The 56,453-nt window shown below is 25.7% G+C and carries 79 protein-coding genes and 2 pseudogenes; 47 read left to right on the top strand and 34 right to left on the bottom strand.

What is annotated here, in order from left to right:
* Nucleotides 1-160: 160 nt before the first annotated feature.
* Together KGF36_RS11795 and KGF36_RS11790 are read right to left on the bottom strand one after the other, a co-directional pair.
* A pseudogene (locus KGF36_RS11795) lies at nt 161-694 on the bottom strand (type III toxin-antitoxin system ToxN/AbiQ family toxin).
* Nucleotides 695-1,210: 516 nt separating this feature from the next.
* The gene (locus KGF36_RS11790; protein ID WP_227850694.1) at nt 1,211-1,951 is read right to left on the bottom strand and encodes a zinc-ribbon domain-containing protein; all 741 of its coding nucleotides are present in this window, start codon (nt 1,949-1,951) and stop codon (nt 1,211-1,213) included.
* 275 nt (nt 1,952-2,226) lie between these two features.
* On the opposite strand from KGF36_RS11790, the gene KGF36_RS11785 reads away from it, so the two are divergent.
* Nucleotides 2,227-2,478, top strand: coding sequence for a hypothetical protein (locus tag KGF36_RS11785; protein ID WP_227850693.1), 252 nt, complete (start codon nt 2,227-2,229; stop codon nt 2,476-2,478).
* Nucleotides 2,479-2,537: 59 nt separating this feature from the next.
* Here the strand turns inward: KGF36_RS11785 and KGF36_RS11780 are convergent, their stop codons facing one another.
* From KGF36_RS11780 to KGF36_RS11640, 29 genes are all read right to left on the bottom strand, one after another.
* Nucleotides 2,538-3,599, bottom strand: coding sequence for a CFI-box-CTERM domain-containing protein (locus KGF36_RS11780; protein WP_227828980.1), 1,062 nt, complete (start codon nt 3,597-3,599; stop codon nt 2,538-2,540).
* Nucleotides 3,600-3,797: 198 nt separating this feature from the next.
* Complete coding sequence (locus KGF36_RS11775) at nt 3,798-4,001, bottom strand: DUF4236 domain-containing protein (protein WP_227828981.1); 204 nt, start codon at nt 3,999-4,001, stop codon at nt 3,798-3,800.
* Nucleotides 4,002-4,087: 86 nt separating this feature from the next.
* Nucleotides 4,088-5,122 (bottom strand): YHYH domain-containing protein, encoded by a 1,035-nt coding sequence (locus KGF36_RS11770; RefSeq protein WP_227850692.1) that lies wholly within the window; start codon nt 5,120-5,122, stop codon nt 4,088-4,090.
* Between the two features lie 89 nt (nt 5,123-5,211).
* A complete protein-coding gene (locus tag KGF36_RS11765; protein WP_227838764.1) occupies nt 5,212-5,670 on the bottom strand; it encodes a hypothetical protein in 459 nt (152 codons plus the stop codon).
* Nucleotides 5,671-6,120: a hypothetical protein gene (locus tag KGF36_RS11760; RefSeq protein ID WP_227838765.1), complete on the bottom strand. Its 450-nt coding sequence runs from the start codon at nt 6,118-6,120 to the stop codon at nt 5,671-5,673.
* A gap of 14 nt (nt 6,121-6,134) precedes the next feature.
* The gene (locus tag KGF36_RS11755) at nt 6,135-6,920 is read right to left on the bottom strand and encodes a phage tail domain-containing protein (protein ID WP_227854738.1); all 786 of its coding nucleotides are present in this window, start codon (nt 6,918-6,920) and stop codon (nt 6,135-6,137) included.
* 98 nt (nt 6,921-7,018) lie between these two features.
* Nucleotides 7,019-7,834 (bottom strand): hypothetical protein, encoded by an 816-nt coding sequence (locus tag KGF36_RS11750; RefSeq protein ID WP_227854737.1) that lies wholly within the window; start codon nt 7,832-7,834, stop codon nt 7,019-7,021.
* A 40-nt stretch (nt 7,835-7,874) separates the two neighbouring features.
* Complete coding sequence (locus KGF36_RS11745; protein ID WP_227828987.1) at nt 7,875-8,675, bottom strand: hypothetical protein; 801 nt, start codon at nt 8,673-8,675, stop codon at nt 7,875-7,877.
* Nucleotides 8,675-9,124 carry a hypothetical protein gene (locus KGF36_RS11740; protein ID WP_227854736.1) on the bottom strand — a complete coding sequence of 150 codons (450 nt, stop codon included), beginning with the start codon at nt 9,122-9,124 and terminating at the stop codon, nt 8,675-8,677. The genes KGF36_RS11745 and KGF36_RS11740 overlap by 1 nt, the downstream gene beginning before the upstream one ends.
* 60 nt (nt 9,125-9,184) lie before the next feature.
* Nucleotides 9,185-10,177 (bottom strand): hypothetical protein, encoded by a 993-nt coding sequence (locus KGF36_RS11735; RefSeq protein ID WP_227854735.1) that lies wholly within the window; start codon nt 10,175-10,177, stop codon nt 9,185-9,187.
* Entirely contained in the window at nt 10,170-10,805 is a 636-nt protein-coding gene (locus KGF36_RS11730) for a hypothetical protein (RefSeq protein WP_227828990.1), read from the bottom strand. The genes KGF36_RS11735 and KGF36_RS11730 overlap by 8 nt, the downstream gene beginning before the upstream one ends.
* A gap of 44 nt (nt 10,806-10,849) precedes the next feature.
* Entirely contained in the window at nt 10,850-11,443 is a 594-nt protein-coding gene (locus tag KGF36_RS11725; RefSeq protein WP_227828991.1) for a hypothetical protein, read from the bottom strand.
* Nucleotides 11,444-11,467: 24 nt separating this feature from the next.
* Nucleotides 11,468-12,439 (bottom strand): hypothetical protein, encoded by a 972-nt coding sequence (locus KGF36_RS11720; protein WP_227854734.1) that lies wholly within the window; start codon nt 12,437-12,439, stop codon nt 11,468-11,470.
* A 69-nt stretch (nt 12,440-12,508) separates the two neighbouring features.
* On the bottom strand, nt 12,509-12,967 hold the full coding sequence (locus tag KGF36_RS11715; protein WP_227828993.1) for a hypothetical protein: 459 nt from the start codon (nt 12,965-12,967) through the stop codon (nt 12,509-12,511).
* Nucleotides 12,968-13,006: 39 nt separating this feature from the next.
* Nucleotides 13,007-14,395 carry a hypothetical protein gene (locus KGF36_RS11710; protein WP_227828994.1) on the bottom strand — a complete coding sequence of 463 codons (1,389 nt, stop codon included), beginning with the start codon at nt 14,393-14,395 and terminating at the stop codon, nt 13,007-13,009.
* A gap of 12 nt (nt 14,396-14,407) precedes the next feature.
* Complete coding sequence (locus KGF36_RS11705; RefSeq protein WP_227828995.1) at nt 14,408-14,635, bottom strand: hypothetical protein; 228 nt, start codon at nt 14,633-14,635, stop codon at nt 14,408-14,410.
* Nucleotides 14,598-16,082 (bottom strand): hypothetical protein, encoded by a 1,485-nt coding sequence (locus KGF36_RS11700; RefSeq protein WP_227828996.1) that lies wholly within the window; start codon nt 16,080-16,082, stop codon nt 14,598-14,600. The genes KGF36_RS11705 and KGF36_RS11700 overlap by 38 nt, the downstream gene beginning before the upstream one ends.
* A complete protein-coding gene (locus KGF36_RS11695) occupies nt 16,051-17,826 on the bottom strand; it encodes a terminase large subunit (protein WP_227854733.1) in 1,776 nt (591 codons plus the stop codon). The genes KGF36_RS11700 and KGF36_RS11695 overlap by 32 nt, the downstream gene beginning before the upstream one ends.
* Nucleotides 17,810-18,643, bottom strand: coding sequence for a hypothetical protein (locus KGF36_RS11690; protein WP_227854732.1), 834 nt, complete (start codon nt 18,641-18,643; stop codon nt 17,810-17,812). The genes KGF36_RS11695 and KGF36_RS11690 overlap by 17 nt, the downstream gene beginning before the upstream one ends.
* A gap of 197 nt (nt 18,644-18,840) precedes the next feature.
* Nucleotides 18,841-19,026, bottom strand: coding sequence for a hypothetical protein (locus KGF36_RS11685; RefSeq protein WP_227828999.1), 186 nt, complete (start codon nt 19,024-19,026; stop codon nt 18,841-18,843).
* A gap of 92 nt (nt 19,027-19,118) precedes the next feature.
* Complete coding sequence (locus KGF36_RS11680) at nt 19,119-19,469, bottom strand: hypothetical protein (RefSeq protein ID WP_227850686.1); 351 nt, start codon at nt 19,467-19,469, stop codon at nt 19,119-19,121.
* Between the two features lie 19 nt (nt 19,470-19,488).
* Nucleotides 19,489-19,902: a hypothetical protein gene (locus KGF36_RS11675; protein ID WP_227829001.1), complete on the bottom strand. Its 414-nt coding sequence runs from the start codon at nt 19,900-19,902 to the stop codon at nt 19,489-19,491.
* A 205-nt stretch (nt 19,903-20,107) separates the two neighbouring features.
* A complete protein-coding gene (locus KGF36_RS11670) occupies nt 20,108-20,386 on the bottom strand; it encodes an HU family DNA-binding protein (protein WP_227829002.1) in 279 nt (92 codons plus the stop codon).
* 117 nt (nt 20,387-20,503) lie between these two features.
* Nucleotides 20,504-21,949 (bottom strand): hypothetical protein, encoded by a 1,446-nt coding sequence (locus KGF36_RS11665; protein ID WP_227829003.1) that lies wholly within the window; start codon nt 21,947-21,949, stop codon nt 20,504-20,506.
* Between the two features lie 2 nt (nt 21,950-21,951).
* Entirely contained in the window at nt 21,952-22,179 is a 228-nt protein-coding gene (locus KGF36_RS11660) for a hypothetical protein (RefSeq protein ID WP_227829004.1), read from the bottom strand.
* 104 nt (nt 22,180-22,283) lie between these two features.
* Complete coding sequence (locus KGF36_RS11655) at nt 22,284-22,514, bottom strand: hypothetical protein (RefSeq protein WP_227829005.1); 231 nt, start codon at nt 22,512-22,514, stop codon at nt 22,284-22,286.
* 192 nt (nt 22,515-22,706) lie between these two features.
* Nucleotides 22,707-23,561 (bottom strand): hypothetical protein, encoded by an 855-nt coding sequence (locus KGF36_RS11650; protein WP_227829006.1) that lies wholly within the window; start codon nt 23,559-23,561, stop codon nt 22,707-22,709.
* A gap of 361 nt (nt 23,562-23,922) precedes the next feature.
* Complete coding sequence (locus tag KGF36_RS11645; RefSeq protein ID WP_227829007.1) at nt 23,923-24,195, bottom strand: hypothetical protein; 273 nt, start codon at nt 24,193-24,195, stop codon at nt 23,923-23,925.
* A 12-nt stretch (nt 24,196-24,207) separates the two neighbouring features.
* Nucleotides 24,208-25,122, bottom strand: a complete 915-nt coding sequence (locus KGF36_RS11640) for a ParM/StbA family protein (RefSeq protein WP_227829008.1) — start codon at nt 25,120-25,122, stop codon at nt 24,208-24,210.
* 1,486 nt (nt 25,123-26,608) lie between these two features.
* Between KGF36_RS11640 and KGF36_RS11635 the strand changes: the two genes are divergently transcribed.
* From KGF36_RS11635 to KGF36_RS11590, 10 genes are all read left to right on the top strand, one after another.
* Nucleotides 26,609-26,818, top strand: a complete 210-nt coding sequence (locus tag KGF36_RS11635) for a helix-turn-helix transcriptional regulator (RefSeq protein ID WP_022620716.1) — start codon at nt 26,609-26,611, stop codon at nt 26,816-26,818.
* Nucleotides 26,819-26,983: 165 nt separating this feature from the next.
* Nucleotides 26,984-27,142 (top strand): hypothetical protein, encoded by a 159-nt coding sequence (locus KGF36_RS11630; RefSeq protein ID WP_227854731.1) that lies wholly within the window; start codon nt 26,984-26,986, stop codon nt 27,140-27,142.
* 206 nt (nt 27,143-27,348) lie between these two features.
* A complete protein-coding gene (locus tag KGF36_RS11625) occupies nt 27,349-27,543 on the top strand; it encodes a helix-turn-helix domain-containing protein (RefSeq protein ID WP_167641004.1) in 195 nt (64 codons plus the stop codon).
* 160 nt (nt 27,544-27,703) lie between these two features.
* Nucleotides 27,704-27,862 carry a hypothetical protein gene (locus KGF36_RS11620; protein ID WP_165483898.1) on the top strand — a complete coding sequence of 53 codons (159 nt, stop codon included), beginning with the start codon at nt 27,704-27,706 and terminating at the stop codon, nt 27,860-27,862.
* A gap of 203 nt (nt 27,863-28,065) precedes the next feature.
* Nucleotides 28,066-28,254 carry a helix-turn-helix domain-containing protein gene (locus tag KGF36_RS11615; protein WP_227825757.1) on the top strand — a complete coding sequence of 63 codons (189 nt, stop codon included), beginning with the start codon at nt 28,066-28,068 and terminating at the stop codon, nt 28,252-28,254.
* 128 nt (nt 28,255-28,382) lie between these two features.
* Nucleotides 28,383-28,697 (top strand): hypothetical protein, encoded by a 315-nt coding sequence (locus tag KGF36_RS11610; RefSeq protein ID WP_227829010.1) that lies wholly within the window; start codon nt 28,383-28,385, stop codon nt 28,695-28,697.
* A 101-nt stretch (nt 28,698-28,798) separates the two neighbouring features.
* Entirely contained in the window at nt 28,799-28,954 is a 156-nt protein-coding gene (locus KGF36_RS11605; protein ID WP_227850684.1) for a hypothetical protein, read from the top strand.
* 83 nt (nt 28,955-29,037) lie between these two features.
* A complete protein-coding gene (locus KGF36_RS11600; RefSeq protein ID WP_227829011.1) occupies nt 29,038-29,238 on the top strand; it encodes a helix-turn-helix domain-containing protein in 201 nt (66 codons plus the stop codon).
* 248 nt (nt 29,239-29,486) lie between these two features.
* Nucleotides 29,487-29,681, top strand: coding sequence for a helix-turn-helix transcriptional regulator (locus KGF36_RS11595; RefSeq protein ID WP_021373110.1), 195 nt, complete (start codon nt 29,487-29,489; stop codon nt 29,679-29,681).
* Between the two features lie 307 nt (nt 29,682-29,988).
* Nucleotides 29,989-30,327, top strand: coding sequence for a hypothetical protein (locus KGF36_RS11590; RefSeq protein WP_227825755.1), 339 nt, complete (start codon nt 29,989-29,991; stop codon nt 30,325-30,327).
* 267 nt (nt 30,328-30,594) lie between these two features.
* Here the strand turns inward: KGF36_RS11590 and KGF36_RS11585 are convergent, their stop codons facing one another.
* Nucleotides 30,595-30,906 (bottom strand): helix-turn-helix domain-containing protein, encoded by a 312-nt coding sequence (locus tag KGF36_RS11585; RefSeq protein WP_227829012.1) that lies wholly within the window; start codon nt 30,904-30,906, stop codon nt 30,595-30,597.
* A 578-nt stretch (nt 30,907-31,484) separates the two neighbouring features.
* On the opposite strand from KGF36_RS11585, the gene KGF36_RS11580 reads away from it, so the two are divergent.
* The 32 genes and pseudogenes from KGF36_RS11580 (at nt 31,485) to KGF36_RS11430 (ending at nt 52,391) form a co-directional block, all read left to right on the top strand.
* On the top strand, nt 31,485-31,787 hold the full coding sequence (locus KGF36_RS11580) for a hypothetical protein (RefSeq protein ID WP_021373126.1): 303 nt from the start codon (nt 31,485-31,487) through the stop codon (nt 31,785-31,787).
* A gap of 96 nt (nt 31,788-31,883) precedes the next feature.
* Nucleotides 31,884-32,078: a helix-turn-helix domain-containing protein gene (locus tag KGF36_RS11575; protein ID WP_227829015.1), complete on the top strand. Its 195-nt coding sequence runs from the start codon at nt 31,884-31,886 to the stop codon at nt 32,076-32,078.
* Nucleotides 32,079-32,232: 154 nt separating this feature from the next.
* Nucleotides 32,233-32,769 carry an antirestriction protein ArdA gene (locus tag KGF36_RS11570; RefSeq protein WP_227854730.1) on the top strand — a complete coding sequence of 179 codons (537 nt, stop codon included), beginning with the start codon at nt 32,233-32,235 and terminating at the stop codon, nt 32,767-32,769.
* 21 nt (nt 32,770-32,790) lie between these two features.
* Entirely contained in the window at nt 32,791-33,129 is a 339-nt protein-coding gene (locus KGF36_RS11565) for a hypothetical protein (protein ID WP_227854729.1), read from the top strand.
* 60 nt (nt 33,130-33,189) lie between these two features.
* Nucleotides 33,190-33,330 (top strand): hypothetical protein, encoded by a 141-nt coding sequence (locus tag KGF36_RS11560; RefSeq protein WP_227854728.1) that lies wholly within the window; start codon nt 33,190-33,192, stop codon nt 33,328-33,330.
* 12 nt (nt 33,331-33,342) lie between these two features.
* Nucleotides 33,343-33,687, top strand: a complete 345-nt coding sequence (locus KGF36_RS11555) for a hypothetical protein (protein ID WP_227854727.1) — start codon at nt 33,343-33,345, stop codon at nt 33,685-33,687.
* Nucleotides 33,688-33,704: 17 nt separating this feature from the next.
* Nucleotides 33,705-33,941, top strand: a complete 237-nt coding sequence (locus KGF36_RS11550; RefSeq protein WP_227854726.1) for a hypothetical protein — start codon at nt 33,705-33,707, stop codon at nt 33,939-33,941.
* 42 nt (nt 33,942-33,983) lie between these two features.
* Nucleotides 33,984-34,304, top strand: a complete 321-nt coding sequence (locus tag KGF36_RS11545) for a hypothetical protein (RefSeq protein WP_227854725.1) — start codon at nt 33,984-33,986, stop codon at nt 34,302-34,304.
* A gap of 33 nt (nt 34,305-34,337) precedes the next feature.
* Entirely contained in the window at nt 34,338-34,634 is a 297-nt protein-coding gene (locus tag KGF36_RS11540; RefSeq protein WP_021402189.1) for a hypothetical protein, read from the top strand.
* Nucleotides 34,635-34,862: 228 nt separating this feature from the next.
* Entirely contained in the window at nt 34,863-35,384 is a 522-nt protein-coding gene (locus tag KGF36_RS11535) for a hypothetical protein (protein ID WP_227829019.1), read from the top strand.
* Nucleotides 35,377-35,619: a hypothetical protein gene (locus KGF36_RS11530; protein ID WP_227829020.1), complete on the top strand. Its 243-nt coding sequence runs from the start codon at nt 35,377-35,379 to the stop codon at nt 35,617-35,619. The genes KGF36_RS11535 and KGF36_RS11530 overlap by 8 nt, the downstream gene beginning before the upstream one ends.
* 160 nt (nt 35,620-35,779) lie before the next feature.
* Nucleotides 35,780-36,577, top strand: a complete 798-nt coding sequence (locus KGF36_RS11525; protein ID WP_227850679.1) for an ORF6C domain-containing protein — start codon at nt 35,780-35,782, stop codon at nt 36,575-36,577.
* Nucleotides 36,578-36,863: 286 nt separating this feature from the next.
* The gene (locus KGF36_RS11520) at nt 36,864-37,571 is read left to right on the top strand and encodes a Fic family protein (RefSeq protein WP_255626192.1); all 708 of its coding nucleotides are present in this window, start codon (nt 36,864-36,866) and stop codon (nt 37,569-37,571) included.
* A gap of 34 nt (nt 37,572-37,605) precedes the next feature.
* Nucleotides 37,606-38,391 carry a hypothetical protein gene (locus KGF36_RS11515; protein WP_227850678.1) on the top strand — a complete coding sequence of 262 codons (786 nt, stop codon included), beginning with the start codon at nt 37,606-37,608 and terminating at the stop codon, nt 38,389-38,391.
* On the top strand, nt 38,363-38,740 hold the full coding sequence (locus tag KGF36_RS11510; RefSeq protein ID WP_227829023.1) for a hypothetical protein: 378 nt from the start codon (nt 38,363-38,365) through the stop codon (nt 38,738-38,740). The genes KGF36_RS11515 and KGF36_RS11510 overlap by 29 nt, the downstream gene beginning before the upstream one ends.
* Before the next feature lie 35 nt (nt 38,741-38,775).
* Complete coding sequence (locus tag KGF36_RS11505; RefSeq protein WP_227829024.1) at nt 38,776-38,958, top strand: hypothetical protein; 183 nt, start codon at nt 38,776-38,778, stop codon at nt 38,956-38,958.
* Nucleotides 38,959-39,065: 107 nt separating this feature from the next.
* A complete protein-coding gene (locus KGF36_RS11500) occupies nt 39,066-39,638 on the top strand; it encodes an integrase (protein WP_227829025.1) in 573 nt (190 codons plus the stop codon).
* Between the two features lie 67 nt (nt 39,639-39,705).
* A complete protein-coding gene (locus KGF36_RS11495) occupies nt 39,706-39,879 on the top strand; it encodes a hypothetical protein (protein WP_227825741.1) in 174 nt (57 codons plus the stop codon).
* Between the two features lie 210 nt (nt 39,880-40,089).
* Complete coding sequence (locus KGF36_RS11490; RefSeq protein WP_227854724.1) at nt 40,090-41,019, top strand: hypothetical protein; 930 nt, start codon at nt 40,090-40,092, stop codon at nt 41,017-41,019.
* 3 nt (nt 41,020-41,022) lie between these two features.
* Nucleotides 41,023-42,558, top strand: coding sequence for a hypothetical protein (locus KGF36_RS11485; protein ID WP_227829027.1), 1,536 nt, complete (start codon nt 41,023-41,025; stop codon nt 42,556-42,558).
* A gap of 503 nt (nt 42,559-43,061) precedes the next feature.
* Nucleotides 43,062-43,328, top strand: coding sequence for a helix-turn-helix domain containing protein (locus tag KGF36_RS11480; RefSeq protein WP_227825738.1), 267 nt, complete (start codon nt 43,062-43,064; stop codon nt 43,326-43,328).
* A gap of 68 nt (nt 43,329-43,396) precedes the next feature.
* Nucleotides 43,397-43,642, top strand: a complete 246-nt coding sequence (locus KGF36_RS11475; protein WP_227825737.1) for a hypothetical protein — start codon at nt 43,397-43,399, stop codon at nt 43,640-43,642.
* 1 nt (nt 43,643) lies between these two features.
* The gene (locus tag KGF36_RS11470) at nt 43,644-44,030 is read left to right on the top strand and encodes a retropepsin-like aspartic protease (RefSeq protein ID WP_227854723.1); all 387 of its coding nucleotides are present in this window, start codon (nt 43,644-43,646) and stop codon (nt 44,028-44,030) included.
* A 22-nt stretch (nt 44,031-44,052) separates the two neighbouring features.
* Nucleotides 44,053-44,303 (top strand): annotated as a pseudogene (locus KGF36_RS20480) (IS607 family transposase); the annotation flags it as partial.
* Nucleotides 44,275-45,438: an RNA-guided endonuclease InsQ/TnpB family protein gene (locus KGF36_RS11465; protein WP_413926884.1), complete on the top strand. Its 1,164-nt coding sequence runs from the start codon at nt 44,275-44,277 to the stop codon at nt 45,436-45,438. The pseudogene KGF36_RS20480 and the gene KGF36_RS11465, both read left to right, overlap by 29 nt.
* 156 nt (nt 45,439-45,594) lie before the next feature.
* Nucleotides 45,595-45,858, top strand: a complete 264-nt coding sequence (locus tag KGF36_RS11460; protein ID WP_227825734.1) for a helix-turn-helix domain containing protein — start codon at nt 45,595-45,597, stop codon at nt 45,856-45,858.
* 86 nt (nt 45,859-45,944) lie between these two features.
* A complete protein-coding gene (locus tag KGF36_RS11455) occupies nt 45,945-46,208 on the top strand; it encodes a helix-turn-helix domain containing protein (protein WP_227825733.1) in 264 nt (87 codons plus the stop codon).
* Between the two features lie 74 nt (nt 46,209-46,282).
* A complete protein-coding gene (locus tag KGF36_RS11450) occupies nt 46,283-46,522 on the top strand; it encodes a DUF6809 family protein (RefSeq protein ID WP_227825732.1) in 240 nt (79 codons plus the stop codon).
* A 24-nt stretch (nt 46,523-46,546) separates the two neighbouring features.
* Nucleotides 46,547-47,725: a hypothetical protein gene (locus tag KGF36_RS11445; protein ID WP_227854722.1), complete on the top strand. Its 1,179-nt coding sequence runs from the start codon at nt 46,547-46,549 to the stop codon at nt 47,723-47,725.
* Nucleotides 47,726-48,264: 539 nt separating this feature from the next.
* Complete coding sequence (locus tag KGF36_RS11440; protein ID WP_227854721.1) at nt 48,265-49,665, top strand: restriction endonuclease; 1,401 nt, start codon at nt 48,265-48,267, stop codon at nt 49,663-49,665.
* Between the two features lie 65 nt (nt 49,666-49,730).
* A complete protein-coding gene (locus KGF36_RS11435; protein ID WP_227854720.1) occupies nt 49,731-51,806 on the top strand; it encodes a DUF3883 domain-containing protein in 2,076 nt (691 codons plus the stop codon).
* Between the two features lie 33 nt (nt 51,807-51,839).
* The gene (locus KGF36_RS11430) at nt 51,840-52,391 is read left to right on the top strand and encodes a hypothetical protein (protein WP_227831862.1); all 552 of its coding nucleotides are present in this window, start codon (nt 51,840-51,842) and stop codon (nt 52,389-52,391) included.
* Between the two features lie 100 nt (nt 52,392-52,491).
* Here the strand turns inward: KGF36_RS11430 and KGF36_RS11425 are convergent, their stop codons facing one another.
* Entirely contained in the window at nt 52,492-52,962 is a 471-nt protein-coding gene (locus KGF36_RS11425; protein WP_227854719.1) for an ImmA/IrrE family metallo-endopeptidase, read from the bottom strand.
* A gap of 17 nt (nt 52,963-52,979) precedes the next feature.
* A complete protein-coding gene (locus tag KGF36_RS11420) occupies nt 52,980-53,408 on the bottom strand; it encodes a helix-turn-helix domain-containing protein (RefSeq protein WP_227854718.1) in 429 nt (142 codons plus the stop codon).
* Between the two features lie 153 nt (nt 53,409-53,561).
* Between KGF36_RS11420 and KGF36_RS11415 the strand changes: the two genes are divergently transcribed.
* The 4 genes from KGF36_RS11415 to iscB form a co-directional block, all read left to right on the top strand.
* The gene (locus tag KGF36_RS11415; protein WP_227854717.1) at nt 53,562-53,765 is read left to right on the top strand and encodes an XRE family transcriptional regulator; all 204 of its coding nucleotides are present in this window, start codon (nt 53,562-53,564) and stop codon (nt 53,763-53,765) included.
* Between the two features lie 43 nt (nt 53,766-53,808).
* A complete protein-coding gene (locus KGF36_RS11410; protein ID WP_227854716.1) occupies nt 53,809-54,615 on the top strand; it encodes a phage antirepressor KilAC domain-containing protein in 807 nt (268 codons plus the stop codon).
* Between the two features lie 72 nt (nt 54,616-54,687).
* On the top strand, nt 54,688-55,371 hold the full coding sequence (locus KGF36_RS11405) for an antA/AntB antirepressor family protein (RefSeq protein WP_227854715.1): 684 nt from the start codon (nt 54,688-54,690) through the stop codon (nt 55,369-55,371).
* A gap of 223 nt (nt 55,372-55,594) precedes the next feature.
* The coding region (gene iscB, locus KGF36_RS11400; RefSeq protein WP_227854714.1) for an RNA-guided endonuclease IscB at nt 55,595-56,453 on the top strand (859 nt) is incomplete at its 3' end.

Raw genomic sequence — 56,453 nt, 5'->3', positions numbered from 1 at the left:
TATCTAATACTAGATATCTTTCAATATTTCCAAGTATTTTATATATGTCATACACCTGTCATCATTGGAATCGCTAATATACAACAACATTTGATTATATCTAAAACTTATAAAATAAAAACATAATAAAAGCCTACTTCAAAGTAGACTTTCTAAATTTCTATTCATTTGTTGCTAAACTTGTAAGTGCCACTTCTTGTAACACTTCGTACTCTTCGTATTTTTCTTCTAATAATTTAAAGTCACAGCTATTGCTAACAAGTTGAGGACTAAGCTTTTTTGTAACTTTAGTATATGTCCTTTTTGCTAAATTTAATATTTTTTATATATTTTTTAAACAAAATTGATATTCTATATTTAATAAAGTTCTATATCCAACATCGTCTTCCTTAGATATATCCTTATATTTTAAACAATGTCTAGGAACTGGAAACATATAATTAAATCTTATAGAAGATTTAACATCTCCTTTTTTATCTTTAATTAATATATTTTCCTTTTGTTTTATTTTATATGAAGATATAGGTGCATAGTAGTTAAATTTATCAATATTAAATACTACTCCACATACAAATTTATCATTTTTATTGTATTCATAATTTGGAATTTTAGTAAAACCTCTTTTATTTATCTCAGCTTTCCTTAGAAACTCCAAATAGTCTTTATCTACAGTATAAAACTTTAACCCATCCATTGTAATCCTCCATAACATAAGAAAAGATAAGGAATTAACCTTATCTATTATCCATTAAAATTCACGCTTAAAGTGGTGAGACACTCAACATTACTTTGTAATTTAAGTATATCATATTATAGACTTAAATTTAATAATAAAGCATACTTAAAACAATGTTTTTTATTGCACATTGTGAAGCATCTTTGTGACATGACAATGTTTCAGCCGTACATTGTGAAACGTATTTAACAATTGTACTTACATGATACCACATTGTAGCAATTAAGTCAATTTTTATGGAGGTTTAATTTTACATTTATTTTCCTATTTCACTATCTAATATTTCTAATAGCTCATATCCATTAGTTGTAGCATATTCCCTTTTTCTTCTATCATGTTCTTGTTGCTTTTTATATTGTTCCTCACCAAGTTGTCCAAAAGCTTTTCCTTCATGATAATTGCCTTGGTATTAAATTAATGTTTTTTTAAAGGATATATAAAAATCATAAGAAAAATTTTTTCCTTTTATCTGTATTATTCACTTTTCCCATTTTGTTTTTCTGAAATAGCCTTAATTTTTTCAAATTCACTATTTGATTTTATTGAATTTTCTAAAGCTCTGTAATTTGATAGAAATTCATCTGTTTTAGTATTATTACTATCAGAATAATCTACATAGCTTCCACTTGGCTCAGTTGCAAAACTATAAAAATTTGTATATGAATTATAAAACGTATCTATTGTTTCTAACATAGTTTTTAAATCTTCACTACCTACAGGAATATTTTTTAATTCACTATATATTTTTAAAAGCTCATCATCATATGTTTTAGCTTGGGCTATTTCACCACTTTTATCTGCCATTGCTGAAAAAATAGCAGCATCAATATCATCACCATGTTTCTTATCATAAATATTTTCCTTCCAGTAAGTCTGAATGGTATCAGCAATATCTTCTAAATTAGCTCCAGCTACATAACTTTTTTCTTGGAAGTTCATAATAGACATTAAATATTTTTCTCTTGCTTCTTGTTGCTTTTCTTTTTTAATACTATCATTAGCGAAAAATGCTACTATGCCTATTAATATTACTCCAATAAAAATATAAATATGCTTTTTATTGATTGTTGACCTTTTCTTTTTCACTAATTTTTCATCTACACCTTTACCACACTTGGAACAAAAAAGTTGTCCTTCTAATAATTTCTCTCCACACGATGTACAAAATTTAGTACTATCATTTTCCTGCGATATTTTGTTTTCATCTTCACTCATATAAATTACCCCCTATAATATCTGTGATAAGCTTACAGTAGCTATACTGTCCCTCAAAGCTTATTCTACTAACACTATAATTATAGCAGGAAACATGTAGAATTACCTCAACTAATTGTAGATATTTGTAAAATAAAGAATTATAGCTAAAAATCATTTAAATATATGCATGTCATACATCTGTCATCATTGCAATTACTAGATTATATTAAAATAATTTCAAATCAACTATTATTAGTTTATAATAAATATATAATACAAACTGGAGGTATCTTATGAAAAAGAAATCCTTATCTGATTTAGCATTAATAATTTCAGTAATATCAATGATATTAGTAATTTTAGAATTATTAAATATAATTAAAATACCATTAATAGTTATAACCTTATTATTCATAACCCTATTAAGTATCATGACATGGATAAATTATAAAAATAATAAAAAAATACAAATGTCTATTGGAATTTTAATACTTATCGTTTTTATTATTTTTATAATTCATAATTTACTTTTTAATAATATGTAAAAGTATTATATTTTTTAAATAAAAAAAGACAATCTTAATTGACTGTCTCTATTGAATCACTATTTATTACTTAATCTATGTACAAACTTATCAAGAATATTTTTTACTAATAGATTTACTTTCTTAGCATCCTTTAACCAATTTGCAACAGGTGGACTTAAAGTATAATACATTTTTATAAATAGTCTACCTAACAAATGGTTTGCTAATGTATTATCTCTAAAATATCTTAAAGCTAATACTTCAGGTGCATCGTAGGAACCATATACAGCAGTAGCTATATAACAACCTGTATTTATTCCAGGAGCTTCATAGTCTGGTTCATATTTTTTTATATCTGACACTGTCTCATTGTATAATGTAGAAAGTTCACTACGTGTTTTTGTTTGCACTTTAATATATTCCACAATCTCTTGATTTTTATCATAATTAAAACCTTTTACACACTTACGAATTTCATAATACTCTATGATACATTTAATTAGACTTTTAGCAGAATCTAAGTATATATTTCTTAACCCTTCATCTTCTCCAATTCTATAGTCTTGTAGAAAATTAGCATTATATGAAAACATTTTTTTACATTCTTCTAAATTATTCCAATACAAATATATATGATCTTCAGAAGTTTGATCTGTAAAAAAGTATCTCTGAGCATAATTAAATCTTTCAATTGCAACATTGTATAATTCAGTTGTCATTATACGTTTCTGTCTAAAAAGTTTTTCAGTATTAGGATTAAATTTTACAAATAAGTCCCAAGCTTTTTCTATATAATTTAAACACACATCTATATTTAAATCCTCTAAATCACAATATCTTATCTCTGAAACAGCTTTAAAAAATAAAGCATTATAATCATCTGGATTAGATTCTAGTATTGTGCAATAGTAGTCATATGCTTGGCAACAGTTGCCTGCATCATATTCCAATTTAGCTAATTTTGCAAGTTTTCTATATTTATCACTTTTATACATATCAAAATCAGGAGATGATTTTTTTAGATTTATACTTTTTAAATCTATCCTTTCTCCACAATTTATGCAGAAACAAACTTCTTTAGAATTGTCTACCATGATGCTTTCTTTACATTTAGGACACTTCACTTCCTTTTGACCCATAATATCCCCTCACATTCAATATTCTATAGTTAATAGAATTATAGCATATATTGGCATATTATGTATATTTCATACTCACCATTATTACGGCTATATATCAAATCATTTTTATAAAGCCTCATAGGGTTATAAACTATATAATATCTTTAAAATAAAAAAGACAACCTCAATTGACTGTCTTTTAATACATATTTCCATCTATTTAGATTTACGTTTCTTTGTGCTAGTTTTTGTATATGATATTCCAGTTCCAGGTATACTCAATGTGGCTGATTTTCTTCCTTTTGAGTTAACTGACACTCGAGCACCTTTAACACCAGCACTTATTCCTACACTTTTCTTTCCTAAATTTAATTTTACTCCACCACCTAGATTTATACTTTTTCTAAAATTAAATCCCATAGATGTAACCTTCCCTTCTATATTTCAAATATTTATACTTAAAATTATATTTGTCATACACTTGTCATCATTAGCTTATCTAACATCTATATCTTTTTACGCTTTTTCTTTTTATATACTACTCCAGCAACTACAGCTGCTGTTCCAGCTCCAACCCCATAAGTAGCATTTCTACTTTTCTCTTCTTCTCTTTTTTCTAACCCTTCATCATATACACCTTTTAATTTAGTTTCAATAGACTTCATTTCATCTGGCACACTAAAATCTTCTTCATTGTAACCTTGATTATATACACTTTCTTTTATTTTAGGTAACTTAACTTTACCATTATCATATCCTTCTTTAAACCAATTAGCATATTTAACATTACCTATAGTTGATGTGTCAAATTTTTCTCCTTTGATAGCACTCTCAAATCCTTGAGTAGTATAATCATTTTTCAATTGTTCTTGTATTTCATCATAAGCATTATTATAAGCATCTTTAAACTCAGAATCTATATTTTCTTCAAATGTCATTTTTTCTTTATCTTTATTACTGTCCTCTATCCCTTTAGCTTTATATTCTTCTATCTTTTTAGTCTTATATTCATTGTATCCAGTTGAATATCCAGTATCATAAGCACTTTTTAAAACTTCTTTTTCATAAGTATTATTAGGTTTAGCACCTGTAAGTCCTAAATTATATCCAGCCTCTTCAGCTGCCTTTTCTTCTTCTTCTAATTTAGCCTTGCCTTTTTCATATCCTTCTGAGTACTTTGATTCATATGTATCGCTATAATCTCCACTATAACTTGGTGAACTATAGTTTCCTTTATAACCATCCTCATATCCTTGATTATATCCTTTTTCTCCAACAGATTTCTTTTGCTTTTCTTCATTGTTTACTGAAGTCGTTGTTCCAGAACTACTTCCACCTCCAGTATAAGGACAAACCCCATTGTTATGTAAATGAGCTGGATATCCACCACAATGATAGTGATAACTTCCTAAACCAGACTTATTTTTGTTATCACGATGACCTCCTGATGAATCGGTTCTTCCTGAATGAGCGTATGAAAAACTCCCTATACTAATCATAGTTATACTCATTACTACAGCTATTAACTTTTTCTTAAACATAATATATTTCCCCCTAAAATATTCTATGATTTTATTATATCAGTCAATATATTATGTTTAAACCGTTAAAATTCGACAAAGATAAAACATTATTCTATTGGTACACCTAAGCCATTCACTGTAGATTTAAAACATAAAGGAATCTCAGCTCTTACTTTAGTCTCACTTTCAGTCATTATATTTGTTTTTGGTCTAAAATTAGGTTCTTTTCTAGTACCACCTGCACCCCAAACTGTCCCTTTTTCTAATCTTTCCATTGGAAATGCTGAATCTTTACTAAACGCATCAAACCATTTTCCATTATTTTGTATCTCAGATGTAACAAAATTAGAAGACATATCAGTAACATCTACAGCATTTAATAAGTCATAAGTTCTGCCACCCCATAAATCAGGATGCCATACACCGACTGGAGTATAACCAGAATAAACTTGTTTCTTTATTTCTTCTTTCATTATCTCTTTCATTTTTTTACCAACTTCAGGCATAGATGCTTTAATCTGATTTTTAGTATAAGCAACTAGTTCGTCTAATGATTTAAATACCATCTAACTCACTACCTTGTCTTTGATATTATTCATCTTTTCAATTTCCTCAGTCTCTTTAAGTACTCTATCTTGTAATATTTCATTTTTTAACTGACCTAACTTAACCTCAGTATTCATTAATAAAGATGCAGTTAATTCATTCTCTATTTGACCAATATGATACATTACAATCTCTAATTCACTAGATACTTCACCATTTTTCAAATCTTCTATCTCAACATTTAGCTCTATATTAGTCAACATATCAATTAGCATTTTAAGAATATCTTCTTGAGACAATGCTAAATCTGGATTTTCCATACCAGCCCATATTTTATTTAATATCTCTTCTTTAGTTTTCTTATCAGGATTTCTAACTTCTATATATTCTTCTTTTCCATTTTCATCTGTAAATGGTATTATTGCTCTCACTTCATCTTTCATTAATTTATCTACTTGTATTTTTTTCATATTATCATTCTCCCTTATTTTATTATTGGATATTTACATTTAATAGCAACTTTGCAGTTACCAGTAAACTTCAATATATTTACACCTCTTCTTAACCTAATCCACTTTCTATTAACAATATTAAATCTATTCTCTCCATTGTCGTTTAAAACAGTATAGTACAAATTATCTATTGTTATTTTTTCGTTTAATTTCAATCCAGTTATAACTAAACTATCTTCTTCATTATCACTTATAGTAGAATTTCTAATAGTTATATCTCCTTCTTCAAGACATTCAATATCAATTACTGGAGCATATTCTTCATCTACATTAGACACATTATTTAGTTTAATTTCTCTTGTATCCTTGACAGTTATAACCTTTTGAAAGCTTCTATAAGCATAATTTGTATATGGCTGAAACTCTATTTCTAACAAACCTTTTTTATTTTTTGTATATCTTTTTATTATCTTTCTCGCTTTGAAATAGTATATTTCTTCTATGTTGTCATAACTGATAAAAGGTTTAAATTCTCTCTGCCAAAACCAATTACATATATTTTCTAATGTGTAATCATCCCATTCATAAGCCTCCCCATGTTCACTACATAGACAGAATTGTAGTGTTATAGGTTCTATAGTAGTTTCATCTTCACTGTAACAAGGATTTTTATTAAAAGTATTATCAGATTTAATTGCTTCTTCATAGGGCAATCCATATTCATTTAATATTTCATCATCACCCAATGTAACTAATTTGATGTTCATAGATTCACTTGATATATTATCAAACAAAAACTTATCATCTAAAAATACCACTTTATCACCTTCTTTCATTTTTTTAAGTTTAAATCCGATTAAAACCACATTTAAACGTAAAAAAATAACCCCTACTCAATTAAGAGTAGGGCAATTCACTATTTCTTAGATTTAACATCCTTTTCATCTATTAATTCAGCACCTAACATAGAAGCCATTCTAACAGGACTAACATCCTCATCTCCAACAAAAGCGAATACTACATATTCTTTATTTTCATCTGGTAAAACATCAAGCGTCATATTAAATCCAGATGGATTCTCAGCTGTAAGATTTAATTCTATACTTCTTTGTGCTTTTGCATTTGGTATAGTCATATATAAGACCATATATTCACCATCAGCAGTTTTAGCCATAACATCTGCTTCTATTACATAGTTTGGAGCAGTAGACTCTTCTTTTATTTTTATAACTTTTGCTTTTGGTAGTTCTTCTAAATAAAATACTGCTACCTTATCACCTGCATTAAAATCAGCAGTAGATATTGTTATCTCTGTGTTAGAGCCTGTTACAGTTGAAGTAAATTGTAATTTCTTAACTAAAGATATACCATCTTTTTCTACGCTATATACAGATATACTATTAGTAACTGGTTTTATATTTTCTAAAGTAACTTTCTTAGTACCATCAGAAGTTAGTAATTTTCTTTTACCAACCTTAGCAGATTCTTCAACCATATCAGAGGCTAATAGCATTGCTAGTTGTGGCATTTGTATTACCTCTTGCTCAAGCGATAAACTTGCTGTTATCGCTCCATCAAATGCAATCGTGTTTGCCCCTTTTGCTTTTGCATAAACTGATTCTGAATCCAATTTAAAGTTAAAAGCATTTAAATCTGCTGTATAAAAAAGTGGTTCTCCAGTTGTTTTGTTTTTTACTATTATATTACTTGCATCTTTTATCGCAAATCTCATTATTTCATCATCCTCTCATTTTTACATAAAAATAATACTGCTATTTAACAGTACTAGTTTGTATTTTTATTTCTTTAGACCAATGCTTAATCTTATCTGCATCAACTTGGTATTTAAATGACCTTGCAAATCCCAAACTTTCATCATAATTTTTAAATTGTATCTTGGTCTTATAAGTATTAATCAATTGCCAATAAGTCATTTTTAGAATAACATCTATTGGTACATATCCATCTATATTTTGAACTACATTTATATAATCGCATAAATGATATGCCTCTTTTTCTCTTTTCTTTCTTTCCTTCTCTTTGAAGTGTTCAATTAACTTTCTTTCTCTCTCAGAACCAGTATTTTCAATCCATTTATTCTCATCATCTTTAAGACTATTTTTATCAATGCAAAACATTTCTAAAATCAAATCTGATACTAGTCCAAAATCTTCTCTACTTATAAAAGCATTTTTCTTCTTATCATCCGATTTAATTAAAATTCCTATTTTAATATTATTCATATATTCAATATTCTTAATATCAGTTTTATACAATATAGATAAAGATTTTTTTATCTTATCACTAAGTAATTCAACTTTCTCTGAAGAGTCTTTTCTTGATGTTAACATCATTAAATCCAAGATAGGTATGGTATCATATTTACATTTTAATTCAAATGATTCCTCGTTACATAGCTGAGAATAACTTTTCTCAAGTATTAAAAAAGGGTTAACTATCTCTAAGTTAACCATATCAAGTTTAACAAGTTCTCCAATAGTTGGTTGATATATAGTACCCATCATATTATTTAAAACTATTGGTAGTCCTGTAATATAATAATTCTCTAACATTACATATCACCAAAACTTTCAGCAGATACAGTTATAACAAATCCATTGTAATCAGTGCTTAGATTGTACATTTGATATACATTTTCTAGCTTAATCTTACCTATACCAGCTATTTCCTCATTTTGAGTTATAATATCAACTATACAACACACCAATGCAACATCTCTTAGACCATTTGCTGTATCCTGACATTCATCATGACAAACAACACCAATTTCTATCTTTGTTTTTTTAACTGTCCTACTTCCTTCAGAACATGGTCTATACTCTGTCATTATTATAAAAACTGATATATCTGCTTCTTTTAATACTTTTTCTACTCTTCTATTTAGAAATACTTTCTTGTTTCTAAGCTCTTTAACTGGATTTTTTATATCAGGCATGGATAAAATATCTTTTTGGGATTCATCATTATAAATCATAAACTTAGCGAAGTTTTGATTTGACATTAGAGTTGTTCCAATATTACTTATCATCTTGTTAGGGAAAGCCATATAAGCTAATAATATCTACCCCCTCAGTGTTATCTTTTTAGTATCTATAGTTTCATTTGTTTCTTTGTCTTTTGTTAATAATAAAACTTCTAATCCAGAGTACTTAGCCAATGTTCCACTCTGTAACGTACATGTTTTCTCGTTTTGATTAATTATATTACAAAATTTATACTGCTTGTCTAAGAGCCAATCAACGCCTTGAGCATGGTCTATAGTGTATTCATTTTCTTCACCTAGATTAATAAATTCGTCACCCATAATCTTACTAAAAGGTGTAACTGTATTATCATTTTCAGATAAATCATTCCAAGCAATATTATTTATTGTATCATCTTTTGAAATTAAAGCATCCTGTAAACATATAGCTTTAATAAGACCATCTGCCCCTGTTTCTCTGCCATTATACTCAAAATCATTAACAGATGTAATTCTAAAAACGGTTTTACCAGTTAACATTATTCTAGTGTCAATATCTATAGTCTTAGTTATATAATTACTTCCAAAGTAAAGCTGTCTTTTTGTATCTGCTACAGATGTATATTTATTATCTGCCATACCATCAGAATATAAAGTTAAGTTTTCTACTGAGAGTGGAATTTTATATGTTTGACCTTTATATTTATAATTAAAGAATTGATTACATCTTTTTATTATGAAGTGCTTATATGTATCCATTTCTTTATGTTCTTTAAATATAGTCAACCAATAACAATTATCAAAAAAAAGATAACAACCTACATCTACATTTAAATCAGACTCCACTAATAGATTTTTTTCATCTAATGACCTTTTATCATTATTAGTTATATCATTAATTGCAACTACAGCTCTTTTAGTCTCTTCTGTTATACAAATTTCATCTATATCAGTTATTGGTACTTCAATACAGGTTGGTGTTTCTTTTAAATATTTCTTAAAACTTAATCTTAATTGTAAAATTCTCTTTTCTTTAGGGGTTGAACAACCAAGTCCAATTCTTTTTTTATAATTATTAATATAACTACTCAATTTTATCCCAACCTTTAAAACCTTTATATGAATACCTTGTTTTATATTTGGCAAGTTGCTCTCTAATCTGAATTTCTAATGAACAAAGTTTTGCTAACATATTAGCACCAGACTTAGTATTATAGTCTGAATCTGTTAACATCTGCTTTAAATTTTCTTCTCTAAGAATCTTAGGTTGAAGCCACCAAATCATCATTCCATAAGCTAATATAATTATTTCATCTAAATCAAGGTCTGAAATTATTTCACCTAAATATTTACTCTTAAATAAAATTTCTTCCTCTATTTCTATTGCAAAGGTTATTACACAGTTTTCCTCTTTAAACTCTATAATATAATCTTTATTTATTTCATATTCTTTGCCTGTTGATTTACCAATTAAATAAATATCATAATTTTTATTAATCTGATTAACAACATATTCTAATTGATTCATTGGAATTGTAATACATGATTCTTCTTGTCTTATTATGGATAATTCTTTTCTACATTCATAAAAATCAAATGTAGCCTTTTGAAGATATGAATACATCATTTCTTCAATTATTTCTTCTTCAAGTAACAACATCTCCTCATCATTTATCAGAGAAAGAAATTGTTTATATATATCTTTTACTGGCGTAGCCATATCATCACCACTCTTTTATAAAATAGGTGATGTATAACACCACCCTAATCCTCAAATAAGCTTTGTAAACCTAGTCTAGTAGCTATTAAATGTTCCTTATAATGGGAATCAAATTTACCTTTTTTATATAATTCGATTACTCTTGAACCTAAGCATTCTATTAAGCCATAATTAGCCTTTTCTACTAGATTAACAAACTTATCATTATCTAATTTTAATAATATATGATTTATATAGTCTAAATCATATTCATCTAAATACTCATATATATCTTTTAAGTTCAAATATTCTAATATATCTTCAACAGTATAATCATCACTATCAACATCAACTATAGTTATAAGATAGTTTTCAAAATACCCTCTATGTTTATTTGATATCTCATATAAATCAGACAATAATATAAATGTTTTTTCTCCAGCTTTATTCATTTCAAATATTAATCTTTCATCTCTATCTCTATAAAGAACAGTACCAGTATCTAAGTTCATTATCTCAACTTCTATTTCGTCTTTAAGTTTCCTTAATTCACTTCTCAATTGTTTATATGTTTTTCTTGAACTCTTCTTTTGCAATATTTTATTTTCATTAATTTGTTCAATTTCATTTGAAACTTCTTTTTTTGCTTTTCCAGCCATTTTTAATCTCCCTTCTAATATATGTTATTGTATCTTGTACATACCAAATTTAGACGCCACAACAACACCTAGATGCATTTTTCTTGACATGAACATTTCTATTTGTTGGTCATCTCTAACTGCTCCATCAGTATTTTCTATTATTAATGTGTCGCCTTCAAATCCTAGCTTGATTATCTTCTCATCATTTGGAATAACATATAAAATATTATTACTTAATGCCCATTTATCCCTTTCAGCATCATAATAGTTAGGTAATTCTATTACAGGTGTTCCACTGAAGTTTTTAACATATCCAAAGTTTCTCTTGTCATCTTTATCTAAATCAGCTCCAACACCTTCTATATTCCCTACTGCTTCTGGAGTCCCATATATAGCTACAGATTGTCCAGTAGCACCCTTTACTTTATTAACTATTTTCTTTAAGTCCTTATCTGAATAAGCAGCACTAGTCTTTAAATTAGTATGTACAGATGTGTAAGCCCCTTCCATAGTAGATGCTATTGCTTCTGCTATATGATGTTGGAATGTAGAAGATACTCTGTCTACCATTTCAGACCAATCTATTCTTCCAGCTATAAATCTATCAAACTCTTCATATATAGCTATAGCTAGTTTAAATGCAGATGTGGGAACTTTTTTCTCTAATAGTCTTTGTCTTCTTGTACTATTTTTACCTTCAGCTATATTTGCAATTCTTAATAAGTCAGTATTTTTAACTGTAAATTCTTTTTTATTACCTAAATCAAAGTTTTCTACATCACAAAAATCTGAAAATGCCTCTTCAGTTAATCTATTTACTTTATCAGTTATTGTTTCAGATAATATTTGGAATATCTTATATTTATTTTCAAAGAACGTATATTGTCCCCATTTACCTCCACATATATCTATTATTTCTTTTCTTAATGCATCTTCGCATTGAGCATAATTTTTTACTTTTCCATTTAATATATCATTTGATAAATCTTTTAATGCTATTATATCTATAGCCATCTTTTTTCCACCTTTCATTAGTCATTTTTTGCATAAAAAAAGAACTGTTTCCAGTTCATCTATTTGTTATTACATAAAAGATACATATACGGACTCTTGTCCATTAAAGTTATACAATTCCTCAACTCTTGCAACTACTGAACCTGTAGTTTTTTTTGTCAATTTATATGTATCTGCCTTAAGTTCTAATTCATCTCCAACAGCTACTACACCATCAAAATGTTTTTTAGCTAAAGTCATACATAATCCCTTATGAGGTAATCTAACTCTATCTATTTCACTTGCTTTTAATTCATAATCTCTTTCATCTAATCTTTCATCATATTGAAGTGCAACACTGTCTAAAATTCCAAATCTACATCCTTCTGTTAATTTTTCTATTTTATAGCAATCGTTTCCTAGCTGTGAATCGACTAAACCGCCTAATGCAACTATTGCACCATTTTCTAGTACATCACTTCCATTTTTTGCTGTTACAACATCTGGATATTTATCTATATCACAATTTAATATCGCTTTATCTGCCATTTTTATATCTCCTTTTCTATTTTTTATAAAAAATAAACACTACTTATTTGAGTGTTTTTTTAATATTTGTTCATATGATTTTGTATTTTTATTTTCATCTTCCAATGTAGATGAATAATTTATTTTTGCTTCCTCAAGAATTTCTTCTTTCTTATCTTTTGTACTAAATTTCTTTGTGTTTTCTTTTAACTTAGCATAATCAAGTAAACTTAATTCTTTTCTTAAATCCTCTAAAGATATATCTTTATTTATAGCAGATTCTTTAAAAGTCTTAACTTCATCTTCTGTTAACGAACTAAATTCTGAGATAACACTAGAAACTTCTGCTTTATATTCTTCCATTTCTTTGTCAGCCTTGAACTTTCTTAAACCTTCCAACTCTTCAGTCAGATTTTTTATCTCAGTTTCTTTTTCATTAAATTTTTCAAGTACTAATTCTTTTAAAGTATCATCTTTAGAAAAAGTTTCTATAACTTCTCCTTCTTTTTTCTCTCTCCATTCTTCTATATATGATTTTCTTTTTTCATAATCTAAAACAACATCATCACCATCTATAGAATATGGTATACCATAATAGTTACAATAATTTATATTGTCTTCTAATATAGCTATTTTTTCTTCTGGTAAAATAGTTCTTAAATAATATTCTCTAGTTGTGTATTTACCTCCCCAATAAGGGTCTTCAACCTCAACCATTTTATTTTTTAATTGACTATTAATAGAAATATCTATATCTTCTATTGATAATAAATCATTTTTCTTTTTATCCAATAAATTTTCCTCCTTCCCTTTAAATGAATACATTTCTTTGCAAATATCATAAATTGCTTTTTTATATTTTGAAAAATTACTATATGTATTTATAGATGCACCTTCAATTCCAGGAGCAACATCATCTCCTAAAATAGTAATTCCTAAAAAACTAAATTTTTTAATATTATAATATCCATCAGCCTTATCAACCTCTCCATCTTCAACTGCTATTTCCATACTTACACTTTTTGATTTTGACTCTGTCAATAATTGATATGCTGAATTTGAATAGTGTTTCCATATAAGCCCTGTACAATTTAGATATGTTTTTCCATCTTCTTCTGTATAAGTTATTTCAGTATGGTTTGGAATCACACCAAGCGGTCTTTCTAAGAATTTATACTCTATAGAATAACCCTCATCATTCTTTACAACTTTAGTTATCATATTATGTTCATCAAAATCTACTGCATTTTCTTCTTCATCATATTTTATATATCCAAGTATTGGTATATCTGATAAAGTTGATTCTGCATTATTTATAGTTGATAAATCAAACTTAGTTTTATTTAAATTTTTACCTTCATGTAAAATCTTTAATTTTACATTTAATTTTCTATCATCTTCTTCATTAGAAAATGTCTCAAATCCACATGGAATACTAACTACTTTCAACCTCTCACCTCCTTAAATAAACATTACATCACTAAAACTTATATCTTTAAAATCTGCCTTACTAAAATTAAGTATTTCAGTAGGCTTATTTTCAAATAAATAAAATGATTCTTTACCATATTTATTTTCATTAATAAAAGTAAATCCTTTTTTCATTAATTCGTCTTTTTTATCACTTGTAAATGCAATAATAAACCTTTTGTTATTTATTCTCATCTTTTCTATCTGCTTTGTTTCCATTTGTATCACCATCACCCTTATCTTCATTAGTAGGTCTTCCAGCGTCAGTATTTGAAAATGTATATGAAGCCTGTTTTACTGGCAATAAATCATCTATTTCCATTAATTGTTCTGCCTTATATAAATTAGCAATTTCAATTGGCTCTTTTCCAGTACTAGCTAAATATACTAGTCTACTATCTCCTACACTATTTATATTTTCTCTAAGTTGTTGTGATATCTTAGATTGGTTAAAATGAGTTGTACCAACAAAGTAAAGTTGAAATGCTTTAGATGGGTTCTTTTTATTTAATTCATAATTTATCCATATCTCTATTTCATTTTGAATCCTCATTGGTATTAAACTATCTGCTATAACACCATCTGCAATTGATTCTGTATTTATTTTATCTGAGTTAAAAAGTGCTGTATTGATTCCAGCATTATCAAATATAAATTCTTTTGCTTCTTTAACATAATCATTAATCTTTGATTTTCCATCACTTAGATTAATCCCTTCCATATCTAGTGGAGTTACTGCTACAGATGTCCCTGCTGGTAAATTAGATTTTATATCATTGTAGTAAGCACTTAATAAATCAAATGCAACTAATGGCTCATCATTTTTACCATAAGGAACTTTCCCATGTATTAACTTAATACTTTCAATAATAGCGTTAGAACCCTTTAAATCTTTCATATCTTCAAGTTCCAAAATATCATCAAATAAAAAGCTAAAAAATGGTATTCCTTTTGTTGAATCAATGTCTATATTAAACGCTACAGCATTATCACTTAATTCATAGTACTTATTTTCTATTAAGTCTTCATTCTTCAATTTTCCATCTCTTAATTTTTTATATGCTTCTTGAACTTCTATTGGAAATGCTGATAAAGTCTTCCTATTTATTTTTCTTAAATCAATTCCATACCTTAATACCCCATTTACTTTGGATGTTATTGTACAATAAGAAGCTGGTATTTGTTGCATCATTATGCATTTTGAATCTTCAATTTTATATAGATATACTTCTCCTTGTTCTAATACTTTTTCAGTTATCCAAGGACAAATATGTTTAAGTTGATATTTTTTTAGAAATGTAGCTGACTTAAAAAAAGAGTTGATATAATCATCTTTATCTTTAAATTTAGAAATATTTGTTGGTATGATATAATGGTCAAATGTATTCATGGTTGAAATCATATTTAGAATTCTTTTATATGTACCAGACGTTTCTTTAAGCAAAAGACTCACCTTTTGTAATAATTCTACATTTTTATAAGGGTCTGTCATAGCTTTTCTTACTTGATCTCTACTTATATTTCTTATCTTATACATTTCATTTGATAGATTTATAGTGTTTTCTATCATTGCATAATTTCTTTGCCTTAGTTGCTCATTTAAGTATTTTATTTGGTCTAAAGTATAATCTTTTTTATCTCCTTTGAGTTCTATTATGGTTTCCACCTCCTGACCAGAATGAAATTATTTGTCCATTTTCTTTACTATTTCTCTTTTTTAATTCTCCATCTAGTAAATTTGCTAGATAATTTCCATATGCTAAGGAAGAATATCTATCTTTCCTTGCTTTTCCCTTTTCTTTAACTTTAAGCCACTTTTGACCATCATTTTTGACAGTTTCTAAGTTAATTAATTCGTTTACAAGTAGCGTAGTTTGTTTATATGGTAATATCATTCTCGCTTGGTCTGTATAATTTTTCTTTGCATATCCAGCTGTACTACTTAACATATCATTTGCTTCTACATCGCTTATAGGTAACTTTATTCTATTTTTTAGAAATACATCAAGTAAACCAATTATACAATCATGATTTATTTGTCCATATGCTTTAATCTCAAATATAACTGGATAATTCTCTTTTGTAGTAAAATTATTATGTAAATGATTTGTATTAGCGTGAGAAAATGCATTATATTCTTTATTTCTAGCATCATCATAATTAACCCTAAGTAAATCAGATAAAACACTTTGTCCTACTCCTTGAGTATCTATAACTAAGAAATCTGCTTCAAAATCAAAGAACAATTGCTTTAATTTTATTGCTTGTTTATCTGGCTTCATACCATTATGAGATTCTATATGAACAACCATTCTTTCATAATAATCTTTCTCGGGCAATAACCTCCAGCATGTATATACTGAGTTATCATTATTTTCTCCTTCTGCAATAGCAATGTCAGCAGAAATTATCCTTAGTTCACCTTTTCTTTTTTGTAGATTACATTTTACTTTTCCGTTTTTAGCAGATAATACTTCCAAATCTGTTGGAGGATAAAATGGATTTTTTAATATTCTACATGGATTTACATAAGATGATTTAAATATAGCATCTTCATTTTCTCCAAAGAAAAGTGATTCCATCTCCATAATCCAAGAAACAGCATCCATTTCTCTTTTCATTTCATCTGCTCTTTCCTTATCAAGTATTCCATGATGAAGAGAAAGTTCGTAATTACAATTAAGTACAAATTTATCTCTACCATCTATCATATCTTTCACATACAATTTAAATTTATCATATGCTTCATGCATCCTAAACCATGCACTACTTAAATATAATTCTTTATTAGGCTCTGGAGGGTAATCTTCATATTTTCCATCTTTTTTAAACTTCAAATTTCTACTTACATTTAGAAATGGTTTAAGAATTCTATCTTGTATTTCTTTTTTTACCAATCTAAACTCATCTACAATAAGAATATTGAAACGGAAACCTCTTGATTGCTCATTTGAAACTATAGCTTCTATAGTGCTTCCATTGTGAAATGTTACTTTAGAAAATTTATTATTATATTCTATCTTTTTAATCTCTCTAGCTAACATAGGAGATTGTTTTACTAATTCTTTTTCTATCTTTTCTCTTATAATAAGTTCTGCTTGTGATTTAGTAAATGCAGCTATACCAATTTTAGAATTTGGATATAAAACAGCTCTACAACATGCATATACAGCAGCAATCCAGCTCTTTGCAAATCCTCTGGCACATATAAGCATTGCATAATTAACCTTGTCAAACATATATATAAGAATAATTTGAACTAAATATAAATTAAGTCCAAAATAATCAATACAAAATCTATGTGGATTCTCTCTATAAAATTGAGTCCATTCAATTATTCCTTCTTCGAGGGCTTTAGCTTTGTCTGAGTTAATTTCACTATTATTTAATCTTCTAGTCTTGGTCATCATTTGGATTATCCTCACTAGCTAAATCAAATACTTTTCTCATTTGTTTTATAAACCAATTATCAATATATTTTTTTATCTTATCTGCATCTTTAAATTGTTCTGAAGCTTCTCCTATTGGTCTGTAATTCTCTATTTTATCAATCCATGTACCCCATGTAATAGTTTCATTTTCCGCTAAACTTGCTTCTTGAATAGGTTTTATATTTGCATCATTCATAAGTTTTGATATTAAGGTATTCATTTTCTCAAATCCTGTAGCGTCACCATTTCTTAGTGCTTCATCACTCTTTAATAAACATTTAGAAATTTGCTCTAACAACATTTTTTCAGCAGGTCTTTTACATTGATATGCAATAGAAAATTCATTAAATTTATTTTCTAAAAACATATAATCTTCTTTTCTTAACCCTGCTCCCCATCTTTCAATCATATCATTACTTATCTTTACTTCTTTTAGTTCAACCTCTATATCAAGTTTATCTTCAATAGAGTTATCAAAAGAAGTTTTGCCTCTATATTTTGAATTTCTATTAACAATTTTCATATATTCATCAATAGAATCTTCACATTTCTTTCGCATAGATTCTTCAGCCAAGTTATCGTCAAAATAAATATCAAAATTGAAACAAAGATGTTTTAAGGCCTTTAAACTACTATTGTATTTTTCATTTAATCTATTAAACATTTCTTTGAAACAATCCTTGCACACAGGTAATCTACCATTATCTAAATATATATCACTATAACTTTTCCAAAAGTATCTCTCTTCATATTTCTCTTGTTTACAACAAGAACATTTTTTCTTATTTACTGCCACATATTATCACCACCATAAAAAAGACCACTAGAGAACCAACCCTAGTGGCTAATAGGGAGATTCAGTTCAATTAAGAGCTGAATTAAGTTTACTTTATAAAATTAACTCAGCTCTTAATAAAATATCTCCATTATATTATCAAACAAATATCATTATCAATATATTAAGTAAAAAATAAATAGTCTAAGAAATTAATCTTAGACTATTGTTTCACTCAATCTTATCGTTATATTTAAATCTGTATCACCAGCATATTTATCTAAAATATCACTAAGTAATACTTCATGGTCTCCATCTTTTAAATGCTCTACAATCTTAACTGTTCCATCTTCTTCTTTTACTATCTCACATTTCTCTAAGACTGTTCCTTTATTATTTTTCATATATTATCTCCCTTATTTTTTTTATTATTTTGTAGAGTTATAGTTTAGGTAGGATGAAAAACTATAACTCTACTAGGAATGTATTAATATCTTTATACAACATCTGTAATATTTAATGTTAATCCCCAATCTAAGTTAAAACCTACCTCTGTACATTCAGAGAGTTCAAATATTTTAGCCATTAATTCATATGGTTTTTCTTTTTGCGGATTATATCTTATTGTCCAATAGTTAGTATTATTTAGTATGTCATACACTCTTTCTTTTTCCTTATCTTTATCATATCCACTGTGATTATTTTCATCAACTTCTATGCGTATACTGTCAAATATAATGAAATCCAAATAATACTTTCCACATTTAACTTGTCTTTTAACATTTTCTTTTTTAAATGTAAAATCCAAATAATTTCCTATTTCTTCTTCATATTTTTTAAAATTCAACTAATTTTCTTTTATTAGCTCACAATATAATTCTGGTAATTCTTGAGATAGTAAATATCTTACCTTTTTTTGCTACCTCTGAATCTCTAAGCAACATGCCTATTTTAAGTATAGCTTTTCTAGGTATTAATATCAGACCTCTTGATGGAATTTTAAATTTGACAATATGTCCCTTTTTAGTATTTTCAAGCATTTCAACTATATCATCATATTTATATAGTCTAAGTCCATCTGATTCTAACTCGCCTCTATTTCTTTGTATAAGTTTCTTTATCGTCTCTTTATCAACTTCATAATAATTAGAAACAAGTTCCACTGTACTAAAATCTGTATTCCTCAAAGTTAGTATTTCTTTAACATGTTCTAACACATCAATTCTATCTATATTTTTATCTCTTAGTTCCTTATTTTCTATTAGTTTTTCACTATTCATTTTATCAAATCTCCCTTTTCTTTAGTATAAGAAAAGAAGGACTTAATACTATCTCACGACAGGAGCCTTCTTTTTTAGGAGGGTGGCTATCCCTCAAATATTATAAATTAAACAATATCTAGGGGTTTTCAAACTGATAAACACCCCCAACTATGACCACTTGTCTATTGATTACTCTAATATGATTATCTTAAATATTTATTTTTTATTTTATTGCATCCTTTAAAGATTTAGCTGCTTTTACTTTAGGAACTATTTTATCCTCAGTCTTCCAAGACTTTTTAGTTCCATCTTCAAGAGTTATTTCACCCTCTCTACCTTTTTGTACTTTAGTTATATACTTAACCCCCATTAGAGTTAATTCATCACCATTTTTTAATACTTCATTTCTTTTTTCTTCAATCACATCCAGTATTTCTCTCGCTTTTACCTGTGATATATCTAATCCCTCTGCTACCATTTTTATAAATTCTTTAGTTTTCATATTTTTCAATCTCCCTTTTCTCATATAATTTTCATTTGATAATAAGAGGTTTTATTTTTATCCCCTTACATTATTAATATGTTTTAAGCAGCCCTTTTTTAAACCACTTTACTTGCGTTAACATGAACTACAAAAAGTTTCACAACCATCTTTTCTTCTTTTATTCTTATTAAAATTAGATATTAATTTTATTTTGCCACATCTACTACATCTTTTATATTTACCTTTAGAAATAGATATGTAGTAACAATTTTCTTCATAATTTTTCTCATATGTATCTATTATTTTGTTTACTATTTTATTTATTTGATTATTTACTGCTTGAGGTGTTATATTCATTAAATCTGAAATACAATCTAATGATTTATCTTTTCTATATAAATCTAATATATCTCTTTGAACTGTAGTAAATTCCGTTTTAGATATGAGGTTATTTAAATCCATAACAATACATGATAAGTCATCTTGTAAATCATTTCCTTTTTGAACCCTTAAAAGCTCCCTTACGTGTGATTTATCAAACATATCAAGATAATCCCAGTCAGGGCTTCCTGCATCGTCTAATGGTGCTTTCCAAATAATAGGTCTTTCTATTAAACTTTTAGCATCTATCATATCATTTTTTAATAACTTTAAATTCTTTCTAACTACTCTCTTAAGTTTTAATTCTTCTTTATTTAATTGTTTACTCCCTAGCTCTTTATATTTAGCTTTATACCATTCATAGGTATCTGAATATGCTTTTATAACTGGGTATTTTTTAACATCCTTAGGTTTAACTTTTATATCTTTTACTTTTTTGTAGTTATTAGGTAATTGAAAGAATGCAAATGAAGTGTCTTCTTTAAATCCATCTTTATTAGAAATTTTTGAATCGATGTTTCCTCCATTGACTGTAGCTACTTTATTTAGAAATGCTTCTTCTTGACATGCTCTTTGAAATAGTTCTTTTGAGTTATATATTTTTATTTTAGTTTCTTTTTGTTTATCATCTACAGCTAATATATAACTAGCTAGTATTTCTAATGTCTTAGCTATATTAGAAGTTGAATATGTACTATCATTTTTATTTAACATCAATTTTATTTTTGATGTATCTTGATGAGTATAATCCCATGTACCATCACTATTACTAAAGGGATTAACTACACCCATATATTCATTTGGATTCACCCCTCTTGACTCACACCACTTAATAAAATTTTTATGCCCCATTATAACCTCTTTACCATTATCATCCACATAATATATTCCATCTTTATCTAGTGGACTATCTGAAGTTTGTTTAAATATTTCTTCCCAAAATTTATCACCGAATTGTCTTTTCTCTTGATAATTTACTCTTGTAACAACAGTCTCGTTTCTTTTTGTAACAGAATTATAATATTTATTGCTATAACTTTTCTCCTTTTCCTCAAACCATGTACATTTAGTTCCTAATCGTTCTTCCACATATTTAATTCTATCTGAACAATTATCTACACTGTAATCTAAATTCTTTATGTAATCTTGCGCATATTTACCATTTATGCTTTCATAAAAATTGTTATTATTATATATCAATATTATATCTCCTTTCCTTGTAACCCATCATCATAGTTTGTATCATCATAATCCCATATTTTATCCTTAGAATCCTCCTCATGCCTTCTATTTACTATTTCATATGAAGATCTTTCACTCATCTCCATATACATATCTATTTCTTTTTCATACTTATCATCTTTATGTAAATTTGTCTCTTCTGATTTCTTTAAATCCTCTAAATATATTAGTTCTATTTTTCCGCTCATAATTCTCCTTCTTTAATTTTAAACTTGATTTGCAAAGATTTGCTTTCTTTGACTTGAATTTATAGATTTGTTATTATTGATATGCCCAAGTGATTATATATCATTTATAAATTTTCTAATTTTAAGATTGGTTTGAAAAATATCTGTACACACTTAAATAATTCTTCATCTGTACCTATTTTCTTATTGTTATAATATACATTTCCATTTTCCTCAAATCTCATTACTTGTTTATCAGATATAATTTCTATTGTACTATTTCCATGAAATCTTATTGTTCCACCTAAAGGTTTTCGTCTAACATCAACACTAAAATCTGTTTTAATCTTAAACACCTCTTTCCTATTTTTATCTAAATAAAATTTAATTTTATATTCAAGGTGTAAACTTTTTACGCCACTTTTTTGCCCAAAAGTAAACTTTTTACGCCACCCCTAAATTTTATTTTTTGCCTATTTTTAAACGTTTTTTGCTATTTTTTAGAGTTCATTACCTCTTATTCTGAGACTGACCTAACTAGGTATAAATTAAAAAAAACATAAATTAATTGTTTTCTTTACTTCACTTAAATTATTACCTCTCCAAATTACATAAGGATTTATAATAAAATAATCAGTATTCTCATAAGAGTTTTCAACAATTACATATTTAAAAAAATAATATTTATCTCCATTTACTTCTATATAAAATTTAAGTAATTCTTTTTTAAATTTAATCATGTATTGCTTTGAAGAATCAATATTTAATAACTCACAAATTTTATTCAAACTAATTTTCTTTATTTTTGAAATATCTGATTCGTAAGGATTTAAACATAAGATATTACTCTCGAAATGTATATATGGTATGAGTTGATATATATAGCTTAATTGTTTATGTTGTCTTGGTGTACAATGTTCATAGAGAAATCTACTTGTGTTTATATAGATTCTTGTATACTCTTTATTTTCAAATTTAGAAATTCCTTTTGTAAAATACTTTGGATTTATATAAAACTTATTACTAAATTCATATAACAATTCACTTTTCTTTACATCTATTAAGAAATCTCTAAATGCTCTATCCTTAAGGCTTAATATTTCTTTCATATTTTTCCTATCTATAGGAATTATTTCTTTAAATTGAGAATATTTAACCAATAAGTTTTCTTCTCCTGTATTATAGTTTAAATATGTTGCAAGATATATTAGTCTACTTATATTAGCTCTGCTTATATTTACTTCATTAAATAATAATTCATTTTTTACATAAGCACAAAATACAAAACCTCCTAACTTAAAATTATGATATGGTAACTCCTTTTTACTATTCATGATAGCTTTTTGTTCTGGTGAAAAACTTCTTTTTCTCTTACCAATTTCAAGTACTTCACCTCTTTTCATCCCTCGATGTTCTACTACTTCTCCAGTTCTCTTATCTGTAACAATAATGTCTTTTATAAATTCATTTCCACTTATTATAAATACTACCTCCTTTCATTTTTTTTAACAAAAGTGCTACCTACACTTTAAAAAGCCTATTTTTCCTATACTAAAAACGATGTTTCTTAAAAAAAGATATTATAAAAGTGATAGCCCAATCGCAAGATAAAAAACATCTTGCAATTGTTCTTAGCAACAAGTTGCTTCAGAAATTTCATTACCCTCTATGTTCTATCCATGTTTTAAGTATAACATATACCTTCTTTGTTCTCAATAGTTTTTTTAAATATCTACCCAAATTTTCTTGAGTAGATATTTTCATTTAATCTGGCATGTTATTAAATATATTTTTAATAATAGGATTTTCTTTTTTTATATCTTTTTTCTCTTCAGTAACAGTTGTTTCTTTATTTATTGTATATACACCATTACCTAAACATTGTTTTAATAATTTATTTTCTTCTTGAAGATTCTTCCACTCTAATATTATTCTTTCCAAAGCTGTATTTCTACTACTTATATTTTTATCACTCTGGTATTTTTCTATTTCATCAAATATATCTTCTTCTAAATAAAAACTAGATGATTTTTTCATATAATATCACTCCTAGAATTGTTCCATACCTACTTCAAATAGTCCTTTAGCTGTAGCCATTTGAGCATCTTTAGAAACTTTGAATCTATTATCAAATGTCATATGTAATGCAGTACCTCCACTTACATACACATCCATTTCGTCTATATTTTTCCACTTAGAAGCTATTCTTTGAGCTGTACTTTCAGATGCCATAATATAGGCAACCTTTTTAAGTTCATCATAATCATTAGAACTATCTATCTCATTAAGCTCTCTTATTATTCCTCTATCTTTTAGTTGCTTTTGAACCATTGTTAATGCATCCTGATTTCCAGCCTCTAATGTATCTGATAGTTTATCATTAAATACAAAACCTTTTTCAAAGAAAGACATCTCAGTACTTCTAAAACCTATTGAAACCATGCCAACCGCTTTATCTTCATTTACTTTTCCTTCTAATGTATGAAATAATGCAGCGTCTCCTTCTCTAAAAATTGATATATCAGATATTTTTATTTCTTTATGTCCACCCTTTATTTTATCTTTTACTTTAAATGTTTTACCTTTATATGTGTCTACAACTTCTTTTAATGTTGTTTTCCTAAATGATTTATATGGAACGCCCATCATTAATTTTACTTCATCAGCTACAGCTATTTCATTAAGAGCAGCAGCAACTAATATTCTCATTGTAAAAGATACTTTAGAATCATCAGAATTTCTTATAGGTGTTATACTTTCTTTTTCTGCTAATGAACCAACAAAGTAACTTACACTTTCAAAATCTATGTATATTGGATTTTCATATTTCTCAAAATCTATGTTTCTTCCATCGCCAAATACTGATTTAAACAAACACTCTTTAACCATTCCATTATACTTACTATATCCTTTTACATATCCTCTTCCTATATCTAAGCCTATAACTTGGTAATTTTCTTCCATTTTCATTCCTCCTAAGTAAATATTTACTAAATATATTATACCATACAAACAATTAATAATTGCATTAAATTTGCACAAAAATTCAACTATAAAATGACATTTTTTATTTTTACATTTAAATTTACATTACTTATAAACCATTTTTGATTCATATATAAATCAACAATCTATTATATAAATTTTTTAGTTTATATTTAAATTAAAATCAAACCATTTATGAACTAGTGAATTAGTTTATTTAACCATATTATCTGTATTTCTTTTAAGTACAAACTTTAGTTTTCAGCAAAATATTGAAATTTATTTTCTTGCAGACAACATTTTAATTCTAATTTAATAAATCTCCTTATATTTCAAGTTGTTTTTTGTATTTAATATTCTTATATGTTTTAGTTGTTTTTATAATAATTTATACATACACTTTTAATTTGTATTTTCCTTATTGAGAGTATAATTTAAGAATAAAAATCTAAGAAATGTCTTTAGACAGAGTTTGATTTTATGTGGAAAATATAGAATTATTTCGTCTGTAAATCCGTCTGTAATTTTTTTGAACTGTGGAAATGAAAGGACTACACATAAAATTCCACTGACAAATAAGCCACTTTCCCTAAAATACCCCCTACCCTATTTTAAGTTTATTTTATTATGTTAAATATCTTATTTTCTTTATTTAATTAATAAAAGTAATACTTTTATCTTATTTTAGAAATCTATGTTTTTGTCAGTAAAAAAAGACATAAAAGTAAGTATTCTATGCCATTTTTCTAAACCTTAGTAATTTCAACATATTTAATAACAAATATCATCATTTTGTCAGTAAAATGTCAGTTATTAGTTTTATCTATGTCATAAAAGGATTACAATGACTATGTTTTATTAAACTTATATAGCGTTCATAATTGTATAATTTTTTATATTGTATAGAAATTTTTATTATAGATTAGAAAGTCTTATAGACATTAATAAGACATCATTCAAACATCAATTCAAACACTATTCGGACATCACAACGTCAATTAGACATCACAACTTATAACTGTTGATATAACTACATTTAAACAAATATATAAATAATATACACTAAAATCACCACATTTATACTTGCAATATCGTAGTGGTTAATGTTATAATAATCTTGTACCAAATTTTAACAGGAAGGGGGGACAATAATGTGGGTAAGCATAGTAGACGTATCAACAAAGTTTTAACATTAAAGATAGTATTTATTATTATCTTTAATACAGTAAGTGTTATTAGTTCTTTAATAACTATCTATTGTTTTATTAATAAGTAAAACAATGAGCCTATACAAGAGTGTACCGACTCTTGTATAGGTGATACGTCTACTATATATTATAACACATTTAAACAAACTATGAAAAGAGATACTAGAACATGTATATTGTATGGTATTGGTTGTTTAATAGTTATTATTGCATTAATAATAAACATTAAGCAATTGTTTTAGGAGGTGTACTGATTAATGAAATTAGATTTATTGAAACAATATAGACTTGAAAGAGGACTAACACAACAACAATTATCTACTTATATTGATATGTCTTATAGAAGTTATTCAAGTAAGGAGAATGGGCAAAGACCCTTTTATATTGGAGACCTAGAAAAGATATTTGACGTACTAAATTTAAGCGATGAGGAAATATTAAGCTTGTTAGACAGAAAAAATGTATAGTATAACACTCAATAGACTAGGTTGTAATATATCTAGTCTATTTTAATATACCAATATATTACAGCAAAATTTTGCCGAAATTTATTTACATATTACTCCATTTATGATATTATATAATCATAGTAAGAAAAACTTACTAAATAATTTAATATTGGGGGTGTCTTGATGAAGTTAACTAAAGACAAAATAAAAGAGCTAATCGAGTTGGTAGGACAACTTGAAAAGCTCATAGTTCAGATAATTCAATCTGCTGAACATATTTTTATATCTTTAATATCTTTGTTAGGCTGGGTTTTTATTTTTATCTATATTATATTTAATTAAAGATAACATAAAACCCTTACAATATACCTATAAGTACATTATATAGGTATATTGTAACACACCCAATATTAATTATACAAGAGGTGATTTAATGAACCAACATACAAATACAATCTTTAAAATACTTAGATTTTTAGGATTATGTATATTCCTTTATTTTGCATTAAAAGCCATGCATATAGTTTATTTGTAAAGTAGGTGATAGAATGAAACTAGACAAAGTTTCACAATTAAGAAAAGATAATAAATTAACTCCAACCGAACTAGCATATCATTTAAATATGTCTGTAAGAAGTTATCAAAATAAAGAAAAAGGCAAAACAGAGTTTACAGCATCAGAAATTGAAAAGCTTATAAATCTTTATGATATAGAAGCAAGGGAAATACTTAACATTAAATAAAATAACTTAATAACACTCAATAGACTAGGTTGTAACATATCTAGTCTATTTTTATATCCAATTCGTATTTTTATATTGACGAATTTTATTTCACGTATTATAATAGACTTAAGATAAGAATTAATCTTATCTATACAATTTAATATTAGGGGGTGACGTTATGAGAATAACAAAAGACAAAATAAAAGAGCTAATCGAGTTGGTGGCACAACTTGAAAAGCTCCTTGTCCAAGTATTTAAATCACTTGAACATATTTTAATTGTTTTATGTTCTTGTATCGGTTGGTTATTAATACTTATCTACATAATTAAACATTAATAGCCAATACAATATACCTATATAGATACATTGTATAGGTATATTGTAACACACCTAATATTAAAAGTAAATGAGGTGATTTAATGAATCAACATATTAAGACTACATTACAAATAGTAAAAGTATTAGGCTTATTCTTCTTCTTATATTTTGCATTAAAAGCAATTTATATTGTTTATTTTTAAAATTAATGAGGTGATAATATGAAAATTAATAAATTAAAAGATTTAAGAACATCTAAGAGAATTACACAATATGATATGAGTCAAATGTTAGGAATAAAAGAAAGAACTTATCAGAATAAAGAAAATGGGAAAACATCATTTACGATTGAAGAATTTGAAAAGATATATAAATATTTAGATATAAATCCGTTAGAATTACTTGATTAAAATAGATATAAAATAAATTTTAAAGAACTACTTGACATATAGTAGTTCTTTTTTTGTATAAGTTATCCACAGGAATCCATGTTATAATATTAAAACACAACTAAAATATACAGAAAAGAGGGCTAACTATGGATACTAGTATAATCAATTTATTAGAAGAATTAAAAACTGATATTAAAGAAATTAAAACCTCACAAAATAAAATAAGTACGGATATTATTGAATTAAAAAGTAATCAAGATAAAATAGTAAATCAAATTGACTTATTGAAACTAGTTCAAAGTACTAGTAATTCAGATGATAACATTAGTATGAAATCAGTTGAAACAGCTATATTGAAAATGGAAAGTAATACAAATAAATTCAATAATAAGTTATCTATTTTAGAAAGTATAATTATAAATAATTGGAAGGAACTTCTTGAACTTAAAGGCTTTGAATAACAAGTAATATTTTACTTGCATTTTTTTACTTATAGCAGTATAATCTAATTAAGGTAGTACTTAACACTACCTTATACAATTTAATATTGGGGGTGTCTTAAATGATAGCCAAAGACAAAATAAAAGAGCTAATCGAGTTGGTCGCACAACTTGAAAAGCTCATAGTTCAGATGATTAAATCGGCTGAACAAATAGTTTTTGCTTTAATCTCATTTATAGGCTTGTTATACATATTAATGAACATGATTAATAACTAATAACAAGATACAATATACTTATAAGTAGTATATTATAGGTATATTGTAACACACCCAATATTAGAATTACAAGAGGTGATATAATGAAGCTTAATAAGTTAAAAGAGTTAAGAGAACAAAAGGGTTATACTCAACAAACATTAAGTACTAAGATGGGTATGAGCATAAGGGCATATGCTTATAAGGAAAATGGGCATAGAGATTTTTCAGTTGAAGAACTAGAACAAATATTATATTACTTAGATATAGACGCAAATGAATTATTAGAACCACATAAAAAATAGACTAGATTATAGCTAGTCTATTTTATTACAACAACATATTGTACAAGCCATTTAAATCCATTCTAAGTATGTTTCAATACGTTCACCTCATGTTTATACCTTTAGTTTTTAAAATCGAATATAAAAAATAAGCTAAAATATATAATTCTAATTTATAGTAATTTGTTTATTCTTACAATATTGTCAAATTTGACAAAATACTATTCTTAAAATATTATATAATATATGTAGTAAAAAGGAGTGATAAAATGAAACTTGATAAATTAAAAGAATTAAGAATAGAAAGAGGATACAGTCAGCAACAGTTTGCTACTTATATAAATATATCTCAAAGAGCATACAGTTATAAAGAAGCAGGAAAAAGAGAATTTTCCATTTCAGAAGTCGAAAATATCTTAAAATTTTTAAATGTAGAACCATTGGAATTACTTGACTTAGAGTAGATTCCAATATTTTTTACATTTTTTAGAACGTTTTTACTTGTAATTTTGTTCTAAATGTAATATAATTAAATCATAACAAAGGAGAACAAGAAAACACTGAACCACCTCTCACAGAAGTAACAGGTGAAGGCTTCTTAAACTCTAGCTAATAAATAATATTAAAACTAAATATAAAATAACAGTTATGAAGTATGTCATTATCAAAAACACATCAAGTATTTAGTAAAATAATTTACAGATTGTTTTATTAAGTACTTGAATATAGTACTTATTATTATGTTATAATAATAAAAGGAGTGTGGTCGTGATGGATGAAAAGATATTAGAATTATTACAGAAAATGGATAGTAAACTTAATGGAATTGAAAATGAATTAAAAGAAGTAAAAACAGATATGAATACCAGATTTGATAGCATCGAAAACAGGCTTGATAGTATTGAAAAGAAACAAGATATACTATATAATCAATCTATTTCAACAGCCGAGGAAATGACTTCTATTAAAGATAACTTTGATGTGGTTGACATTAAGTTAAATGCAATAGAAACTAGAGTAATTAAGATTAATAGAAAGCTAAATGGAACAACAGACCAGGTCGCTAGAAACATGGAACAATTAGAAGAAATAAAAATAAAATTACAATAATGCATAAAAAGTACTTGACATTTTGTTAAGTACTTTTATATTTTTATATTTTTCCCCTCACTTGCGTATTGATATATATATTTATATAAGTATACAGATGAGGGGATTTTTTGATATGGTTATATTATAGTACATTCTACACGATATAATATATTATACAAGCTATTTAAAGCCATTTTAAGCGTGTTGCAATACGGTTGCCTTATATTTGTACCTTTATATTTTAGAATCGAATATAAAAAATAAGCTAGACATATATACTCTAGCTTATAGTAGTTTTTTTAATGTGTTTATTTGTTCTTGAACTATTGTTTTACTCTTAGTGTCTAACTCTCTATAATTATTTAATAGTTGTTTTTCTTCTTCTTCTAGTTGTATATTCTCTCTATTATCTGTAAGACATAATATATAATCTATACTTACATTGTATATATTAGATAATTTTATAAGTGTCTCATTGTCAATTTTTCTTCTGTTTGTTTCATAGTTTTGTATTGTTACATAATGTACACCTAAAAGTTCTCCCACCTGTTGAGTTGAATATCCTTTTTCTTTTCTTAGCTCTCTCAATCTATTCATCAAATCACCTCTTAATTCTAAATATAACATATTATAAATTTAATTACAATTGTATTCAAAACGGTATGTTTTATATACAACATTACTTAAAACAAATCGTTTTGTTTATTTATATTTTATATTGACATTCAAAACAATTTGTTTTATAATTAAATCATAGCAAAGGAGAACAAGAAAACACTGAACCACCTCTCACAGAAGTAACAGGCGAAGAACCTTCTTAAAACTCTAGCTAATAAATCATACTAGTTGGTGAGGTGTTCCCAATATTAGATATTAAATAAGTAAATAAAATTAATAAAGGTTTCCAGTTACAGCCTATAAAAAATTGAGGTATCAACCTAGTTGCTTCTATAATGGCACTCAATACAATTAAATATGACATAGCAGTTGTGAAGTACTGCATTATCAAAAGTACTAAAGATTGAGCATTAAAATTATAGTTTGTACTGCTTGACACCTACATGGTTATAAACTATCTAACATTTACTAGAGTAATCTACCTTAGATTTTTTTAGTAAGTGTTGGAATACAACGCTTAAATTATGATATAATAATAAAATAGGAGTGTGAACGGCATGGATGAAAAAATATTAGAGTTATTACAAAAAATGGATACTAGATTTGACAGAATCGAAAATAGACTAGATAGTATGGATGGTCGTTTTGATGGGATTGAAAACCAACTTAGTGATTTAAAAGAAGGTCAAGAAGAAATTAAAAAGAAACTAGACTTAACTTATAATCAAGTTGCTAGAAATATGGAAGGCATAACAGAAGTTGGAGAAAAAATAGACACTTTAAAAAATGACATGAACTTTGTAGAAATGGCTACATCTAAAAATTGGAATGAAATAGCAAAGTTAAAATCAATTAAATAGCAGTACATAAAAAGACATCTTTAATTTAAGGTGTCTTTTATATAACTCTTTAATGTGATATTATTATTCTATAATAATATTGTTGGAGGGAATAAAATGAATCTACAAAGGTTAAAAGAGTTAAGACTAGAACATGGCTATACACAACAACAATTTGCAACTTATATTGGATTGTCTACTTCTACATATACGGATAAAGAAGCAGGGAAAACAAAATTTAAGGTTGAAGAATTAGAGAAAATATTAAAATTTCTAAATCTTGACCCTTTGGAATTGCTTGACTTAGATTAAAAAAGTCAACTTTCCTAAAAAATAAAACCGAAAAAACGTTGACAATATCCGTTTTGAGGTTTATAATTAAAATATCAAATAAAAAAATTTAAATAACAGAAACGAAAAATCGTTTTAAAAATTCGTTTTGCAATAAATAAAGGGGGATATAAAAATGCTAAAAATATACTTAACTAACTTAGGGAAATATAACGAAGGTGAAATAATAGGAGAATGGGTTGAATTACCAATAGATGAAGACGACTTTGAGGAAGTATTAAACAATATAGGTATAAATGAAGAATATGAGGAGTATTTCATAACAGATTCAGAAACACATATGAAAGGATTGGAAATAGAAGAATATAGCAACATAAAGAAACTAAACGAATTAGCAAAGAAAATTGAAAAACTAGATATAGTCGAATTTAGCCAATTAGAGGCTTTACTTGAAGGTGATTACATAGAGCTTGACACAATACTTGAAAACGACATTTCTGATTTATTAGAAAACCACGATTTTACATTACTTGATGGTGAAAATCCTAGTAAAGAAATTGAATTAGCATATAATCTTATTGAAAATCTAGGTGGAATTGATAATTTAGATATAGAAACACTTAAAAAGTATTTTAACTATAAAGAATATGGCGAGTGTTTAATTGCAAATGGTACTTATATAGCATCAAATAACATAGCCGTAATTAATTAGATAAAAAAAGGGGGATATAAAATGTTAGAAAATCTATTAATGGATTGTTTAGGGATAGAAGAGAGAGAGGAGTTCATAGGAGTTAATAAGGGAATAAATAGAAAAATCAATTTAAATCTAAATTGTGACAAAGCTTATGTAAGATGTAAATTTAAGAGATATTTATTGAAAACAAATAATAAAAAATTAATAATGATAGATTTAGGCAACACAAAAACTATAATTGATTTTGATTGTTTAGAGTTAAATTTTTCATTTTTAGAAGATAGAAACAAAGTACTTGAAATTATTACAGAATGGATAAAATATACAATAAATGATGATTGGTTTATTCCATATAAAATATATTTTGAAGATTAAAAGTTTTAGGGCGTTCTTTAAAAACGCCACTCCAATAAAAAATTGAAAGGGGAATAAATTATGAAAAAATTAATAATTAAGATAAAATCATTGTTTAAAAAGGATTTAGATGGAAGCTATTGGAGCAATACAGAAAGTATTATATTGAAATGTGGAACCAGTGAACAACTAGGATTATTAAAACAGGTTAATAAATTATAGGAGGTAATAATTATGAAATACATTTCAAGTCTAGGGATTTATATTACAAAATTAGAAGATTTAAGAGATAAAATTGATGATGATTTATACAACTGGATAGAAATACATCAAGATACAGAGGGGTACAAGGATAAATTTGAAGAGTTAAAGGAAGAGTTTAATTATTATACAGATATAGCAAAATCTAACGATATATGTTTTTTAGAAATATCATCATTGTTAGAAAGTAGTATTAAAATTTTACATCAACTTGAAGATTATATAATTGAAACTGATAGATTAAATAGGAAGAAAATTCTATCTTTTATATCTTCTATGAACTTAAAAGAAATAGAGGAAACGATTGATTGTAAATAAAATAGGAGGGTAATAAAATGCTAAATTATTCTGAATATATGACGGCAACAGATTTAATAAATATATGTGACCTTTTAGAAGGTGAAACAATAGGAGAAGCAGGAACTTATAATTCTTTAAGTACTAGACTGGGAAATTTAATCGGATTAGACTGGTCTTTAAAAGGAGAAGAATTGAGACAGCAATTAATACAAAATATTAATAATATGATGTATTTAGATAATGAAAATAAAATTCAATATAAAGAATTTTAAATAATTTAAGTAAAAAAATAATTAATTTATAGGAGGAAAACTATGAATAAAACAATTGAAAAAAATTCAAATATAGAACTTAACAACATTATAGAACGATTAATAGGAATAGGTTTTTGCGAACCAAAGTATTATAAAGCTACTGTATGGAAATATGCTAATTTAGTAATGCAAGAATTATGCAATATGGGACTTGCGTATCCTTTTGACTTTGGAAGAGGTAAGGGAAAATATAAATCAAATGCTGATGAAGTGACAATCTATAAGAAAGCTAAAGAAAGTACAAAGATACAAGAATATAGTAAAAAGTATTTAAACTATATTACTAAATTTGAAGAACAGGAAAATAGTATAAGTAAATAAAATTCAACTTTTAATATAATTGGAGGTAATAAAATGAAAAAAATAATAAATGGATATTCAATATATAAAGATGGAACATGGTGCGAAGTAATAAAAGAAGGAAAATTTATCTTTGCAGGTTCTGTAAATGAAAAACTATCATATGAAGATATATATATAGCTTTAACTGCAAAGTTAGAATTTAGATTGCATGGTAAGTTACTACTTTCATATAGTCTATATGGTACATTTCAAGGGGAGAAACAATCTACATTAGAACTTTTAGCATATGAAAATAATTGTAATATAAATGACATTGAAGTTAAACAAGTTGTTGAAAATATACAATAGTCTGCAAATTCAAAAAGGAAATAAAATATTAATTTTAATAAGATATTTAAATTATCAAATCTCTATTATTATATGCATATTACTATAGATTAATTGATAATGATATTTATTTGATAAAGAGATTTTAAAGAGTACAAAAATTTAAAGGCATAAATACATTAAGATGATTTTCAAACAGCTTATATAGGCTTGTACGAAGTCATAATTATAAACTAGGAGGGTATAAAAATGAAATTTAAAAATACAGTTATGGGAATGTTGTTAGGTTTAATTATTGTAGGAGTTACAGGAGTAACGGAAGTTAAGGCTGCTGAATTAGATAATTTTTATGTAGAGCCTACAGATAGAGTTGTAGAAGTTTTAGAAGATGAAAGTATAATTCTATATGATACTAAAGAAAAAGTTTATAATTTCTATCCTGTATGTTTAGGTGACTGGAACTATAGCTTTGACAATAAAGAAGATTTAGATAACGCAGTTGCAACTTACAAAGAGTTATCAAGCAATGTAAATCATTCAAGTAATGTATATGTGGTTAATAAGTTAAATGACAATGGAAACATTAAAGTGTTTCTAAATGATGGAAGTTCAATTGTTTATATAAAACAGGATAATAAATATTACTTTTATCCTTCTTGTATGGGTGACTGGTATTTAACATTAGATAATAAAATTGATTTAAAAAATTGTATTAATACTTATATAGAATATTATTATTCCTTGTCAACTGGAGGTGGCACAAATGAATAATAATGATAAGTTATCTATATTAAATCAATTGGAATACATAGAAAATGATATTGATGCAAGAAATGAAATGATTGAAAAATTTAAGGACTTATTGGTCAAATATCCAAAGAGTAGAGATATAAGAAGATATATAAAACAACAAACTCAATTTTTAAATGGTATTAGATATATATATGATAATTTAGATATTTTGAAGAATATGGTAAATAATGACAAGAAGCGAGAACGTTACTAGACATAACAATGTCTACTGAATGTAAAAAGGGATTCATTTAATAAATACAAAGTTATTATGTCAATTTTTAATTAAATTGTAATTTAACATAAAAAATGTAGTTACTATTTGAAAACTTATAATAACTACATTCAATAATTTAAAAAGGGAGATGGAAAAAGTGAATGAATTAAAAATCAAAGGAAAACAAAAGTTTATGAATTTAGAAATACCAGTTATAGAGGGTGGTTTTGGTGAAGATAAAAAATGTATGACGGATAAGACTATATCTGAAATACATAATCAACCTAATAGAAAAATAAGGGAGAGAATAAAAGACAATATAAAAAGATTCAAAGATGACATAGATTATATAGATATTAAACGTGTCCTTGAAACGGACACGTTGATAGAATTAGGTTATTCCAAGCAATCTATAACTCAAGCTGATAATATATTTTTATTATCTGAAAGAGGTTACTCAAAATTAATTAAAATAATGGATACTGATTTAGCTTGGGAAATACATGATAAAATAATGGATGAATACTTTACTATGAAAAAAAAGTTAAATGACCCTTTTGAAAACTTATCTCCAGAGTTAAAAGTTATAATCAAACTAGAACAAAGACAGGCAGAACTTGAGTCTGGTCAACAGGAGTTAGAAGAAAAAGTTAATGTCCTATATGATTTTTCTACTATAGACTACAATCAACAAGAAACTATTAGAAGTTTGGTAAATAGAAAGATAATACAAGTATATCAATGTTTAAATTTTTCAGCTTATGAAGATGCTAAATTAAGAAAAAGAGTATACTTTTCACTATGGAAAGATTATAGAAAAAAATTTGGTGTTAATAGCTATAAAAACACTTCTAAAAAGAACTATGACAGAGCAATTAAATTTATAGAAAATTGGGAGCCTAATTATGATTTGAGTAATGAAATATATATGCTTCAAAAAGTTAAAAATATATAAGAATAATGATTGGAGATTATTATGATATATTATGTCAAAGACATACATACTATAAGTCTATATGATGCTTTTAGATGGCATACAATGGGATTGTCATTCATTATTAAAGCTGGTAAATTTAAAGGTTTTACAATGTAATTAAATAATTGAGAAGAGAATTATGATAACATTCTTTTCTCAATTAAATATCATTACTAACAAATAAAGTTCAAAAGATAGTGTAAAAGATAATACATTTTGTTAATATTAGTAATATAAAATAAATTTAAAAATGGAGATGAATATATTGATTGAAAATAAATTTATAGAAAAATTAAAATATACTAAAAACATACCAAACTCTTTGTATAAAGACTTAAGACATAACTTTTTATTTCATTCAAATAAAATAGAAGGAAGCACATTCACAAGTGAAAGTTTACAAGATTTAATTGAACACAACATTGTAAAGGGCGACCATACTTTAGATGATGTTATAACAACAGTAAATTCAAGCTATGTATTTGAAACTGTAATAGATACATTGGGTGAATACTTAACTGAAAAGTACATAAAAGATTTACATGGTCAACTTATGTATAATTCAAATATTCATAATATGGGGCTATCTGGTATATACAAAAAAATACCAAATAGAATAATAGGAACTAATAGTGTATTAGCCCAACCATTTGAAGTGGAACCAAAGATGTTAGAACTTATTGAGTGGTATAATAATTTAAAAGATATTACATTAAAAGACTTAGCAGAATTTCATTATAGATTTGAAATCATTCATCCTTTTCAAGATGGTAATGGAAGAATAGGAAGATTTATATTACTTAAACAAATACTTGAGAATAATTTGAAATTGATTATAATATCGAGTAATACTGTAGATGATTATAGACAGGCTTTAAAAAGTTGTTATAATGAATATTATAAACCTTTAGAACAATATTTTGAAAGTTTAGATGACTACAAAGAAAAAAATAAAGATTTATGGAACTTTTAACTTATAATTAAACAAATGAATGGAAGTGAAAACTATGCTTTACAGAACGGAAGATTTAAATACTTTTGCAGGTATTGGAAGTTCCAAAGGTGTTTATTATAAATGGAAAGATTCAAATTATTATTATAAGACAGGGACTTTATTTTTTGGAGAATTTAGTCCACTAGAACCTATTACTGAATGTATATGTAGTGACATAGGAAACTTATTAAATGTAAATAATATAAAATATGATTTAGTAAAAGTTCATACAAAGGGAAATTCAGATTTTGAAGAACAAGATATACTTGTGTGTAGAAGTTTAAATTTTTTAAATGACAATGAAGAACAATTTATAACTATGAGAAAACATTATAATAGAAAAGTGGATTATGATACGATTATAAATGATTTTCCAAACTTTAAAGAACTTTTAAATCAAATGTTAATATTTGATTTCATTGTTAATAATATTGATAGACATTATAATAACTTTGGATATATTAAGAATATCAAAACCAATAAAGTTAGATTTGCACCAATATTTGATAATGGATTGAGTTTATATTCTATGTTAGATATCGAGACATTAAAAACATTAAAAACTAAACCTTTTAATAAAAAAAAGTATGATAAAGCTAAACCATTTATGAATAAACATTATTCACAAATAAAATTGATAAAAGAACTTCCACAAATAAATTTAGATTTTAATGACTCAGATATAGAAAAAATATTATTAAAATACAAAGATGTTATTTCAAAAACTAGAATAGAAATGATATTTGATTTAGTTAAGGAGAGATTACATTATGTTAGACAAATATACGCTAATGTTTAAAGACATTCCTATAGGTGATTTTATTTATGATGAAAATAAAGATAAATTTAGTTTTAAATTGTATGATACAGTAGATAATATAAATTATTTGCCACCACTGTTATATGATTACACAGATTTAAAACTTGATTATCAACCTAATGATAAAAATATAAGAGATTTTATAGGGGATAGAGTTATGCCAGAAGAGAGACATGGATTGAATAGTATCTTGGAAGGTCTTGGATTAGATTTCTATGACCCTTGGGAGATATGTAAAAAATGTCATGGTTGTTCACATGAAGACTATTGGTGGCTTAAAAAAGACGGGGATAATTTTGATTGGAGAGATTATCATCAAATTAGTTAATAGTGATTAAAATAACCATTTTAGAAGGAGAAAAGATGCTTAAAACGTTATTTGTTTCATTAGCAATTTGTGTAATTATAAGACTATCTATATCAACATTTAAGAAAGCTTTGAACTTCTTAAATATGTTTAAAAGCAAGAAAGAAAGTTTTGTTGGTTGGCTTATTTTAGTTGCATTGAGTTTAATTATCTATTGTTTAATAGATATAATATTGTAAAAAAATGATATAGTTTAGAAATATATGTAGATAAAAGATAGAATTAAAAGATGAACATAGTATGACAATCGTAATCTCATATAGTATACTTAAGTTGAGGTGATTACATGACTTGGAATGATTTAAAAAACAATGATATAACATATATAGTTGAATATATTAATAGTAAGTTAAATAATAGTAAGAGCTTAACTAAAGTTGCCATAGAGCTTGGTGTGTCTGAAAGTAGTATAAGAAAATATCTCACTAAAAGAGGTTATAAGCGTATAAATGATGAGTATATATTTATTGGTGACAATAGTATGACAAAGGTAGTAAATAGTAAATCACAAAGTAATAATGATAATATATTTAATATGACAATAGAAGATGACAACAGTAATAACGTAGTAATTGACAATCAATTTAAAAATAATATAATTTCTTTAGCAAAAGACTATGACAAGATACAGAATGTATTAAATTGGTTTGAGAATAAAGAAGATACAAATGTAATAGAGGTTGTACAGGATGGTATTAAAATTGATTTACCTTCAAAAGATGCTATAAGGACTACAGTTAGGTTGAATAAAGATGCATGGAACTTATTTGATGAGTTTTGTGAAAAATTTAGAGAGTTTAATAAGTCTGATTTAATGAGTATGGCATTACTTGAATACATAAAAAAATACGATAAATAATATTTTGTATTATTGTAATCATTACTATTTCAGGGTAATAACTATAATATAAAATGGAGGTATTATTATGGTTGATAAAATAACAATAGATGAAGTACTTGAATTTATAAAGTCAAAAGGTTATATATATAGTCAAGAAATCAGAAAAGAATTAGATAATCTTTGTCCGATTTCTGATAATGAAATAGATAGGTGCATAGAAGAAAATGATGTTGTATTCAGAAGGTTGGCAAGTAAATGATTACACTTGAATAAACTCGTTAAATATGTGTTTTGTGTTATGTAGATATAATTCTAAGAATTTATTTTAATATAAATAAAAATGACAATAAAATCGTAGTTTTAATTCAAATAATCTCATTATTTTGAGGTTATTTTTTTATTTTCTATTTAAAACGGAGAAGGTAAATGTTATAATATGTATATAATTAAAAAAAGGATGTTTGAATTTATGAATTATAATTTAAAAAATGAAAATGTATTATCAGAGCTATTACAAAATGAAGATGAAAAAACAAGGATTGGCATACTCAAAGTTTATAAAGTTTTAATATTTTGGTTTGCTAAAGAAGGAAAGCTTATTGAGAATGGAAATGACTATATTGTTGAAATAGTAGGTAATGATAAAGAAAAAATTGTAAAAGATATGAATCAGAATAAAACATACAATGCTATAATGGCTATAATTTTTAAAATTAATAAGATATTTAAAACTTTAAATTACGATATTCACTTTTCTAAACCAAAAAATTTAGTCGCTGAATTTGATTTATCAAAATACCTAACACAAGATGAAGTCCTTCAGGTATGTAGTAAGTTAACTAATGCACAAGATAAGTTTATAATTTATGCAGCTTTTTGTGGACTTATTGGTAAAGATGCTGAAGACATAAGGGGTATAAAAATAAAAGACATAGATTTAGAAAAAAGATTAATAAAGTTAAAGGATACAGAGTTTAGGCTGGACAAGTTCTTATTTGATTTTACAAAAGATACATTAGAACAAAAAGAGTATAAACAATATTTGGAGCAAGGCAGTAACGCTGCTGAGTTTTATCTATTTAATTCTAATTCTGAATACTTAATTAAAACTAAACCAGATGCTAGATATGGAAATGGATTAAAAGAGATGGGATATTCGACAATTCGTAAAAGATTACTTATAATTAATGATTACTTAGATAATAAAGTACAGTTGAATTTCACTAATTTAAAAATTTCTGGTATTATGTATCAAATGCAGCTAAATGAAAAAAAATATACTCAATCTGGTTGCTGGACTAATAAAAGTTTAAAAGAATTCAAAGAGGACAATAATTTAAACTTTAAAATACAGGAAGTTTTATCTATTTATAAGCAGAAATATGCTAAAAAGGAGTAAGTTATGAGCAAAGATATAAAAGAGAATAATATAAATCTAAACAAAATAGACTTAATTATACATGCTATTTATGATACAGAAACATTTAAATTATTAACAAAAAAGTTTTTTGAAATCTTTAGAATACGTAATGATTTACCCACTGAAAAGGTAAAACCTATTTTTGAAGATTTTGTATATTCTACAATTGCTGATAAGATTGATGAATTAGACACTCCTACTAAGGCCAAAAGGTTAAGAAAAAAACATAGCAAAAATGCATGGGATTTAAAGAAGAGATGGATGAGGATGACCTTAGAATCTATGAATAAGACAGCGAATAAGTTATTAAAAAAAGAATATGGAATTGTTAAGGGTGAATTTATAAAAACTGGTAGAATTATTACTGCTGCTGTAGATAGTCCTGAAGAATTACTTGAAATAAGAAAAGATTTTCTTGCACAATGGTCATCAAATTTATCTTATAACATATCTGACTACATTTATCTTGAAGAACTAAGTGACAGTAAAATTAATTCAGCATTTTCACACGATTTGATTCTATGTGTCACTAAAATATTACAAGATGAATATGAATTTGATATTAATAAGATAATTATTAAAAGTCCATCACAACTAGCTCCTGGTATATTTATACCACATAGCAGAGGAAGAAAAATAAATCACTTAAATGTAGCAAGAAAAGATGAGAATTTATATCAATCACATCCATATGATGCCATAAATGATTCTGGTACACAGATAGATATGTTTTATGAGTTTAATTTAGACCCTAATTCAAGTGATATTAAAAATATTGATGGGTTAAAATTAGAACTTACTAATCAGACAACAGAAAAGAAGGCTATCAGTAAGTTATTCTTAGACAAACAAGATTTAGATATAATTAGATTTGCTTATTCATATAGTTATTTAAATTCATATACTTTTTTCTTGTCAGATTTATTAAAGTATCTAGGATTAACAGATGCTAAAGCAAATTATCAGAAGGTAAGAGATAAATTAATGAAGTTACCATTTTATACTTTTTATACTGAGACATATGAAAAAGATGGCAGCTTAAAATCTCAAACAAGCTTCAACTTATTTTCAAGAATCCATATAGAAGAAATAAATGGAAGAAATGCTGTTCAAGTTACAAAAGCATTTGTTGAAGAAATTGAAAGAGTCTCAACTGAATTGATGTATAAAAATGAATTAAAAAAATTAAAACTACCACAGTCTATCAACTTAGCTTACTTACTTGAAGGTAGAAGAAGTTTTGAAATTAGTCAGGGAGTAAACATAGTAGATAAAAAATATACATTTGATATAGAACAACTAAAATGGTATGTACATTTAAATAATAAAAATAAACTAAAAGATAATATGAGATATATTGAAGATGGGCTTAAAGAGATTATGGAAAATCAATTTATAATAAAAAAATACGATGTAGGATATGGATATTTTGATATTTGGTTCTATGAGGATGTTGAAAAAAGAAAATGTTTAATAAATAATACAGTTTTATCTTTACCATCTTATATAGTAGATTAAAAAATAATGGTCTGTACTCCGTAGTAATTAATCTTATATATTTCTTATTACTCAAATTTAAAAAGTAAAAAATATGAATAATGGTCTCAGCTCCGTAGTAATTGTTTTTTGGCATTTTTCAAAAAACACAAATAATGGTCTGTACTCCGTAGTAATTCAAAAAACCACTAAAAAAGCTGTTTTTTAGGATAAAAATAATGTCGAAAAATTTTTTTTATTCTAAAATTCAGCTTTTACACCTCTTGAAATTGCTGCTCTCTAATATGAATAATGGTCTCAGCTCCGTAGTAATTTAGAAGTATTGAAATCACTATTCTCCAATATGAATAATGGTCTGTACTCCGTAGTAATTCAAATAGACAAAAACTTTTAATTTGGTTAAGATAAATTTATATAAATGTAAAATTTTTAGATTATTTTTATAATAATATATTTTTATAATAATCCATAAAAGAATAATGGTCTGTACTCCGTAGTAATTAATCTTATATAAGGAGAAAATTATGAGTATTAAATATAAAGATAAAGAATTCGTGCTTGTAGAAAAAAAGAATGTAAATGAATTGGACAACTCTAATATAAAATATATTGACCTGAAGGACAAGCAGTACTATGTAGTTACACAAGGTAGAAGAAGTAAGAGATTTAATAATGAAGATGTAAGTGAAATAAAAAAAGACTTAGATATTGGTATGAGTTTAAGAAAATGTGCTGAGAAATGGAATTGTAGTACAAGAACCATACAAGATATAAAACAAAATAAGTACTAACGAGGTATTATTTACATTTTACCTCATTAATATTATAATATTCTTATACTATAAAGGAGTTGATTTCTATGAAATGGTCAGAGGTTAGAAACTTATATCCTAATTCATTTGTAAAATTAGAAATTTTGGAATCGCATATACAAAATGAAAAGGAGTATGTAGATGAAGTAGCTCTTATAAAGGTCATTCCTAACAATAAAGACGCTTTAAAAGAATTCAACAGATGTAAAGATAAAGAAATTGTATATAACACCAAGAATAAAGAGTTTGTAATAGATATCATAAAACATATTGGTATAAGAAGAGGTTTGTAGTATGAAAAATTTCAAATATAAAAATGGATTATTATATACAGATATAGAAATCTTAATTGAAAATAAAAATATCCTTGTAAAAGATATTATCATTGATACCGGAGCATCTCATACTATAATATCATCTTCTTATTTAGAGGAATCAGATATTGGATTTAATGATGATGATACAATTGTAAAGGCTTCTGGTTATGGTGGGACTGTTCAATATTCAGTAAGGAAATTAGTTAATAAGGTTGCTTGTGGTGATATAACTCTTGAAAATATAAAATTAGATTTTGGAGAGATTGACCCAGAAGAAAAAGTAAATGGTTTATTAGGATTAGACTTTTTAATAAATGCTAACTTGATTATTGATTTAGTAGATAATCTATTAATAAAAAAATAAAACATGTTTATATAAGGATGTAAATACGATTATTGTAACTCATAAAGATAGATTAATTCGATTTGGATATGAATGGTTTGAGAGATTTTTAGGTAAATTCAATGTAGATATTATAGTTGTAAATAATGAAAGTCTTTCACCAAAAGAAGAATTAGTTCAAGATATAATATCAATACTTCATACTTTTAGTTGTCGCATATATGGATTAAAAAAATACAAGAAAAAATTAGAGAGGATGAAGAAGTTGAAAAGAGCATACAAAATAGAAATTAATCCTACTACTGAACAAAAATCTAAAATACATCAAACAATTGGTGTTAGTAGATTTATATATAACTTCTATATTGCTTACAATAAAGAAGTTTATGAGAATAAAGGTAAATTTATAAGCGGTATGGATTTTTCTAAATGGTTAAATAATGAATATATTCCTAATAATCAAGATATGAAGTGGATTAAAAATGTATCTTCTAAGGCTACAAAACAAGCTATTATGAATGGAGATAAAGCTTTTAAAGATTTCTTTAAAAAAACTAAAGGTTTTCCTAAATTCAAGAAAAAGAAAAATCAAGATGTTAAAGTATATTTTCCAAAGAATAACAAAACTGATTGGACTATTGAAAGGCATAGGGTCAAAATACCTACTCTTGGTTGGGTAAGACTAAAAGAATTTGGATATATACCAACAAATTCAATAGTTAAAAGTGGTACAGTAAGTCAAAAATCTGATAGATACTATGTATCTATATTAGTTGAAGAAGATGATATTCAAGTATCTAAATGTACTAATGAAGGAATAGGTATTGACTTAGGAATTAAAGATTTTGCAATATGCTCAAATGGGAGTAAATTTAAAAATATAAACAAGACTTCAACTGTCAAAAAAATTGAAAAGAAATTAAAAAGAGAACAAAGAAAACTTTCAAGAAAATATGAGAGTTTAAAAGTAAGAAATAAAAATATAAAAGAAGGAGTAGCTACTCGTCAAAATATCCAAAAACAGATAGTCAAAGTACAAAAAATTCATCAAAGATTAGCTAATATAAGAACTGATTATATTAATAAAACAGTATCCCAGGTAATAGAGCAAAAACCAAGCTATATAACCATTGAAGATTTAAATGTTACTGGAATGATGAAGAATAAGCATTTATCAAAGGCGATATCAAGTCAGAAGTTTTTTGAATTTAAAACTAAACTAACTGCTAAGTGTAAGCAAAATAATATAGAACTTAGAGTAGTTGACAGATGGTATCCATCATCAAAGACTTGTAGCCAATGTGGAGAGGTTAATAAAAGTTTAAAGCTTAAAGATAGAGTGTACAAATGTGAATGTGGCTTATCTATTGATAGAGATTTAAATGCAAGTATTAATCTTAAAAATGCTAAAAAATATAAGATAGCTTAAAAGCACTTATATATGTACGGAGGGCTAACTTCGGAATTTAAGCCTTTGGAGAACTATACCAAATCGCAGTAGCTTAGGCAAGGCGAGGTTCAATGAAGAAGGAAAAATCTCGATATGGATATATTTGACCATATTTTGAGTAGCAGTTATCACAATATGAGTATTAAATATAAAGATAAAGTAGTCTTTATTGTAGATAGTTCAGAAAAAGAGAAACTAGATAAATCAGGAATTGCATATGAAACTTTAGAAAATGAAAATTATTATGTAGTCCAGCAGGGAAGAAGAAGTAAAAGATTTGATAATGAAATGCAAAACCAAATTAGAAAAGAATTGGAAAATAATACTATTAGGGCAATTGCTAAAAAATATAAGACAAGTACAGGGATAATACAAAGTATAAAAGATTTTAAATACTAATTTTGTTTCTTCATTTACAATAAGAAACAAAATTAGTATAATAAGTTTATAGGAATATTATAACTTTTAATACCAAGGAGCGAATTATGAGTATTAAATATAATAATGAAAAAGTATTTTTGGTAAGTGAAAATGATAAAGAAAAATTAGAAAAAGCTGGTATAAACTTTGTGAGTTTAGATGGAAATTATTATGTGGTTTCTCAAGGCAAGAAACCTAAAAAGTTTACAGATAATGAAATAAGAGAAATTAAAAAAGATTTAGATAGTGGTATGAGTTTAAAAGATGCAGAGAAAAAGTATAGATGCAGCAAAAATACAATTATAAAAATAAAAAGGGGTAACTATTAGCAGGTTTAATTACTTACTTTTTGAACTAGTATGTGTTATAATATACCTATAAGATTATATAGGAGTGATTTTAGATGTTAGAAAATTTGATAAAAGAATACTTTTTAGATTCCTTTTGTATTGAAAATATTAATACAGATATGAAGAATTTAGAAATAAAAATAGACAATATATATAATTGCTTAATTAATACTTTAAATGAAAATCAGAAGAAACTATTATCTCAATTTGATGAATTACAAATAGAATTGAAACAATTAGAGATGTTTCAAAGTTACAAAAATGGATTAATAGAAGGAATTAAATTTACTTAAAATTTAGAAAAGGAGGATTATAATATGCAAGAATTAAAACCAGTTGCTAGAATATCAAAATCAAAATTAAAAGATATCTTAGATGTTTTTAAAACTTCTATAAGAAAAGTAGAAAAAATAGATTATTCTGCTTGTAATTCTTGTGCAATAAAAAATAATCCTTCTTTTGACAGTAATAAATTAGATGAATTCTGTTCAAATTGTCCTAAATTAAAAACTATATCAGAGTTTTCTTATGTTACAGAAAAAGAAACAGAATTAGGTATAATAGAGATTGTAACTAATGAAAGTAAATGTATGGCTTTAAGTAAAAGTGCTATAAAACAGTATTTAGCATATCACTTTATAGTATCTAATAAAAATTATGTTAGAAAATCAGTATCATTCAGAAATATAGCTGATATATGCAATGTTTCTGTTGTTACAGCTAGACATAATCATAATGTATTATTACAAGTTGGATTAGTTTATTCCACAGAAATAAAAAGAGGTAAATTCGATATAGTCATAGATGAAGAGTACAAAAATCATCTTAAAAAAGAAGATGGTGGAAAAGGTTACTTGACTATGTCATTGGATACTTTAAATCACTTGTTAAGTTTTGAAAATGTAAATGAGTTAAAACTTGAAATTAAAAAGTTAATTTGGGCTGATGCTAAAGGAAGTAAGTTAGGTAAAAGAATACGATTCAAAAAAGATAATCTTATCTCTATACTTCCAGAATACATAAAGAAATCAAACAAACGTACAGAAGCCTTTTTAAGAAGTTCTAAAACTTTATTTGATATAAGTAATGATACAATAGATACAAAGCGTTATGAGACGAAAGAAACTATCTCAGAGAAATATACAGAACCAATTAGAATACAAATATCAAAATTCTTCGATGATACTGGTTGCTCTTTGAGTTCTAATTATAGTAAAGTGTTATCTCAGATAAATTTAGATAGATATAATTTATTTGAAGAAGATTTAAGAAGTAAACTAGAGATGGAAAAAGATATTATTATAAATGACTTAGTTGGATTGTCGGTGCAGTATGGAGTTACTAGAGTTTTAGTAGCATTAGATTATATGTTTAATAAATATACAGTTGATGAAGAAGATATAAATTATAATGAAATACGTAATCCTGGTGCGTTTATAAGAACATTGATTGTTCAGAGCATAAATAAAAATGGAAGTTTAGCAATAGCAATTTAATATATGGAGTAGTTCAAAAAAATGATTTTGGCTACTCCTATTAGTGTTTGTATTCAAATTATAAAATACTTAAATAGAGCTATAAAGATCATAAAATCTTTTATTGGCTCTATTTTTTATGCTTATTTTCATTAAATTATATACACAATAGAAAGTTTTTTATACATATTACTAATTTAATTTTCCAATAACAATATATAATTATTAAACTTATTAAGAAACTTATTCTAAAAAAATAATAATAAATCAACAATACATTATTATTGAAATTTATATTTTATTGTGTTTATTGCAATTACTTTATTATATAAATTTTCTTAGCTCTCTAATTACTGTCTTTAACTACTGATTTTAGCTATTGTTTTAATTAATAAAATAAATACTGACAAATCTTTCTATTATTAATTCAAGTATTTGTATATTTGTTATAATTAGAAATATAAATAATTAAAAAGGAGGTAATTAAAATAATTGCTTTAGAGAAAACCCAAAATAAAGAAATTCAAATTATAGAAAAATTGATATCTAACAATTATTGTTTGCTAGATTATTTAGAATATCTTTATGATATAATATCTGTTGAAACATATTATCATAAGAATAATTCCGAATCGTTTGAAAAATATGCTAATGAAATGAAAGATATTTTTCAAAAAGTATTTTTAAATGTATATGATATTATATTAAATAATAATATTAATTACAAAAATATTTATAGTAAAACATTTGATTATTACTTTATAAAAAAAATAACTAAAGATATTTTAAAGAACGATAATTATACAAAAAACATACTAGATGATTTTAATGGTAAAAAAAAACTATCAGATGAAGAACTTGGATTTTCTATTATACATAACATCTATAGTACAAATTATACAGATGGAATTATTTATGATATTTATATAAATAAACATAATTATACAGATGGACTTTATAATTCTATTATATATATTCATAGCATATTTGATAATTATATAAAAAATGGATGTAAAAAAAGGGGATTTGTAATTAGCTTATATTTAAGTAGCTTTCTAGTTAGTATACTTTGTTTATTACGAAATATCAAAAAATTTGTAAATAATGAAGAGTTAATGATTATTTTTAATAATCTAAAATCGCAAAATAATACTGTAGAATATATAACAGATAAAATATATCCAATATATATCAATTTTTACAAAGATATATTTACTGATGAGTTTAATAAAAATACTTTTAGTATATTAATTGACGGAGTAAATAATTGTATTGATAATAAACTGATAAAAATAACACCTCTATATATAGATGAAATAGAAGTGTTTAAAGTGGATAGGGATTTTGATAATTTAATTAATTCTATTGAAAATAAATTTTTCTTTAATCATTTTAATCTTTATGAAGAGACAAAGTATATAAAACTATTTAATTTTATTATAATAAAATCTGGTGAATATATAGATAAAGATGATTTTTTAAATATAATAAGTAATAAAGCTTTTTACATAAAAAAGTTAAAAAATAAAGATAAATTAAAATCGATTATTGAAGAAAAAAATAGACTATTAGGTGAAATAAAAACTGATAAAGTAATTAAATTGAGTTTAAATGATGTTTGTAATGGTGTAGATTTTGAAGGGTTTTTAGAAAAATTATATTTTAAATTAGGTTACAATGTTGTACTTACTAAATCAAGTGGAGATCAAGGTGCAGACTTAGTAGTAGAAAAGAATAATCAAAAAACAGTTATACAAGCTAAATTCTATTCTGATACTGTAGGAAATAAGGTAATACAAGAAGTTGTGGCTTCTAAAGCATATTATAAAGCAGATAAATGTGTGGTTGTTACTAATAACTATTTTACAAAATCAGCTATAGAATTAGCTAGTGTTAATGATGTAATTTTGATAGATGGAACAGAATTAGATAATATTATAAGAGTAGCAAATTACATGTAAAGTAGCCAAATGGGATATTAAATTTACTTTTATCCAGATGGAACAAATAAAAAAGGGGACAAAAAATGCTAAAAGATACTTTAATAGAAATAAATAAAAGTTTTATAGAAGAGTGTAAAAATTCTCCAAAACTAACAGAAGATTTGGCAATGATGGAAAAATATATGGCTGAAAGTTATGGAAAAAGAATATTGGTTGAACTTTTACAAAATGCAGATGATGCAAAATCTACTTTTGTGAAGTTAATTGAAGATAAGAATAATTTGTATTTTGCAAATAATGGAAATAAATTTTCTGATGAAGATGTAATATCTATTAGTAGATCTGGCTCAAGCAGTAAGTCTAAAGAAGAAAGTATTGGTTATAGAGGAGTTGGTTTCAAAAGTACTACATATATAAGTAATGATATTATTATTTTTTCAGATAACACATATTTTTCATTTTCAAAAAAAATATGTGCAGAAGCATTGGAGATGGAATTTGATAAAGTACCAATTATCAGAATTCCTTTTTATATGAAAGATAGCTCTATAGATAGAGATATAAAAAATGTTGTATCAGAACTCAAAAAAGATGGATTTACTACAATATTTATTTTTAAAAAGGCAAAATTAGATATGATTAAAGAAGAAATAGATATATTAAATGAAGGGTACTTTATATTTCTGAGTAATATTTCTCAAGCAGAATTTAAGGTGAAATCACAAAGTAAAAGCTTTTATATAATAAGAAACTATAAAAATTCATATAAAAAAATAAGTATAAAATATAATAATGATATAGTTAAATGGTTGATTTTATCAGAAAATAATGTAGATTTAGGTTTTAAATTGAATAAAAATAAAATTGTTCCCTGTAATCAAGATGAATCTGTTTTTCATTGTTATTTACCAACTATGGATAAAATAGGATATCCCCTGAAAATAAATTCTAAATTTGATACAGATCCATCAAGAAAACACCTTACATTAAACGAAGAAAGTATAAAGCTTATGAAAATTTCAGCATTAAATATTTTTCAATTAGTAAAAAAAGTATTCATGTCAGAACAAGAAAGTAAGCATTTGGGAGGAATAGTAGAGTTATTACTTACTCAGATTTCTTTTGATAAATCTTCAATGGTATTCTCAGCGGAATTAAAAAATAATTTTATTAAAAATAAGTGGATATTATTAGAAAATAAAGAGGTAATCTCACCTAGAAAGTATAAATTAAAGCCAGATTGGATGGAAAAGTCGGAGTTTAATTTATTAAGAAATGCAAGTAAGAATATATCAAATCAAGTTGTTCCTAGGTTTGTAGATGAAAATATTTTAAAATATGAAGATTTTATTAAAAAATATAGTGATTCAAAAATTGACATAAAAGACATTTTAATAGAACTTTCTAATATATATGTTGTAAGAAATATGGATAAAATATTACTATCTAAATTATTTGGAAATATATTTTATAATATGTATCAAGAAAGATTTAATAATAACATATATGAAGAAATTTATAATTGTTATTTACCAATAGAAGAGAGTCTAATAAGAATAAAAGAACTTTGTTATGAGAATGAAGAAATAGATAAATATTTTTGTAAAGAAATATTTACCTATATTACAACAGACATATTGGAATGGATAGATTTAAAATATAATTTGAATTTAAAAAAAATAATTACAAGTAATTATAATGAAGAAGAGGTCGCCAATCTTAAACCTAAAAAAGAAACTGACAAATTGCTAGGAAATATGTTAAACAATATAAGTATATCATTGTCTTCCATAAAGTGGAGGTCTGCAGAACAGATATGTTTAATGCTTGAAGAACAAAGTGGATATATATCAAAAGATGTAAGCAAACAAAATCTAGGTTATGATATAGAAAGCAAAACTCTTGATGGTACTAAAAGATATTTAGAAGTTAAATCTATAAATAATAAACATGAATTTACAATTACAAATAATGAATATACAGCAGCACATTTGCATAATAAAGACTATTATCTTTGTTTAATAAATCATTCAGATGATAAATTAATAGTTACATATATACAAGACCCTTTAAACAATATAAAATTTGAGAAAAGAATAAAGCAATGGGAATGGTTTTGTGATGATTTTGATGGAAAAAATGTTATTATTAATTTATAATCAATTAAAATTAACTTAGAAAGAGGTATTTTTATGGCTTTAAAAAAAGAACAGAAAATAGAATTACTATTAGAAAATATCGAAATTTTAAAAGAGAACATTGAAGAAAATGCTTATTCAATTGGAAATGCTTTAGAGAAACTAATTAAATTTAATTCCGATATAGCATTTGATGTTTGGGTCAATTTACTTAGAAATAAAAAAGTTTTGAAAGAATATGCATTGACTCAAAGTATGATATATAATTTTTCTGAAGATAGTCCTGATAAAATGGTGGACTTTATTTTAGCTAATAGTGATGAATATAATAAATTGATAAAATCTCCTGAATATGATGTGTGTTCATTTGGTAATATGGCAAGACATCTTATTAATCAAGAAAAAATTCAAAATATAAATGATGTTATAACAAAATTATTAAGTACAAAAGGAAATAAAGTAAGTTTTATGGGAGATGTATTAAATGAATTAGATGATGATAATGTTTCTGAAGATTTAACAGAAATGTTGCTTTTTCACATAAATTCGTTTAAAAATAAACAGGAGAAAGCTAAACTAATAACATACATAATAGATTATATTTAAAAAAAACGTACTAATTCAGAAGTTTATATAAATTTCTGAATTAGTACGTTTTTTAAAGGATTACTTATATATTTGTATAATATAATTTTGTTTATATTTTTTAATAATTAGCATTAACTATACTAAATCTTGGTAGAAAATATATGACATAATTATCTAATTGAATATAAACACCATATTTACTTTTATAGCATTCAAGAGCTTCTTTGAAGAATATCTCTGTTACATTTAGATATTCAGACATTTCAGAGATAGTTTTACAATTTGCATTAAAAGCATTTATTATACCTCTAAGCCCTATTAATCTATCAAAAGCCATTAATCTAGCCTTGTATTCTTGTTTACTATTTTCAATTTTATTTAAGTCTAAAATATTTCCATATGAAGTATAATGATGTCCTAGTTCTTCTGCTAGCACACAAGCTTTTTCACTTATAGTATTAAGTTTATTTTTATTTAAAGCTATTCTATTATTTTTATATAATCCATGAGAATTTGAAATTAAAGGAACTTCTCTAACAATAATATTATTATCATCTGCTTCAGAAAGTAATTTTTCATAACTATTCATAAGTTCACCTACCAATTTTACCAATTATCCATATCATCTAAATCTTGTTTAATTTTTTCAATTTCCCCTTCTTCATGTAAATGTTCATTGTGTGCTGCTATTGTATCTATTTGACTATCAACTGTATATTTATCTATCTGAGTAAGTTCATTAACTCTTTTTATAGCCTCATTTTGACCAAAATCATTTAATTTATTAAAGTTAGATAATAGTTTTTTTTCGTTAGGATTATTTTCTAATTCTACTTCACCCCATCCCATAATTAGAGAAGGGGAAATTTTTAAAGCATTTGCTAATGCAATTATATTATTGCAACGCATATTTTCTATCATTCCAGTTTCCCATTTTCTAACCGTACTTTTCCCAACACCAACTAAATTACCTAATTCTTCATAGGTAAGACCTAATTCAAGCCTTTTTTCTTTTATAATATCTTTAATATTCACAGTTCCCACTCCTTTTAGATTATTATAATACAAAAGTGTCTTAAATACAACTTCGAGGTATGTTTATAAAGAAAAAGTGTCTTTAAAGACTTGACAATGTATAAATGAAGAATTATAATTTAAGTATCTTAAAAGACACAGGAGGTGAGTAAGTTGAATGTAAAATTACTTAAGTCAGAAATTATTTTAAAAGAAAAAAATGTATCTGATTTAGCCTCAGATATAGGAATAAGTAAATCTGCAATGTATAAGAAGATCTGTGGAAAAACAGAATTTACTTATTGCGAGATATCTCAAATAATGAAGTGTTTACAATTGAATAAGAAAAAAGCTATGGATATTTTTTTTAATTATTAGGTGTCTTAAAAGATACTAAAATTTAAAAAGGGAGATGGAAAAAGTGAATGAATTAAATATTAAAGGAAAACAGAAATTCATGAATTTAGAAATACCAGTTATAGAAGGTGGTTTTGGTGAAGATAAAAAATGTATGACGGATAAGACTATATCAGAAATACATAATCAGCCTAATTTTAAGATAAGAGAGAGAATAAAGGATAATATAAAAAGATTTAAAGAAGACATAGATTATATAGATTTAAAAGTTATCCGTGACACGGATGACAATTTAGAGCTATTACAAACACTTGGATATAGTAAAATGCAAATATCAAAAGCTGATAATATATTTTTATTATCTGAAAGAGGTTACTCAAAATTGATTAAGATAATGGATACTGATTTAGCTTGGGAGATTCATGATAAAATAATGGATGAATACTTCAATATGAGAGAACATCTTGTAGATAGTTATATGATTCAAGATTCCATTGAAAGAGCTAAAAGATGGATAGAAGAAGAAAAAGAAAGATTATTACTTAAAGAAACAATTCAAGTTCAACAACCTAAAGTAGAATATCATGATAAAGTATTAAATCCTGACAAATTAGTTACTACAACAGATATAGCGAAAGATTTAGGAATGACAGCACAAGGTTTAAATGTTTTGCTGTATACGAATAAGATAATATATCCAGTTAAAAAAAATGGAAGAACAAAATGTTGGAAACCTTATAAGGATTATCAATGGTTAATACCTGAATATGCAGATTTTAAAATAAGTGAATATGATACACAATTAAAATGGACTGAGATAGGTAGAAAATGGTTGATAGAATTTGTAGAGAGTATTAAGAAGATAAGTTAAATTAAAAATTTAAAATGTACTTTGAAAATTGAATAGTTAATACGAATTTATATATTAACATGGAGGTAGTTAATGGAGGATTTAAAAATAGTAGAAGAAAAAGGAATTATCAAAATATATACAACTGATGAAGATGTTAAGGTTGTAAATGGTAGAGAACTTTGGGAAGGATTAGGAGTTAAACAACAATTTTCAGACTGGATAGAAACAAACTTAAGAAATGTAGATGCTGGTCAAAATGAGTTTTACCTTTTAAAAGGTAAAACCTCTAAACAAGGTGGAAGACCTACAGATGAATACATAATTAAATTAGAAATAGCAAAAGAAATTTGTATGATAGCCGGAATAAGTCCAAGAGCAAGTAAGGAACTTAGAGAAAATTCAAAGAAATATAGAAAGTACTTAATAGAGGTAGAAAAGAAATATCAAAAAATAAAAGAAACTTTAGATACTAGTAAGCTTAGTCCAGATTTACAAATGTTTAAGAGAATATTTGATACAGTAGCAAAACAAGAACTTGAACAAAATCAATTAAAACAAGTATTAAAAGAAACAAAAGAAGAAATACAAGGAATTAGAGAGGTAATTTCATTAAGTCCTAAAAATTGGAGGGATGATACAAATAAGATAATCAAGCAAATAGGTAATAAACAAGGAGAATTTAACTTCATTAGAAATGAAAGTTATGAACTTTTGGATAATCGTTTTGGAGTAGACTTAAAAACTAGATTAAATAGTCAACTGCCACTACCCTAAAGGGTAGTAGCTTGTAAAAGCTAGTTGAATAGCCTGAGTTTACACTACGTTATGTAAGAATATATAGGTACTTTAGGATACTTCTCTAGTCCTAAACTCTACGGTATATCATTAAACATCACTGATGGCAGGTGAAGTGTGGTATATTTAAAACCTTTCATAACATTGGCGAAGAGAGCTTACCACCGTAAGGTGAGGTTAAATTATCTGAAAGGATTATACTATGGTATATGTAATTAATTTTGAAGGAAAACCATTAATGCCTACTACTAATGCAAAGGCTAGAAAATTATTAAAACAAAAGAAAGCTACTGTTAAAAGAGTTAATCCATTTATTATACAATTATTATATAAGACAGATACTGAATATATTCAAACTATAACATTGGGGATAGATAGTGGATATTTAAATATAGGATTTTCAGCTATAACAGATAGTAAAGAATTAATAGTTGGAGAAGTAAAATTGCTTCAAGGTATGAAAGATAGATTATTAGAAAAAAGTCAGTATAGAAGAATTAGGAGGCAAAGGTTAAGATATAGAAAACCTAGATGGAACAATCGAAAAATAAAACAAGGATGGTTAGCACCAAGTTTACAACATAAATTGAATACCCATCTTAAATTTATAGATTATCTTAATTCTATATTGCCTATCAGAAATATAGTAATAGAGGTTGCCAACTTTGATATACAAAAAATTAAAAATCCTGACATATCTGGAGTAGAATATCAACAGGGAGAACAAATGGGCTTTTGGAATGTAAGGGAATATGTGCTTCACAGAGATGGACATAAATGTCAAAATCCTAATTGTAAGAATAAGAGTAAAGAACAGATATTAGAAATTCATCATATTAAGTACAAGAGTGAGGGTGGTTCTGATGCTCCTAGTAATTTAATAACTTTGTGTAATAAATGTCATACATCTCCTAATCATAAAAAGGGTAAATTTTTGTATGATTGGTGTGAAAATGGTAAAAAGGTCAGAGGTTTTAGAGATGCTACATTTATGTCAATGATAAGATGGTACTTATTGGAACAGTTGAAAGAAAAATATACTAACATTAAAGCAACTTATG

This window comes from Clostridioides sp. ZZV14-6009 (assembly GCF_020658095.1).
In the GTDB taxonomy this organism is placed as follows: Bacteria; Bacillota; Clostridia; order Peptostreptococcales; family Peptostreptococcaceae; genus Clostridioides.
The sequence above is the reverse complement of the archived record's forward strand: the minus strand, read 5'-3'. Positions and strand labels throughout refer to the sequence as shown.

What these genes read in the sequence shown, in the direction of transcription:
- KGF36_RS11790 (WP_227850694.1), bottom strand. Translation starts at nt 1,951, where the DNA reads ATGAGTGAAGATGAAAACAAAATATCGCAGGAAAATGATAGTACTAAA.
- KGF36_RS11785 (WP_227850693.1), top strand. Translation starts at nt 2,227, where the DNA reads ATGAAAAAGAAATCCTTATCTGATTTAGCATTAATAATTTCAGTAATA.
- KGF36_RS11780 (WP_227828980.1), bottom strand. Translation starts at nt 3,599, where the DNA reads ATGGGTCAAAAGGAAGTGAAGTGTCCTAAATGTAAAGAAAGCATCATG.
- KGF36_RS11775 (WP_227828981.1), bottom strand. Translation starts at nt 4,001, where the DNA reads ATGGGATTTAATTTTAGAAAAAGTATAAATCTAGGTGGTGGAGTAAAA.
- KGF36_RS11770 (WP_227850692.1), bottom strand. Translation starts at nt 5,122, where the DNA reads ATGTTTAAGAAAAAGTTAATAGCTGTAGTAATGAGTATAACTATGATT.
- KGF36_RS11765 (WP_227838764.1), bottom strand. Translation starts at nt 5,670, where the DNA reads ATGGTATTTAAATCATTAGACGAACTAGTTGCTTATACTAAAAATCAG.
- KGF36_RS11760 (WP_227838765.1), bottom strand. Translation starts at nt 6,120, where the DNA reads ATGAAAAAAATACAAGTAGATAAATTAATGAAAGATGAAGTGAGAGCA.
- KGF36_RS11750 (WP_227854737.1), bottom strand. Translation starts at nt 7,834, where the DNA reads ATGAGATTTGCGATAAAAGATGCAAGTAATATAATAGTAAAAAACAAA.
- KGF36_RS11745 (WP_227828987.1), bottom strand. Translation starts at nt 8,675, where the DNA reads ATGTTAGAGAATTATTATATTACAGGACTACCAATAGTTTTAAATAAT.
- KGF36_RS11740 (WP_227854736.1), bottom strand. Translation starts at nt 9,124, where the DNA reads ATGTCAAATCAAAACTTCGCTAAGTTTATGATTTATAATGATGAATCC.
- KGF36_RS11730 (WP_227828990.1), bottom strand. Translation starts at nt 10,805, where the DNA reads ATGGCTACGCCAGTAAAAGATATATATAAACAATTTCTTTCTCTGATA.
- KGF36_RS11725 (WP_227828991.1), bottom strand. Translation starts at nt 11,443, where the DNA reads ATGGCTGGAAAAGCAAAAAAAGAAGTTTCAAATGAAATTGAACAAATT.
- KGF36_RS11720 (WP_227854734.1), bottom strand. Translation starts at nt 12,439, where the DNA reads ATGGCTATAGATATAATAGCATTAAAAGATTTATCAAATGATATATTA.
- KGF36_RS11715 (WP_227828993.1), bottom strand. Translation starts at nt 12,967, where the DNA reads ATGGCAGATAAAGCGATATTAAATTGTGATATAGATAAATATCCAGAT.
- KGF36_RS11705 (WP_227828995.1), bottom strand. Translation starts at nt 14,635, where the DNA reads ATGGAAACAAAGCAGATAGAAAAGATGAGAATAAATAACAAAAGGTTT.
- KGF36_RS11695 (WP_227854733.1), bottom strand. Translation starts at nt 17,826, where the DNA reads ATGATGACCAAGACTAGAAGATTAAATAATAGTGAAATTAACTCAGAC.
- KGF36_RS11685 (WP_227828999.1), bottom strand. Translation starts at nt 19,026, where the DNA reads ATGAAAAATAATAAAGGAACAGTCTTAGAGAAATGTGAGATAGTAAAA.
- KGF36_RS11675 (WP_227829001.1), bottom strand. Translation starts at nt 19,902, where the DNA reads ATGAATAGTGAAAAACTAATAGAAAATAAGGAACTAAGAGATAAAAAT.
- KGF36_RS11670 (WP_227829002.1), bottom strand. Translation starts at nt 20,386, where the DNA reads ATGAAAACTAAAGAATTTATAAAAATGGTAGCAGAGGGATTAGATATA.
- KGF36_RS11660 (WP_227829004.1), bottom strand. Translation starts at nt 22,179, where the DNA reads ATGAGCGGAAAAATAGAACTAATATATTTAGAGGATTTAAAGAAATCA.
- KGF36_RS11650 (WP_227829006.1), bottom strand. Translation starts at nt 23,561, where the DNA reads ATGAAAAGAGGTGAAGTACTTGAAATTGGTAAGAGAAAAAGAAGTTTT.
- KGF36_RS11645 (WP_227829007.1), bottom strand. Translation starts at nt 24,195, where the DNA reads ATGAAAAAATCATCTAGTTTTTATTTAGAAGAAGATATATTTGATGAA.
- KGF36_RS11640 (WP_227829008.1), bottom strand. Translation starts at nt 25,122, where the DNA reads ATGGAAGAAAATTACCAAGTTATAGGCTTAGATATAGGAAGAGGATAT.
- KGF36_RS11635 (WP_022620716.1), top strand. Translation starts at nt 26,609, where the DNA reads ATGAAATTAGATTTATTGAAACAATATAGACTTGAAAGAGGACTAACA.
- KGF36_RS11630 (WP_227854731.1), top strand. Translation starts at nt 26,984, where the DNA reads ATGAAGTTAACTAAAGACAAAATAAAAGAGCTAATCGAGTTGGTAGGA.
- KGF36_RS11625 (WP_167641004.1), top strand. Translation starts at nt 27,349, where the DNA reads ATGAAACTAGACAAAGTTTCACAATTAAGAAAAGATAATAAATTAACT.
- KGF36_RS11620 (WP_165483898.1), top strand. Translation starts at nt 27,704, where the DNA reads ATGAGAATAACAAAAGACAAAATAAAAGAGCTAATCGAGTTGGTGGCA.
- KGF36_RS11615 (WP_227825757.1), top strand. Translation starts at nt 28,066, where the DNA reads ATGAAAATTAATAAATTAAAAGATTTAAGAACATCTAAGAGAATTACA.
- KGF36_RS11610 (WP_227829010.1), top strand. Translation starts at nt 28,383, where the DNA reads ATGGATACTAGTATAATCAATTTATTAGAAGAATTAAAAACTGATATT.
- KGF36_RS11605 (WP_227850684.1), top strand. Translation starts at nt 28,799, where the DNA reads ATGATAGCCAAAGACAAAATAAAAGAGCTAATCGAGTTGGTCGCACAA.
- KGF36_RS11600 (WP_227829011.1), top strand. Translation starts at nt 29,038, where the DNA reads ATGAAGCTTAATAAGTTAAAAGAGTTAAGAGAACAAAAGGGTTATACT.
- KGF36_RS11595 (WP_021373110.1), top strand. Translation starts at nt 29,487, where the DNA reads ATGAAACTTGATAAATTAAAAGAATTAAGAATAGAAAGAGGATACAGT.
- KGF36_RS11590 (WP_227825755.1), top strand. Translation starts at nt 29,989, where the DNA reads ATGGATGAAAAGATATTAGAATTATTACAGAAAATGGATAGTAAACTT.
- KGF36_RS11585 (WP_227829012.1), bottom strand. Translation starts at nt 30,906, where the DNA reads ATGAATAGATTGAGAGAGCTAAGAAAAGAAAAAGGATATTCAACTCAA.
- KGF36_RS11580 (WP_021373126.1), top strand. Translation starts at nt 31,485, where the DNA reads ATGGATGAAAAAATATTAGAGTTATTACAAAAAATGGATACTAGATTT.
- KGF36_RS11575 (WP_227829015.1), top strand. Translation starts at nt 31,884, where the DNA reads ATGAATCTACAAAGGTTAAAAGAGTTAAGACTAGAACATGGCTATACA.
- KGF36_RS11570 (WP_227854730.1), top strand. Translation starts at nt 32,233, where the DNA reads ATGCTAAAAATATACTTAACTAACTTAGGGAAATATAACGAAGGTGAA.
- KGF36_RS11565 (WP_227854729.1), top strand. Translation starts at nt 32,791, where the DNA reads ATGTTAGAAAATCTATTAATGGATTGTTTAGGGATAGAAGAGAGAGAG.
- KGF36_RS11560 (WP_227854728.1), top strand. Translation starts at nt 33,190, where the DNA reads ATGAAAAAATTAATAATTAAGATAAAATCATTGTTTAAAAAGGATTTA.
- KGF36_RS11555 (WP_227854727.1), top strand. Translation starts at nt 33,343, where the DNA reads ATGAAATACATTTCAAGTCTAGGGATTTATATTACAAAATTAGAAGAT.
- KGF36_RS11550 (WP_227854726.1), top strand. Translation starts at nt 33,705, where the DNA reads ATGCTAAATTATTCTGAATATATGACGGCAACAGATTTAATAAATATA.
- KGF36_RS11545 (WP_227854725.1), top strand. Translation starts at nt 33,984, where the DNA reads ATGAATAAAACAATTGAAAAAAATTCAAATATAGAACTTAACAACATT.
- KGF36_RS11540 (WP_021402189.1), top strand. Translation starts at nt 34,338, where the DNA reads ATGAAAAAAATAATAAATGGATATTCAATATATAAAGATGGAACATGG.
- KGF36_RS11535 (WP_227829019.1), top strand. Translation starts at nt 34,863, where the DNA reads ATGAAATTTAAAAATACAGTTATGGGAATGTTGTTAGGTTTAATTATT.
- KGF36_RS11530 (WP_227829020.1), top strand. Translation starts at nt 35,377, where the DNA reads ATGAATAATAATGATAAGTTATCTATATTAAATCAATTGGAATACATA.
- KGF36_RS11515 (WP_227850678.1), top strand. Translation starts at nt 37,606, where the DNA reads ATGCTTTACAGAACGGAAGATTTAAATACTTTTGCAGGTATTGGAAGT.
- KGF36_RS11510 (WP_227829023.1), top strand. Translation starts at nt 38,363, where the DNA reads ATGTTAGACAAATATACGCTAATGTTTAAAGACATTCCTATAGGTGAT.
- KGF36_RS11505 (WP_227829024.1), top strand. Translation starts at nt 38,776, where the DNA reads ATGCTTAAAACGTTATTTGTTTCATTAGCAATTTGTGTAATTATAAGA.
- KGF36_RS11500 (WP_227829025.1), top strand. Translation starts at nt 39,066, where the DNA reads ATGACTTGGAATGATTTAAAAAACAATGATATAACATATATAGTTGAA.
- KGF36_RS11495 (WP_227825741.1), top strand. Translation starts at nt 39,706, where the DNA reads ATGGTTGATAAAATAACAATAGATGAAGTACTTGAATTTATAAAGTCA.
- KGF36_RS11490 (WP_227854724.1), top strand. Translation starts at nt 40,090, where the DNA reads ATGAATTATAATTTAAAAAATGAAAATGTATTATCAGAGCTATTACAA.
- KGF36_RS11485 (WP_227829027.1), top strand. Translation starts at nt 41,023, where the DNA reads ATGAGCAAAGATATAAAAGAGAATAATATAAATCTAAACAAAATAGAC.
- KGF36_RS11480 (WP_227825738.1), top strand. Translation starts at nt 43,062, where the DNA reads ATGAGTATTAAATATAAAGATAAAGAATTCGTGCTTGTAGAAAAAAAG.
- KGF36_RS11475 (WP_227825737.1), top strand. Translation starts at nt 43,397, where the DNA reads ATGAAATGGTCAGAGGTTAGAAACTTATATCCTAATTCATTTGTAAAA.
- KGF36_RS11470 (WP_227854723.1), top strand. Translation starts at nt 43,644, where the DNA reads ATGAAAAATTTCAAATATAAAAATGGATTATTATATACAGATATAGAA.
- KGF36_RS11460 (WP_227825734.1), top strand. Translation starts at nt 45,595, where the DNA reads ATGAGTATTAAATATAAAGATAAAGTAGTCTTTATTGTAGATAGTTCA.
- KGF36_RS11455 (WP_227825733.1), top strand. Translation starts at nt 45,945, where the DNA reads ATGAGTATTAAATATAATAATGAAAAAGTATTTTTGGTAAGTGAAAAT.
- KGF36_RS11450 (WP_227825732.1), top strand. Translation starts at nt 46,283, where the DNA reads ATGTTAGAAAATTTGATAAAAGAATACTTTTTAGATTCCTTTTGTATT.
- KGF36_RS11445 (WP_227854722.1), top strand. Translation starts at nt 46,547, where the DNA reads ATGCAAGAATTAAAACCAGTTGCTAGAATATCAAAATCAAAATTAAAA.
- KGF36_RS11435 (WP_227854720.1), top strand. Translation starts at nt 49,731, where the DNA reads ATGCTAAAAGATACTTTAATAGAAATAAATAAAAGTTTTATAGAAGAG.
- KGF36_RS11430 (WP_227831862.1), top strand. Translation starts at nt 51,840, where the DNA reads ATGGCTTTAAAAAAAGAACAGAAAATAGAATTACTATTAGAAAATATC.
- KGF36_RS11425 (WP_227854719.1), bottom strand. Translation starts at nt 52,962, where the DNA reads ATGAATAGTTATGAAAAATTACTTTCTGAAGCAGATGATAATAATATT.
- KGF36_RS11405 (WP_227854715.1), top strand. Translation starts at nt 54,688, where the DNA reads ATGGAGGATTTAAAAATAGTAGAAGAAAAAGGAATTATCAAAATATAT.